The sequence below is a fragment of the Alteromonas sp. DY56-G5 genome, from assembly GCF_041414725.1.
Classification (GTDB): domain Bacteria; phylum Pseudomonadota; class Gammaproteobacteria; order Enterobacterales; family Alteromonadaceae; genus Alteromonas; species Alteromonas macleodii.
In genome coordinates this window covers 57,672-115,342 of record NZ_JANHZQ010000009.1, presented here as the reverse complement: position 1 = coordinate 115,342, position 57,671 = coordinate 57,672, and the positions used below count along the sequence as shown (strand labels likewise).

The following is a 57,671-nucleotide window of genomic DNA, read 5'->3' as shown; positions in this document are numbered from 1 at the left end:
ATTCTTGCTGAAGTGCCACTTGCATATCAAGCTGGCTCTTGACGTCGCCTTCGACTTGCCCACGCAAGGTTTCTAGTTCGCCATTAACGGCCTCAACACGCTCGTACAAGCGTCTGTTTTCGTTAAGAATCGCTTCAACATTTTCCAGTGAGGCAGCAAACTGCATACGCAGTTCGTCGAATTGTCGGGTTTGTTCCTGATCCAAGCGAGTGATTTTCTGCTCAATATCAGTTTGGGTTTGCGTTAAGTCTTGTTGATTTACTAGAGGCGATGCGGGCTTGATGTTTCTTACGCTACTGCCAGGTTTATTAAGCATTTCAGCAAATGTTCTATCATCCTGCTCAGCGCGCATCTGGGCTTTTTGCTTATCAATTCTGGCGATATACCGCTCTGATGGTAACTTTAATACCGCACCATCAACTAATAAATTTAAATTGCCGTTTTCAAATGCGTTTGGATTGAGCTCGTAAATGGCGGTCATAACCTGATATACGCTCAGGTTATTGTTTTGGCGATAGCGCTCAGCAATGCGCCACAGGGTATCGTTGGCGTCGATGGGCCCATATTCCAGGCCCGAATACTGATCAGTTGCGTCTTTGGGACCTTTTAAGAAGGTAGCGCGTTCTTGTGCATCAACAGTGATAATAGGGCTAGACAAACAAAGTGTTAGTAAAAGTAAGCCCGTCAAATGCAATTTCATAGCAGTCCTATATGCCCTCAAGCGTCTTTACCACCCGAGACGTATGGGCGGATTTTCTAGCCAATCAGTACGGAAGAAAATATTGGCTTTTATTTTTATTCTTAAGCCACCTTGAAACCATTAATAATCAAGCCAGCGTTTTACAGTCTTTTTGAACTTAGCAGTAAGATTTATTCGCGCTTTATAGAGTTCTTACCGTTCGCCTAAGTGTCTGACTGAGTATTGTTTTTAACGTTGTTCTATTCCTAACTTTACAAACTATAAACCAGTTATTAAGGGTGATCTAGTTAGACAGTAGTATTGAAGCGCTCTAATGCTCAAATTTTCGCTAAAAACGGCCATTCAGTAGCTTCGAGTGCTGTCTTTCTATCCCATTGAATAGTGCCACTTCATTGCAACGGGTAATGCCCCTTTCATTGCGTATCGGCAAGCACAGAAAAATGTTTACCTTTTCCTGTGCTTATCCGATTAATCAGAGGCGGAACCTCTGTAGAATACTTACAAGTAGTCGCGAATGAGTGTCTCAGCAATTTGAATGCTGTTTGTCGCTGCACCCTTGCGAATGTTGTCAGACACCACCCACAAATTTAAACCACACGGATGAGTAATATCATTCCTGATACGCCCCACATGCACAATGTCGTTGCCACTAGCGCTGCTTACTTGCGTTGGGAATTGCTCATTACCGTCGTAAACTGTTACGCCTGGCGCATCGGCTAAAAGCTCTTTAACATGCTGCGCATCTATTGGCGAACGCGTTTCAAGGTGAATAGCTTCAGCATGACCATAGAAAACCGGTACGCGCACAGCCGTGGCGTTTACCAAAATGCTTTGATCGCCCATAATTTTTTGGGTTTCCCACAGCATTTTCATTTCTTCTTTGGTGTAGTCGTTGTCTTGGAATACGTCGATTTGAGGGATAACGTTAAAGGCAATTTGGCGACTAAACGACTCTGGCTTTACTTCACGTGCGTTTAGCAAACCTGCGGTTTGTTTAGCCAGTTCTTCCATGGCTTCTTTACCGGCACCAGAAACTGACTGGTATGTGCACACGTTAATACGGTCAATACCAACAGCGTCTTGAATAGGTTTAAGTGCAACCAACATTTGAATGGTTGAGCAATTTGGGTTCGCAATAATGTTTCTATTGCGAAATTCTGCCAGTGCATGGGCGTTAACTTCTGGCACCACAAGTGGGATATCTGGCTCGTAACGAAACTCTGAAGTATTGTCGATAACAATACAGCCTTCCTCTGCCGCTAGCGGAGCAAATTTTGCAGAAATGCTGCCTCCAGCTGAGAAAAAGCCAAATTGCACTAATGACCAGTCGAAATCATCAGCATCTAATACTTCAATGTCTTCGCCTTTAAACGACACGGTACTACCTGCTGAACGTTTACTGGCAAGAGGATACAAACGGTTTACCGGAAAGTCTCGCTCTTCTAATAGTTCAATCATGGTTTGGCCCACTAGACCTGTGGCGCCAAGTACCGCTACGTCAAACGCTTGCGACATAATGCTTTATGCTCCTAATATTAAAATAACTAAACCAGACTTACGTGAAAGCCCAGTTTGGTGAATGTGTCTTGGATTTGCTTACTGGTGTTTTTTGGCAAGTGTAACGCATAGGCGCTGCACTCGCGACGCACTCTGTATTGCTTGCGCAATGTAGAGAACGTATTTGCTATGTGTGTCTCTGGCGTTTCATTATGGCCTGACGCAAACGCGTTTCGCGTTATCTCATCGTCAATAGCTACATCATACACATTGTGGAATACGGCAATGAGATCCTCAACCGACAACCGCACCGCCTCAGGCGAGTTTAACGCAACTTTGATCGGATTGGTTTTCTCTAAAAAGTCGCTAAGCACTTTGTCTGGGGCTTTGCCCACTACGTCACAAATTTGCTCGTAAATCATTTGCGTACCGCGCACTTTGCCTTCTACAGAGTGCCCCGCGATATGTGGTGTAACGAACCAAACATAGTCAAATAATGCTGTATTTATGGCAGGCTCATTATCGAATACGTCGAGTACCACCGTTGGCGCTTTTTCCCCTTGAAGTACGCTAAGTAGTGCCACTTCATCAATAACCTCACCCCGGCACGCATTTATAAGCAGCTGGTTTGACGTTAATCCTTCCAGAAACACTTCGTCTATCATCTGATATGTAGGATATTCGCCGCCTTTAATAAAAGGCACGTGAAGCGAGATAACATCGCACTTTGCTATTTGCGCTAAGTCTACAAATGACTGACCGTTATGCTCCTTCTTACCAGATTTTGCTAGCGCTTGCTGTAGCGGTGGGTCATACAGACAGTGTTTAACGCCAATTGCCATTAAAATTCTTGATAATGCAGTTCCCACATTACCAGCACCTACTATTCCCACTGTCGCATTATATAAATCGAGCTTTTGGGCTTTTTGCGCGTGCAGCAAAACACTCAACACGTACTCGGCAACCGCTACGGCATTACAGCCTGCTGCACTGCTATGCATAATACCCACGCTATCTAAATGCGTTTTATCTAGATGATTGGTCCCCGCCGTTGCCGTAGTAACAAACTTAAGCTTGTTAGCGCTGGTCAGCAGTTCAGGGGTAACCTTGGTGGTAGAACGTAGCGCAAGAATATCTACATCGCGCAGCATTTCAGGCACAAGAGATTGCCACGCATAGGTTTCAATCTCACCTACGCTATTAAGGTAATCGGTGCCAAACGGAATGGTATCTTCAAGAAGTATTTTCATGGCGCTAAGTGTACCTTAACTTAGGCTTTTAGTAACCCAGCGCCCTTGATTTATCTTATCGGTGATTCGTTTAATTTACGTCATTTTGATGCACGTTTGGCCGCAACATTAAAGAGACGGCCGAAGTTCATACAATCCTTTAAAACGGGAACGCTTAGAGCAAACCGCTTTAGCTCACGTTTTTTGTCCACTTCATCCTTTGCGAACGTGGTATTGGATAACGTTAACTTTAAATAGTTACTTGTCGTAACCAGGGAAACGGCGTTCAACGCGTCGTTTAATACCCGGCCATGCTAACGAACCACCAGCCTGCCGGGTGACTTGATCGGCCTGCATTCGAATGCCATCTAGAATTGCCGAATGAATTGGAATAAGCGGTTTGCCTGTGGCCTGCGCTTTTAACTGAATTTCACAGGCGCGCTGCATAATAAACATAAACAAGAAAGCATCGGGAATATTGTCTGCACAGGTTAAAAGCCCGTGATTGCGCAAAATCATAAATTGGGTATCGCCAAGGTCGCGAACCAATCGCACTTTTTCTTCTGGGTTTAGCGCCACGCCTTCGTAGGCATGATAGGAAAGCGACGCCAGCGGAAAAAGCGACTGTTGCGAGTAAGGCTGCAGTCCTTTTTCTAAAATGGATACCGCCACACCTTCTGCTGTATGCAAATGCAACACGCACTTTGCATCGTCTCTAGCCTCATGAACGGCGCTATGAATAGTAAAACCTGCTGGGTTAATGTCGTATTCACTTTCCATTACTTTGTTACCGTGAAGATCAACTTTAACCAAGCTTGATGCCGTAACTTCATCAAACATTAAACCGTAGGGATTAATCAAGAAATGATGGTCAGGCCCAGGAACACGAGCAGAAATGTGAGTAAAAATGAGGTCGTCCCAACCATACATAGCAACTGCGCGATAACATGCGGCAAGATCAACACGGGTTTGCCATTCTTCACTGCTAACTTTCGACTTTACTGAATCTGTCATAGCTTTACTCTTTTAACGTACAAATTAATTTCATTTGAGGCGGGTGAGCCCTAGGTGGAAGGCTCGATACCTTGAGCGTTTCAATGAAACTTCCACTTACTTTTTCTTACCGCCTACATTACGCGCAGTAATTGCTATACACTGTCGGATATACGACATTGTAAGAAATTTGTTAAATGGAAAAGTTTAAACCTGTTCTCGCTAGCTCTACTTGGTTTGGCGCGATCCCACCCTATTTGCAGGAAGCCATGTTCGACAAGATGCGCCTAAAACACCTAAAAGCCGGGCAGCAACTGCATGCCAAAGGTGAAGACGGTGTCGGTTTCTATGGTGTATGCGAGGGCCGTTTAAGAGTTGTCACTGTGGGCGTAGATGGTCGAGAGATGCTATTTGCGCTACTGGGCCCCGGCACCTGGTTTGGTGAGATATCGATGTTTGACGACCTCCCCCGTACTCACGACAACTTCTGCGAGACAAATTGCACGGTAGCGATTATTCAAAAGAACGCGTTTAAAGCACTGCTTGAACAGTTCCCTGAACTCTACCCGCATTTTACTCGCCTTTTATGCACGCGAGTGCGCAGTGCGTTTCAGTTTATTGACTCAAGCGCAGGGCTTAGCCTTAAGCACCAGCTGGTAAAACGGCTTTTAATGCTTACCACCAGTTACGGTCAACATTTGCCCAAACACAACGCGATTACACTTACCCTTTCGCAAGAGTCTTTAGCGCAAATGATAAATAGCAGTAGGCAAACGGTGAACCAGTTATTAGGTGAACTTCAACAAGAAGGTTTGGTAAAACGGCATTACGGGAAAATCACTATTCCCGAGCCAGATACCTTGTTTAGTCGTTATCAGTTTATTTGACTTGACGCTTCAGCCACATTACTGGGTCTTTCCTCCGTATTTCAATCGCATAGATGTATAGAGTATTTCATCTGTTGATGAAGTACCCTAATGACGAAAATGCCGTCATCGACTTTTTTATAGAAGACCATGTGCCTATGAACTGGCAGTTGAAAGTAAGTCTTTCTGATATCCTCAGCTGAAGTACCGATACTAGGGTTTTCCGCCAGAATGACTAGAGCTTCGTGTAGGGCAACAAGATAGGCTTCAGCTTGAGTTACGCCATGAATATTGGCTGAATAATCGTAAATCCCGGAGATAACTTCCTCTGCTTTATTGGAGAGGGTATATTTATTCATTCTGAGGCTCGAGTTTTCTTAACTTGAATAATATCTATAACATTCTTATCACTTTTCCCACTCAATTCACCTTCTATGAGAGCTAAGCTAATTGCCTCTCGCTCACTCTGATTGCGACGCACTAAATCGCGAATATAATCACTAGCATTAGCAAATTTGCCAGTTTTTACTTGTTCATCAATCCACGCACGCATTTCGTCAGGAAGCGACACATTTAAAGTTGCCATTGTCTATTTCCGAATGTTCACCATCCTAAAATTATGGCAAACATTGACAAAGATTGCCAATTAGGTAATGAAAGTTAGGTTTAACAGATGACTCAGAGCACTTAGTTAAACGACAAATTTAGCGTCACTCGAAACACTGCGCTTAATAAAAATTTGACATTCTGCTTCACGGACAAAACACACAATTACAATCGCTTAAGCGGCCGCTTCTGAAAACACAGGTTTTATTTAAAAAATACCAATACAAAAAGGGCGTAAACACAAGCACCCACGGTGCTCAGGTTTACGCCCTTTTGTCTTCTTTGAAACTTCTTAACTGAAGTTAAAAAAGCTTACTGGTTCAAGCGGTTTTAATTAACCGTTATAACGCTGCATAACAAGCGTTGCGTTAGTGCCGCCGAAACCAAAACTGTTAGACATAATTGTGTTTAACGTTGCTTCACGTGCTTGGGTAACAATATCTAGCCCTTGTGCCGCGTCGTCCAGTGTGTCGATGTTAATTGATGGCGCAATAAAGTTATTCTCCATCATCAACAAGCTGTATATAGCTTCGTTTACACCCGCAGCTCCTAGTGCGTGGCCTGTCAGTGACTTGGTTGCACTAATTGGCACACCCGCTTGGCCAAACACTTCTTGAATCGCCGCAAGTTCCTTCACGTCACCTACAGGCGTAGATGTGCCGTGGGTATTCAAGTAATCGATTGGCGCATCGATATTTTGCATTGCCATTTTCATACAGCGAATTGCGCCTTCACCCGACGGTGCAACCATGTCGAAACCGTCTGATGTAGCGCCGTAACCTACTACTTCGCCGTAGATTTTTGCGCCGCGTGCAAGCGCGTGCTCAAGTTCTTCAACAACAACCATACCGCCGCCGCCTGAACTTACAAAGCCGTCGCGTGCTGCGTCATAAGTACGTGATGCCACAGCAGGATTGTCGTTATATTTAGAGCTTAGTGCGCCCATAGCGTCGAATTGACTTGATAGTGACCAATGTAATTCTTCACCGCCACCGGCGAATACTACGTCTTGCTTACCAAGCTGAATAAGCTCTAGCGCATTACCAATACAGTGGGCACTAGTTGCACACGCAGAAGCAATTGAATAGTTCACGCCGCGAATTTTAAACGGTGTCGCTAAGCAAGCCGATACCGTAGATGCCATACAGCGAGGAACCATGTATGGACCAACACGCTTAACGCCCTTTTCGCGAAGAATATCAGCAGAAAGTACTTGGTTTTCAGAAGAGGCGCCACCTGAGCCAGCAATAATACCTGTACGCTCGTTTGAAATGTCGCTTTCTTCTAAACCAGAGTCTGCAATGGCTTGTTGCATCGCTACGTATGCGTAGCCTGCCGCATCGCCCATAAAGCGCATAGCTTTACGGTCAATATGGTCTTTCAAATCGATGTCGATGTTGCCCCAAACTTGGCTGCGAAGGCCCATTTCGGCGAACTGTTCTGAAAATGTAATTCCAGACTTACCCGCTTTAAGTGAAGCAAGTACGTCTTCTTTATTTACGCCGATGCTTGATACGATACCAAGACCGGTGATAACTGCTCTTCTCATAGTTTACCCTTTGCGTTGTTGCGGCTTATGGTAACGATTTTGAATGGTAAAGTGGTCTGCTCTGCCAATTGCCATACTCAAATTAGCCAAACTTAAGCGTTGCAGTGCCTGTTTCAATTCTGGGCTTATGTATACAAACAGGTAGTTTCCCACTTCCCTTCTTATTCGTTTTTGCCGTCTTTGTCTAAGCTCTCTTATTCGGAATATTACCAATGTAGCACGAATGCACAGGGTCATGACCAGCGTTAATTTATACCTTCACAAAACCTTCAAAATAGCTCTAGCGGTTTCTTTTATTGACAAAAGTGAGCTCTAAGTTTGTTCTTAAATATTTTACCCGTATCTTCTCTGGGCAGGGCATCGAGTATTTGCAACATTTTAGGCCACTTGAACCGCGCTAGTTTGCCATCTAAATACCCGTGTAGCGCATCAATTGAAAGCGCATTGTCGGGCGAGCATTCAACAGCCACCACCACTTTCTCGCCATACTCAGCATCAGGTACACCGAATACCGCGCAGTCTGCAACTTCAGGCATTTCTATGATGACGCTTTCTATTTCAGCAGGAAATATATTGGCGCCACCTGAGATGATCATGTCTTTTTTCCTATCGCAAATATATAAGTAGCCATCTTCGTCCACATAACCCATATCACCTAATGTCGTGAATTCACCAACATGTAAGTCGCTTTGCGTGCCCGTAGTATTGGTATATTTGAATGGCGCGAACATGGAAAGGTGCGCATATATAACGCCAACACCACCTACTTCGCACTCCTCTTTATCGTCGCTCAGTATTTTAATCGCGGCACCGGGAATGGGCTTACCCACAGAATTTGGCTTATCTAATGCTTCTTGAGATGAAATTAGGGTCATAAAGCCTAATTCACTAGCACCATAAGATTCATAGAAAATTGGACCAAACCAGTTAATCATTGCTTCTTTCACATCGCTTGGCAGTGCGGACCCGGTTGATAAGGCAAATCGCAAACTTGAAGTGTCGTATTTGCTTCTTATCGACTCGGGCAGTTTAAGTAGCCTCACCATCATAGTGGGAACAATATAGGCGTGAGTCAGCTTAAACCGCTCTATGTCTTGTAAAAAGCGTTCGGGGTCGAATTGAGGCTCAATGTATACATCAATATTACCCGCTGCTAAACAGCAGAGCGTAAGCGCGTGTGGTGCACTGTGATAAAGCGGTGCCGAGACGAAAAAGCGATCACCTATTGATAGCTGCATTAACGCTTCAGACAGCCCTTTAAATATTAAATAAGGGTCTGGCCGCGTTAGGTCTTCATCTCGCTTAATACCTTTGGGTTTTCCGGTGCTGCCAGATGTGTAGGGAAACATGCCCTTAAAGCGTTTTGGCGGTTCATCGTGGCGCGTTGCGTTTGGGGCAGCTAATAGCGTATCAAGACACTGGTACTGTTCCCCAGTTTTCGCCTCTGATGCTAACAGTGAATTATCTGTTAAATGATAGCGCTCTAAAATGCTTTCCGGCGTTTTAATCGTGTATATCACTGACAAGGTGGAAACTTGTAATAAGGTTTGGCGGTCATTCTCCCCCTTTAATAAATCGCGATGAGCGAACAGCACTTTAGCGCTGCAGTCGTCTAAAATAGGCAGAAGTTCGGCAACGGGGCTGTGCCAATTAAGCAGAACATAGCGCGAACCCACATATCGGCATGCCTCAACTATTTCAAATATATCGACATGGTTTCGCATAAAAATAGCTACCACATCGTTATCGCACACACCTTGCTCAGCCAGTGCACGTGCTATGATACGTGCACGATCATCCATTTCGTCTCTAGTGCGTTTGCAAATGCTTTGACCACATTGGTGAAACACGCCCGCCATACCTTCTCCCTGAACTATCTTCTATAGACTTAGCGCTAAATTTAACAAATTATTTACAATAACAATTAAATAAACGTATTGTTTTTACTGATAGATTGTTATTTGCAGAAGCAATATGAAAAGAAGAGTTTTAAGCAGGCACAAACTTTTGCGGAAAAACAAAAAGGTGACAGGTAGAATACGCGGCCAAACGTTCGAAATTTAGATAAACCTGAAGATTGCTGTGTTATTAAAAAAGCTAAGACCTCTTGCTCTACGTATATTCCAAAGTGCGGCACCCCGACTTTCTTTCATGGTGGCTGCCTTTATCATTGCTTCTGCAGCGACTGTCTCAGCAACAGCTGCGCCTATCGCCCTCCCCGCGCTACCAGAGCCAGTTTCAAACAATGCCGTAGCTTCTGTAACCATAGAAGACACACAATATGTATTTAGTTTTATGGGACTGGGCAAAGGCAAAACCCATAAAGACGTGCACAACCGTGCTTGGCAGCTTCCTATTGATAGCAAAGATAAACCTTTGCAGTGGCAAGACCTTCCCCCAGTTCCATCCAGCCTTGCACTAAAAGGTCGTTTGGCTTCCGTAGCAGTGGGCGTTAATGACAGCGTTTATATTTTTGGCGGTTACACGGTTGATGAAGAACACAATGAAATTAGTACGCCAGATGTATATAAATACGCTCCTGTAACAGGGGAATATACGCTATTAACGCCTATGCCCGTGCCTGTTGATGATGCAACTGCTTTAGTTTACCAAGACCGTTACGTGTACTTAATTTCTGGCTGGCACAACGATGGCAACGTAAACCTTGTGCAGGTTTACGATACGCAAGCCGGCCAATGGCAACAGGCGAGCCCTTTTCTTGGCAGTCCGGTATTCGGGCAAGCTGGCGGCATCGTTAACAGCACTATGGTAATTTGTGACGGCGTATCAGTAACACCTCACAGCGATAAACGCCGCAGCTTCGCACCAGAAACTGCCTGCTTTAAAGGTGATATTGACAAGGAAAATCCATTCAAGATTGATTGGCGTACGCTTGACCATCCAACGGGTACTGCGCGCTATCGCATGGCGGCAGCGGGCAATAAGGACACCAATAAAATCTATTTTGTGGGCGGTTCGACTAATCCGTACAACTACAATGGCATTGGCTATAATGGCGAGCCTTCAACTGCAGATGACGCCATCTGGATCTTTGATATTGCGGAAGAAACCTGGGTTATATTAAAAACAGATGCTGAAGTGCCTACAATGGATCACCGCGGGTTAATTAACGTTAACGGTTCTTGGAGCACCATTGGCGGTATGCTTGGCGCACAGCTCGTGACCAGTAAAGTGACATCGCACTTTTCAACACCTGCAGAAGTATACTGTCCATCTAAAAGCCAGGCTAGCTCTGACGTTTCAAAACAAGCATCGGATGGGCAAGCTGATGAAGTAGTGAAAACTGCTACCAATTCAAAGTGCCAACACAGAAACGACATAAACGGAGAAAAATAAACAGTGAAATCTAAGCATGCACAGGTTCATTTTAATGAGAGCGGTACGCCTGTCGCCGACCATTTTGACGACGTTTATTTTTCTAACGACAGCGGAATTGATGAAACCCAACACGTTTTTGTTGCAGGCAACGACCTTGCTGAGCGCTGGCAACAGTGGCGCAACCCTACTTTTGTCATCGCCGAAACAGGTTTTGGAACTGGGCTGAACTTTTTGGTCGCCATGCGTGCCTTTAACGAATTTAGAGCAGCGAACCCTGATCATCCGTTAAAGCGCCTGTATTTTATTACCACGGAAAAGTTTCCACTGCCTCAACAGGATATGCAGCGTGCGCTAGAAGCTTTTCCTGCCCTTAAAAACGAAGCGCAAGCACTCGCTTCACTTTACCCCATGGGCCTTGAAGGTTGTCATCGCCTTCATTTTGATAACCATTCAACCACACTCGACTTGTGGATTGGTGATGTACACGAGCTTTTGCCTCAATGGCATTCTCCTGTAAATGGCCTCATCGATGCCTGGTTTTTAGATGGTTTTGCACCAAGCAAAAACCCTGATATGTGGACAGATGCTCTGTTTAGCCAAATGGCTCGCTTGTCGAAAACTGGCACAACCTTTGGAACCTTTACCGCCGCAGGTATCGTAAAGCGTGGGCTAGCTGGTGTGGGTTTTACCATTAAAAAACGCAACGGTTTTGGCCGTAAGCGCGACATGCTGACCGGCGTTTTTAACCAAGACAATGAGAATGTTCAGCATAAACTTCGCCTGCCTGCTGGCCCCTACTATAGGTACGCGAACGACAGTTTAGATAAAACAAGTAAAGTCGCGGTAGTAGGCTCCGGCCTTGCAGCAGCTACGGCATGCTTGGCTTTAGTAAAACGCGGCATTAGCACCACTTTGTATTTTGATGGTGACACCCTTGCAAGCGGCGCATCTGGCAACCCGCAAGGCGGCTTTTACCCGCAGCTCCATAGCGAAGCAAGTATTGCCAGCCGCATTCAGGCGCACAGTTTTTTGTATGCTAGACAAGCCTACGACCACACAATTGAACATGCAAAAGCCTGTGGCCTAGCCGACGTTGCCCATGATTTCTGTGGCGTTATTCAACTAAGCTTTAACGACAAGGTAGCAGAACGCCAAAATAAATTGGCTGCTGCCGACGTATGGCCTGAAGCTTTGATCAAGCCCGTGGACAGCAAAGAAGTGAGCGATATAGCTAACCTAGCTCTTCCCTACTCTGGCTTATACATTGGCTTAGGCGGTTGGATTTCTCCTCCGCAGTTAGTAGCGGCCATGATTGAAGAAGCACTTCAAAGTGGCAAACTCACGCTGAAACCCAATCATATCTATGTATCTCATGAGGCAGCTGAGACAACAAAGCAGCAGGTGCGGATTCGTTTTAACTTAGATAGCGCTGAGAATGAAGAAGTTATTACTGCCGATCACCTTATCCTTGCCCTTGGTGCAGGTGCGGTAAACGCTAGCGATTTTAACAGCCTGTCCCTTCGCCCCGTTCGCGGCCAGGTTGAAGCTATTCCCACCCAAATGCCAATTGAACAGCTTAACACTGTGTTGTGTCACAAAGGCTATATGACACCTGTATTCGAAGGCCGGCATGCGTTAGGTTCAACCTACGTTAAAAACGACTTAAGTACCGATGTACGAGGCGATGAAACTGAAATGAACCTCGCCACACACGAACAGGCGCTGGCAAACACCGACATCGTGCAAGCATTACAACATGACGGTAAAGCCAGAGCGGCTACGCGTTTAGGTTCACCCGACCACCAGCCTGTTGTCGGTGCACTACATAATTTTGACTCATTAAAAGAACACTACACTATGCTAGGCGTGGGCAAACCGTTGACTAGCGCGCCAGTGTTGCCAAGCAGCGTAGTTTCCACCCTTACTTGCTTAGGGTCACGAGGGTTAACCACAGCGCCTTTAATGGCAGAGGTCTTGGTGAGCAGTCTATGTAAGGAGCCGCTACCTTTAAGCAACGATCTGCTTAATGCTGTAAACACAAGCCGCTTTATGACTCGCGAAGCGATTAGAAGCCAGGGTTAATAAACGGAGAGGTCGTTGTGAAAATTCTACTGTGCCTAGACACAAAAGATCGGACGTTTAGAGGTTTGAAAGCGAACATGAAAGGAATTCGCTTTGAAAAAACAGAGCGCAATGGAAGTAAATGGCTAGTTTACGCTAGCCATTTTATTTAAATCCATCACGATAAACGCAGGAATGTATACGTTGGCGCTTGCCACCACTTGTTTATTTTCCAGCGACACGATACGGGCGTTTACGCGGACGCCTCTGTCATCTTCAATGATGGTGCCAGTTACAACATGGTCCATTTCAACCTGTTTAGCGAGTGCAGTACCATCTCGCGTGAGTACGAAATCGCCGACTGGCGTTACGGTAATTCCACCTGCAAGCTTAAAGTCGACAACCGCTAACCCAAAGTCTTGCAGCTCGGCTATTAGATACTCTGAAAGCTGATTACCTAACACGGTGCTGTCGCTCAACGACTGATTAAGCCTCACAAAACTGGCCACACCCACCATATCTTGCTGCGTAAGACGGGTTGCATTGTCCATTAACTCCATCGCAAGTTGCGAGGCGTAATCATTTAAGCGCTTATGCGTTTGTGAAGGTGAATAGCCATGGTGTAGTGGGTCTTTATAGCCGGGTTCAACTTCCACCTGCTGTTGATATTGTCTATCGCGAGAATCTGGTGTGTACTCTAGCCCTGAACGGCTTGGTACAGGTACTGGCTCGGCGTGATGAGTAATTTCACCGTCTTCGCCTAACCAAAACGAGCCCATAGACTCCGTGCTAGTGCACCCTGTCATACATACACTCAGCATTACGCCAACGGCTGCCCAACTGCTTGACACAAGCTTCTTTGTAAACACCATGCTGAAACTCCTAGCCGCGACTTAGCTTAACGCCATCGCGCATACCGTTTTGCTGGCTACCGTCACTTGGAATAAGTGCATCTACCACGTAGAACGGCACTAACATTTGCGCAGTTGCCACAACTGCGCGCGACTCCATGCCTAAAATACGGGCGTTAACTAACACGCCACCTTGGTGCTTGGTCATTGTTCCGGTTAACACATATTCAATAGGAAGGCTGCTGCTCAATTCCAAATAGTCTCGGCTTAATACAAAATCGCCATCGTCAGTAATGCGAATATACTCGGTGGCTTTGAAGTCGATAACCGGCACGCGGAATTTATGCAGTTCGTGAACAAAAGATTCCGCCATCTGACGACCAAGCAAATCTGTTTTCTGCAAGTCAGTATCTAGTAGTGCGAAATGGGTTACACCGATAGGTGTTTTGTTATTCACATATTCCATATTGGCAATTAAGTCTTGCGCCATGTTCTTCACATAGTCGCCAATATGCTTGGTTAGAGGTCGACCTTTATACGCGCCCTGTACGCTCGAATACAAAGGAGGTTGACCGATAGCGCCGTACGCGTCCATACCCTGAGACTGGGTATCGCTGGTATTTTCAACTGGCTTTGAAGGAGCGCGGTCGGCGGCAGTAATATCAATCACATTCATGGCCGGGCGCTGAGGCGCTTGTTCGGCTACCTCTTCTTCCCCCATCATCATAGAGCACCCGCTAACGCTTAGCAGTGAAGCACAAAGCGAAAGCGCCGCGTATTGATTTCGTCTTTTCATGGGGTTACCTCGTACCTTCAGTTCTGTATAACTTGCCGTTTCTGGTGGTTACTTGTTCTTCGCGCCAAAACAGTTCGGCAGGGAAAAAGCGTGTTGCTGCAGCGACAATGTTTTTATTTCTAGCGTTGATAATTCGAGCGTTAACCACCGCGCCAGACTCTTGATACACCATAGTGCCGGTTATGTAAAAATCGACGCGCTCAATGTTGGAAAGCTGGTCGATATCGCGGGTTAATACTCTGTCGCTCTCGTTACTAACAATTATATCGTTCGAAAGCTTAAATTCTTGAGTAGAAAAGCCTCTTTTCGTGGCCTCAGTAATCATTCCTTGTTCAAGTTGATGGCCCAACAACATTAGCGGATGTTGATGGCCAGCACTGTATTTCATAGTATCGGCAGGTACAAAGCCAACTACCGCATAGCGAGACTGACGTGCTGGACCCACATCAGCAAAAAGTTCGTTCGCTAACATATAGGTGTGGTATTCCACATTCCCCAATGCCGATACGTCGCTGGCATCGGTTTGCGCAAATTGACTTTTAGGTTCGTCAGATGAAGAGCAACCAGAGAGTAAGCCCAAGATAAGCGCGGTATATGCCAAGGCTTTCGCGACTAAGCGACCATTTTCTGTCAGCAAAGCGTGAGAGACAGGTTTTGTCATACTTTTCATTACACATGTCCAGTGAAAAACGTCAAATTTCTATCGGAAAGAAGCAAAAACTCATCGAAAAACAGTGATCAGCTACTACGCAAACCGACATTTTCAGTGTCTTTAAACAGGCTTCTGCAAAATTCACACCAAAGAGAGGCTACAAGCAGCATTGACCGTTACATTGGAGGTTACATTGAAAAAAATTGCTGATAACCAAGTGACGTAAAGCGCCTAGTTTCAGGAGATGTCCCTTTCTCAGTGTTAAAAGAACTTGATGTTTATCGTCAGGCCGTGCATGAAAAGCGGAGGCGACTTGCCGCCTTAGGACAGAAAGCTGCCGATAATTAAATAGGCAATGATCACAATGCCAAGTGATTAAAAAACTTGAGAACTCCCGGGACTCTCATGCCGCGTTAATGACCAATTAGCTAAATAAACCTGCACATGCCTAAACCTAAACTTTCACCATCACGAGGTTCAAAACCGAATTTAAGATAAAAACTTTCCTTACCATGCGCAGCCAACAGGCCAATGGTTGCGCCAGGTGCGCAGCAAGACTCCAAATGTGCAATCAACGTGTTCATTATTTTCGAGCCCAAGCCTTTATTCTGATGTTCTGGATGAATGATGACGTCTTGAATATAAAAATACATTGCGCCATCGCCAATCACCCGACCACAGCCTACAAGGTTGTTGTCGAGGTAAATTGTTGCCCAAAACAACGAGGCATCAATACTTTTTTGAACAACCGATAAACACGGGTTACTCCATCCAATCAATTTTCTTAGACTGGCAAAGTCTTCAGCTGACGGAGGACTTTCTTTAACGGTGTAATTCGTATGCATCATTCGTCATTCCTCCCCTCGTTCTCGCAAAAGCTAGCTACCTAATTCGGTAATGTGAAGCAGTTCGCCCGACGGACCCCATAGATAGAAAACACTTCCCCAATGTTGTTGCTCAATTGATGAAATTTTCGTTTTATGTAACGAGCGCGAGCACAAATCAAAAGCGTCCTGAATGTCTGCTACACATATTTGTAGCATAAAGTTATTCGCCAATTCAGGATTATAAAAGCGCTGAAGAAAGAAGAGACAATCACCATTTTCAAACAGTGTTAGGTCTTCATTTACGTATGAAGCATTAAATCCAATCTCAGAATAAAATGCTTTAGAAATGTCGTAGTTTTTGCTTGGAATAAAAGTCTTAATATCTATGACGTCCATATCTTTAGATCCCTCGCATTTCGCTGCTTTAAATTTAAGTCGTGGCTAAATGGCAATAACAGCAAGCATGTCTTCGCCATCTTCATCTAACCCCACCTCTTCGAAACCAAAGCTTGAATAGAAGGCTTTGGCGACAGGATTCTTGGGGTTATAGCATATCTCTATCTGTTTGAGCTCAGAAGTTTGCTTTATAAGCGTGATAGCTTGAGATAAAGCAAGTCTGCCAATTCCATTATTCTGATGGCTCTCATCAATCATAAAGCGCCAAATGGACACTTTGGTTGGCGTTTCCTGAACCCACATCAAGAACCCTACGGGCTGGTCGTTGCAATAAATGGCTTTGCAGGTATGGTTCTCGTTGTAGAAAGACTCAACCAACGACCACATATTGCACGCTACAAACGCTTGTTGATCATCCGCCACATCCAAGTCACAAACCTGCTCATAGTTAGATTTGTTTATTTCTTCCAGTGAAATTTTCATCCTGTCTTCTTATAAAAGCATGCTGTTTTATTGCCATTATAAGCTGAAGTTCACTCAAGTCATCATTAGTCGTTTATATCCATATTGATAGTAAAAGCCTAATTAACAAAGCCGAAAGGTACAGCCCAACGCCAAATACGACGTGATTAATAATACTGTGTAACCGAGCGGTATTAGGGTTAGGCGTTTTCGATGCGGCAACACCAGCGCCCATACCTGGCTGCAATATAAAGAACGGTGCAACGACCGTAGCGATACCGAGCGCCACTGCTGGACCCAGCGTCGGTTCGAACAACCAAGATTCTCCGCATATGAAAATAAGCAGCGCTGCATAGGTAATTCCAATTAGGTAATGGGCTGTCCATCCAATAGTACTTTCCCCGTGAACAACATGGGCACTTGAAATAGAAGTATGACGAAACTGCCCTTTTCTCATGTGCCCTATCCAGCGCCCCACCATGCCCCAATTGGTAGGGGCAATACCAAACAATTGCTTTCTCAACAAGGCCCATAAATCCATCACTAAAGTAGCTCCAATACCTATCAGCAAGATAAAAACAATACTTTGCATATTCACTCTCAATAACTAGTTTCAATTAACATGAGATGCTAGCCTACAACTTCAAGTTAACTTTAAGTCAAGCATTCCTTTGGGAAAAAGTATGGAAATATCTCAGGTCGCCAAAAAGTCAGGAGTGTCGGCATCAACACTGCGCTTTTATGAAGAAAAAGGCCTTATCAAATCTATTGGTCGACAAGGTATACGTCGCGTATTTAGCTCAAACGTTTTAGAGCGCCTTGAATTAATCGCACTAGGCCGCGCAGCTGGTTTTTCACTGGAAGAAATTTCTGGGATATTAGGAACCGATGCAAAGCCTGATATAGACCACGCTCTGCTACTTAAAAAAGCGAGCGAATTAGATGGAACAATCAAAAAATTAGAAGCAATGCGTGATGGTCTGCAGCATGCAGCTGCTTGCACAGCACCGAGTCATTTGGAATGTCCGAGGTTTCGTCGATTGATGAACCTTGCAGCCGCAGGGGTGATTGAAGGCGTTGCAGCGAATAAGGCAGTAAAATAAATATCCGTATCAATGGAAACCACTCAACGCTTTGCGGGTACTAAAGTCACCATCGCAGAGCTACCTCAAAATGGCAAAAATATGGCTATCGTAAAACCGTCCATTTTTAAAAATGGCGCGTTGCAATATCGCTTCTTGCTTAAACCCTGCATCTAACAGCAGCTTTTGCGAAGCAAGATTGGATGAAAATACGCAGGCAAAAATGCGCTCTATACTTGTGTTTGAGAAAGTAAGGGCGATAATTTGGCGCAGCGCGTCACGCATAATCCCTTTTCGCCAATGTGATGAACAAAGCCAGTACCCGACCTCTCCGGCTCTTTCATATTCAAAGTTTCCAGGGTTAACACCAATACACCCTACTAACTCGCCGTCGTACTCTACAGCTTTTATAAAACCCTCTTTGCTCCCCTCTTGAATCCACCATGTGGCATCTTCTTTTGTATAAGGGCTGGGAATTTTTGTCGACAGAAATTGCGTGACCGACGGTTGATTCAAAATATCTACCAGTCTACCTACATCGCTCATTTTAAAATCTCTGAGTGTTACCTTGCTCACTATTTTATTCCCTTACCAAGCATCCAATGCTGCATTTACCTTACAAGACTAACTTACCAGCTAGTTCTGGCTTCAGAAAGTCTTATTCACCATTGACACGTAATCAGAAAACTTCACAATGGTTCTACTTTATATTCACTCGCGATCATTAATGCTGTACCTTTCTGAATTTCAAATAAAGCTTCCTAATCAATACATTACTCCTGCATTTTCGCTAGCGCTCTGTACTGAAAGTGCGCCGTCGCACTTCCTTATCGCAGGTAGAAACAGTAGCGGAAAGTCACTCTTAATTTCCGCGCTTGCCGGTAATGGGAAGGTAGCAAGCGGTAGTCGTGAATGTACTTCGGTTGTTGCAGAGGTATCGGTTTTTAAACAGCAAGCGATAATTGAAGAAGAAAAACAAAAAGACAGTGCAGATATTTTAGACGTAATAGCTGAGCCAACACAGGTTCGCGAACTATTCGCACAGACTAATGAGGATTATAAAAACCACCCTTATTACGACGAACTCGCCTCTGCGCTTAGAATTGAGCATCTGCTAGATAATGCGTTTCTTTCACTTTCAACAGGTGAAACCCGCAAGATTATTATCATGTTGGCATGGTTAAGTAATGCCTCTATTATTTTGCTTGATGAACCCTTCGAAGGTTTAGATGTTGAAGCGATAAGCGCATTTAGTCTCTTTCTTGTCTCTCAGCAGCAAGCTTCTTTAGTACTTACCGCCAACAAACTCGCAGATATTCCCAAGAATATACAAGCTCAGTTGATTGTCATGGATGACTTGGCCATTACGTGGAAATCTGAAGATAAACTTAACTATGACGGTTTGCGCTCAGAACTAAGCACCTGGTTTGCACTAGAGTCTGATGATATCGATGTTCCCTCAGCCCTAAACGCTAAAGACAAACACGGCGATGACCCCAATCGCAATGACCGAAACCTCAATGAGCAAAACAGTGAGTTAGATTCACTACCTCATACCTTAATTCAGCTTAAAGATGGGTTCGTGCGCTTCGATGAGCGAACCGTATTTGAACAGCTTAACTTTACGCTTAACAAAAATGAGCATTGGCAGATCACTGGTCCAAATGGGTCAGGAAAAACCTGTTTGCTTCAAATGTTTACTGGTGATAATTCCCATTGTTATACCAACGATTTAACAATGTTTGGCATAAAACGTGGCACAGGCGAGAGCATATGGGACATTAAAAAGCACATTGGAATTATGTCGAATGCGCTCCACATGCAGTACAAAGTGAATGCAAGTGTTGAGCACGTTATCATTTCAGGCTTTCACGACAGTATTGGTCTGTACACTCGCCCCACGCTAGCGGAACGCATGGTGGCAGAGCAGTGGCTTGAAGTACTGGGTTTGAAACAGAAAAAGAACACGCCGTTTCAGTCACTGTCTTTTGGTGACCAGCGATTAGTACTTATTGCACGTTCTATGGTTAAGCACCCCGCCGTGCTTATTTTGGATGAACCTTGCAATGGTTTAGACGACTTCAACCGCCAAAAAGCGCTGAAGCTTATTGATATATTGGCTAGGGCTGGCACAAGTACACTGCTGTATGTGAATCACCATGAAGAAGAACGCATTCCTAGCATTCACAATACGTTAAATATGAAAGACTATAATGTTTAAGGGTATATGTTGAAAAACTTGGCCTTTCAGGTCTTCGCTAAAAAAATATGGCACTGCCTGTTAGACTATTTACCTTAACGCTGGAAGCTTAAAAGCGGATATTTAAGAAGATAAGCGAGGTTAGGTACCGAGAAAGAAAAAAGCGCTATCACAAGGGAAAACTCATGGAAAAAGTGATAGCGCCGAAGTAACCGAGGGTGAGGTACAATAAGAACTTAAAAACTACATAGGTCCAGGGTAAGCAACACGCGATGAGTACCAGGTATGACTTTGCAGGACCGATGCACGGCGGCAAATTCTTCATGGCCCTGCCACGACTTACCTTTAAGTAAACCCACATCGAACGCGTTCATTTGCCTAACGCTGCTCTCTCGATAGTGCTGGCCCAACCTATTCTTAGTAAGCCCTTGCGTATTCGCGTCGTTAAGACCAATCATTGGGCGTGTAACCACACTTTCTTTCGGCAGCCACTCTGTACCTTCGCCCAAATAGGTATTCACCAACCGAACAGGAATATTGTCCACATGAAAGCTTGGGCACATTGCTGATGAAAGGGGCACTAACCTTACACCCACACTGTCACAGTCAAATAGCGTGGTGAGCATGTCAGACAGCAAATAAATATCGTCAATGGCAGCCTGCTTTCCGGCATTATTTCTTCCATCAGGTAAAAGCTTTGCGATTTCCTCTTTCAGTGATGTTAAAGAGAAAACACCGCGAATCCCCATTCCTAATGATTTAAAAACGTCGACATAATATTGCGTGACAAGTGGTACTTCGGGCCTTGTCCATACCGCAACGCTAATCCCTTTATCAAAGATATCGCCCAACACCATAGCATCGGCGCTTGAACGCCAAGAGTCGCTGTGTTCAAAGGAAGTATTGTAGTCTTGTAACGCCTGCATATTAGTGCTCCCACGCAGGAAATGGGTCAGGCATTTCGGCCCAAACATGATGACCTTGAATAAGCTGTTCGTCTGTTAACAAGCAACGATCTAACCGCTCGATAATGTCGTTTTTATTAAGCCCTTGTCCAATGAACACCAGTTCTTGACGCATGTCACCGAAGGGCTCCATCCATTGTTCTTCAATCGCTTTAAGGTATTCAGGGTCTTCAGGCCACTGCTCTTTGGGTACGGCTTTCCAAAACAGCCCAGCAGCCCCGTATCTCGCCATACCGCCAGCTTGGCTCCAGCTACCCGCTAATTGAGGGCGTGTTGCCAGCCAGAAGAAGCCTTTTGAACGAATTAACTTACCTGCAATGTCTTTACTATGAATAAAATCATAAAACTTCTGCGGATCGAACGGACGTCGCGCTTCGTACGAAAAGCTGCTTATACCAAACTCTTCAGTCTCTGGTACGTGCTCGCCACGCATTTCTTTCAGCCAACCGGGCGACTGCTGAGCGCGCTCGAAGCTAAACCGCCCTGTGTTCAGCACTTTGTCGAGGGGCACTTTTCCATGCTCGATAGGAACTTGAATAGCCTCGGTGTTGAGGGTTTGCAGAATACTTTTAAGGCGCGCCAACTCTTGTTCAGAGACTAAGTCGGTTTTGCTTATAAGCAATATATCAGCAAATTCCACTTGTTCGACCAACAAGTCTGCCACGCTTCGCTCATCTTCCTCCCCCAAGCTCTCACCCACTTCGTTGAGAAACTTAGCTTCGTCATAGTCTTTAAGAAAATTCAATGCATCGACAACGGTGACCATCGAATCGAGGCGTGATATTTCCGACAAGCTTTTACCGTCTTCATCGGCAAACGTGAAGGTCTCAGCTACAGGCAAAGGCTCCGAAATACCAGTAGACTCTATTACCAGATAATCGTATTTACCTTCATGCGCTAAACGCTCTATCTCTTCAAGCAAATCTTCTCGCAACGTGCAACAAATACAGCCATTGCTCATTTCAACTAGCTTTTCTTCGGCTCGATTAAAGCTAATTTCATTTTTCACCGTTGCAGCATCGATATTGATTTCACTCATATCGTTAACAATAACGGCTACTCTTAATCCATCACGATTATTCAGAATATGGTTTAGAACCGTGGTCTTACCGGCGCCTAGAAAGCCCGAAAATACGGTAACGGGAAGCTGAGTTTGAATAGACATAACGACTCGCTAAGTTTCATTTTAAATCTCGAATTTAATAAATGTTATAACATAACAATTAAAGTGAAAATAGCAATATGATTAATTTATTACAAAACGCTTGCGCTATTCCACCGGACTAAGCCCATACTCTTTACGGAATATCTTCCTAAATGCATTGACGTTTTGAGAACACCAATTTAGAAGAAACCTTACAGTCATTGGGCGTGGATGAAATTCTTCTTGCAGGTATGATGACGCACAACTGCGTAACTCACACAGCATTATCACCAGCTGCTGCCAAGTATTCCCCCAAAGTCATTGAACCTTGCACCTGCACGCGTGACGCCATTGGTCATCTATTGGCGCTGGATTCTATGCAAGTGCGTGGTATTGACATTGTATCGATAGAAACCGCATTCGCTTAGCTCCGACTTGTTTCGCTCATCACGTTGTTCGACTACTTGATGAGCGCTAACACTTCTCGGAATTTTGGATGTTGGCATGATTTTAAAAGGCCAAAAAGTGTCATCTCAAAACTGCTGATCCGTGCGCCCTGCTCACGCATATTTTGGATGGCGAGCACAGCATTTGAAGACTCTCTTGAAGAAATGCAGTCCTGTATTACTTCCACAGTGTGATTATTTTCCAATAAACCCGTTACCGTTTGATAAACGCATACGTGCGCTTCAATTCCCACAACCAGCCATCGACTTAATTCCATTTCACCAATGTACGCCAGTATTTCGGACGAGCACTGGTCAGTACCTGCTACTGCGTTAAAAGTAAATTTCTTAAAGTGAGGATCGCTTGCGACATGAGTTTCAATTTCAGGGACCGTTCTCCCCAAGCCATCAGGATTTTGCTCAAGTACAACTACGGGAATATTGAGCAATTTACAACACTGTATTAGCTTTACTGTTTTGCAGATCATTGTCTGGCTATCATTGACTTTTCGAGCCAGCGCGCCCTGAACATCTACGATCAACAACCCTACCTTTTCTTCGTTTAAATGCATCATTCACACCGCTTGTATTTAAGTTGTGGCTTCATATTCGGCTCTATTCGCCTTGTTTGACGGCGTTAAATTGCTCTCTAAATCCTCACACAAACCGCAATACCAAGGAAATAATGACACCGGTTACGATAAGCTGAACTAAGCAAAAGCCCATAATGTCTTTGGCTTTCAGGCCAGCTATGGCAAGTACCGGTAGCGCCCAAAATGGCTGAATCAAATTGGTCCACGCATCACCCCACGCTACCGCCATGGCAACTCTATTTATTTCGGCTCCAAGTTCAGCGGCAGCGGGCAAGATTACTGGGGCTTGCACTGCCCACTGACCTCCCCCCGAAGGCACAAAAATATTAACAATGCCTGCGCTAATAAAACTCCATACTGGCAGCGACTCTGCAGATGCAAAGCTAATCAGCCATTCTGACATGGTTTGGGCCAATCCTGATTGAACCATTACCGCCATGATCCCCGCATAAAATGGGAACTGTATAACAATACCACTACCGCCCTGAACGGCTTGCTGCAGGCTGTGCAGTACATTGCGTGGTGTACCGTGAAGGACAATAGCGAGAAAGAGAAATAGCGTGTTAACGATATTGAGATTAAGCCCGCCCCCTGAAACAAAGTAGTTAGTGAGATAAGCAAGCCCTGCAAAGCCTACGAGTAACCCAAGCACCTTGCTGTTTTCAAGTTTGTCGGCGGGCCGCTCGTTTGTTGCCGACGGTAAAGCGTCGTCTTTGAGCTTGGCGCTATCGACAATAATGCTTTCAGATTCAGGCGGTAACATTAAACGATTAACAAGAGGAATAATCACGAACATGATTGCCAATAACAGCAAGTTAAACCCACTGAAAATAGTCTCTCCAGTGCCAACTACGCCAATCTGTGCTTCTGAAAAATGACCCGGCGTTGCAATAGTTAAGGGCACAGAGCCCGCTAAACCACCATGCCATACAATAAAGCCTGAGTACGCGCTTGCCACCAATAACCGATAATCAACCGACACTTTTCTTGCTAAGGCTTTAGCGAACAACGCGCCTACAACAAGACCAAAGCCCCAGTTTATCCAGCTTGCGATAAGCGACACCAACGTGACCAGCACAATGGCGCTCCCAGGGCTTTTTGCTAAGCTCGCAAGCCTTTCAAGTAAAGCTTTTACTAATGGCGTGCATGCTAGCATAAACCCAGTGACTAGCACTAAGAGCATTTGCATTGAAAATGTGAGCAGCCCCCAAAATCCGTCACCCCACTGTTGAATAGTTGTAAGTGGAGACTGATTTTGAATGACCACTGCAAACGCAAACGTAATTAGGGTGAGTAATAAAACGAAAATGTAGGGGTCAGGAAGATATCGTTCGACGAGTTTGACGAAGGGTTTTGATGCTCGGTTTAGCATTAACGCTCTCACAACATGTTAAAAACTTGTTGCATATTAACGCGTTTATTTCCCCGTTGGCGAGGGTCTAATTAACTTTGTTGAGCCAGTGCTGTAATGTTGAAGTTACTTTATTGTGCTCTATGGGTTTGGTGAGGAAATCATCCATACCGGCTTTCATGCACATATCTTTGTCGCCCTGCATAGCATTCGCCGTCATCGCTATGATGGGTACACGTTTGTAAACGTCGCCGGCTGCACCATAGCGAATAAGCTTGGTTGCTTCGAACCCGTCCATTTCCGGCATTTGGCAATCCATGACAATTGCGCTGTAATGCGCCTTTAGCTTGCTGCTTTTTAACAGTTCTAACGCTTCTACACCGTTGTTGGCAACGTCAACCACATACCCTTCGCTTTCTAGAACATTGGTGGCCACTATTTGATTAATGGCATTGTCTTCTACTAACAAGATTCGATAAGCATTGTCATCAGAGGTGGATTTTGCGTTTTCTTCAGGTGATTGAACGTGCTGAGTGTTGCCTTCGATAATATGAACCGGATCATCCTCGCGTTTTCTAAAGCGTGGTTTAGCTTCATAGTCAGATGTATTTACTGATTCCTCTACAATTCGAATTAAATCTGAAGAGGTCAGTGGCTTAGGAAGACTCTCATCAACGTCTATTCCGCCATAGACAACAGAGCTCTCCATGTCGCTGAGCTGTGTCATTAATACCAAACGCGTATGTTTTGTTCTGGGGTTATCTAAAAGTATCTGGCCGAAGTGTTGTGAAAACTCTTCCTCTTCTGCTTTCTCCAGAAATACAACATCAATGGGTATTGCCGGTATCTCTTGCTCGCTGTCTTTCAAATATAAGCTAATCGCTTCCTCAATCGAAGATGCGGTCAGCGTAAGCACTCCCCAAAGTTTCAGCTGGCTTTGCATGGCACGTCTTGTTGAAGCATTGTCGTCAATAATCAGGCAACACATGTCTTGTTTAGCAAGCTGAGGGCGCACAGCGTTGCGTTGCTCGGCGTAGCGAATTTCGCATGTCACATCAAAACGGCTGCCTTTGCCAAGCTCGGTGGTAACACTTATGTCTCCTCCTAACAATTGGCATAGCTTTTTGGTAATGCTCAACCCAAGCCCTGTTCCGCCATAGCGTCTAGTTGTAGAAGCGTCGACCTGTGTAAACGCATCGAACAAATGAGGTAGTTTTGATGCGGGAATACCAATGCCCGTATCTGCCACCGCAATGTGCATAAGCGCAGTATTCTGATTGTTAGTAGGAAGCAATTCTGCCGTGACAGAGAGCTCTCCCTGCTCGGTAAATTTAACGGCGTTGCTTAAAAGGTTTGTGAGGATTTGTTGAATTCGGCTGGGGTCTGAGTTTATTTTCGACTCACTGACCTTTGACAAATCTACAACAACATCCAGCCCTTTTTCTTGCGCTAAATGCGCAACCGATTGAGCAATGCTCTCAATCAATTCCCTTACATCAAATTCAACGGACTCAATCTCGAGTTTATCCGCTTCTATTTTAGAGAAATCCAAAATATCATTAATCAGGGTCAGTAGAGAATTAGCGCTTGAGCTTGCGATGTTGACGCGCTGTGATTGCTCAGTAGTTAGGTTGCTTTTCTTAAGCAGACCCAGCATCCCTATCACGCCGTTCATTGGCGTTCTAATTTCATGGCTCATATTTGCAAGGAATTCAGACTTCAACTTTGTTGCTTCTTCGGCTTGTTCCAGCGCTTTTTTCAAATCGTTGGCCTGAGCTTTCAACGAGGCTGTTTTTTCTGAAACTTGTTGCTCTAACGCCTGAACAAAGCGCTTCTGCTTGGTAATTTCTGTTTGCTGTAAGTGGGTTCTTAAGTAAATGATCAACAGAACAATGCCGAGTAAAAACGCAATGTAAATGCTGTATGCCCACCATGTTTTCCAAGGAGCTGCTGCTACATGTAAATTAACCGACATGACTTCGCTGCCCCATTCACCATTGGGCTTCATTGCTTTGACCAGCAATGTATAGGTGCCGCCATTTAGGTTAGTAAATGAAACGTTGTTGTGATTTCCGATATCAATCCACTGTTCATCGTACCCTTCTAATTTGTAGGAAAAATGCGAACGCTTGGGATCAGAGAAGTCTAGAAGAGCAAAGTCTAATGAGAAGAAATAGTCTTCGTAGGAAAGATTAATATCCGTAACGTAGGATAGTGGCTTATCAAGGCTTACTGCTTCGCCCATTTTGTTGAAGCCAGTTAGCACAATTTTAGAATCGACCAATTCAGACTGTCCTGGCACATACTCAAAGTATTCAATACCTCGCTGGCTACTGGTAAAGAACGTGTTGTTAGTGGCTCTAAGTAAACTGTTTGAATAGAAATTCTGACTTACAGCCCCGGCAGTGCTAGTGTAATTAATGGCACTTTCAGTAGCCGGATTAAAAAGAAAGATTCCTTTATTCGTGGTAAGCCAGAGCTGGCCCTCGTCGCCGTCTGCAATCGCTCTTACTAAGGTAGCGGGCAACCCTTTCTGCTCCCCAAACCACTCGAAGGATTTCGATTCAGGCTTATAAAGGTTCAACCCCCGTTGGGTTGCAATCCAAATTTGGCCGTTTTTGGTCTCATGAATATCTTCGACAATGCTGCCCAACAGACCTGCATTGTGATCTTTATTGTATTCAATCTGAGTGAAAGTATTGTCCTGAATGGACCATAAATTTACGCCGCTTCCAGTGCCAATCCACATATTTCCTTGAGAGTCATTTACAATGGCGTGAATCTCTGGGTGAGCTAAGCCGTCAGTCGTTGAAAGATGCTCAAAGGCGCCAGATTGCACGTTGTATATATAAACACCATGCTTGTAGGTACCTATCCATACATTGCCTTCGTTATCTAGCGCTAACGCTCTGAATTCTCTGAACTGGCGATATTTGCTGTCTTCTCTGGGATATTCTAAGCGACTTACATTTCCATTCTTTCTGTTAACACGTGCAATAAAGTTGTCTTGTGCCACCCAAATATTGCCGTGTTTATCGGGGACAATAATAGGTCGTTCTATAACTCCCCTATTTGAATATTCACTGTCTTCTTTAAATACCGAGTCAAATTCCTTTTGGAGTATTTGCTCTTTCACTTTCCATGTATAAATTTCAGCATTTGCTGTAGCAATCAATACATCGCCACTATTTTTGAAGGTGTCTAGCTCAATGCCACTAGGTGCAACTAACGAGTCACTGTTGATTTGCTTGATTTTACGGCGAGGAGATAGTTTGAATATGCCGTGAACTTCACTGGTTACCCATTTAGTTTTAGTGTGGTCTTCATATATTATGCGAAGTCCGTTGTCATAGCCGAAGTCCATCTTCTCTACGTAATTTCCCTCACCTGTATGTCTATAAAGACCCGTGGTGGTCACAAACCAAATGCACCCTTCGTGATCTTCAATCATTGAGTTCACTTGGCCTAATGCTTTGCCGTCTCGCGTAGTTTGTGCAAGGAACACGCCTGAACTTGGAAAGAAAAGAAAAGGGCCTTCCTGAGTCGCCACATAGAATTGGCTTGACGACGTACGCAGCAAGCTACGTATTTCATTGGCTCCTGTTGCAGTACGATTATCAGGGTCGGGAAAGAAGTGTTGGGTGGCGAGAGTTCTTTTGTCTAGCAAGTTCAAGCCAAAACTGGTGGCTACCCACAGGCTGTTGTCATTATTATCCATAATGTCCCAAATGCGATTATGAGACAGACTATGGTCCTCATTGCTTTTCTTCTGAACCCTTTCGAATTCCCCATTTCCTAGAAAACGATTTAAACCTTGATCATACGAACCTAGCCAAATTTGGCCCGTTTTATCGTGGAAGAGTGATTGGATTCGATTTGAAGATATGGAGCGAGGGTCGTCTGGATCATTCAAGTAACGAGAATAGTGACCTGTTGTTGGGTCGTACTTGTTAACTCCACCTCCCCACGTTCCAATCCATATATTGCCTTCTGCATCCAACATCAAATTGCCAGCGTCGTTGTGTGATAGCCCTTGGCTAGGATCGCTGTCAGACTCAAACAACGTAACTCTACGACCGTCGTAACGCATTACACCGTTTTCGGCAGTACCAAACCACAAAAAGCCTTGGCGGTCTTGGATAATGGAATAAATCTCTGATGAGACGAAGCCATCTTCGGCAGTTAAAAGCTCAACCGAATACTCATTCATCAGCTTGTCTGCATTAGATGGATAAACACAGGGAATATAAAACATGCAGAGAAGAGCTATTGCAAACAAGCGCACTGGTGCAAGTACAGGATTTGTTATGCTCGCAAAGAAGGCATTCTTCAAAGTGGAATCAAGACATTAAATTAAACTTTCTTAACCATAAATCATCTATTGAACGCAATCTATTCTACAAAAGACGCATTTGTCACATAAAAAAGGGCCGAAAATGATATCGGCCCTTTTTCTCTTGGTTAATTATTTACCAACTACAGTGAATTCATGCTTTGCACGCTAACGGGCCCGAGCTGAGCCGCTTCAACTTCTGCTTTAATCTTCTCGGCATCTCCGATGATTATCCAGGTTAATTTCTCTGGGTGCAGCACATCTTTCGCCGCGTTACTCAAATCGTCTAAAGACAAGCTGTTGTATTTCTCGACCAAAGACTCTGGGTAGCTATATTGTCTGTTAAATCTTTCACTCGACAGTAAGCTATACAATACCGCGTTAGCCGTCTCAAATTGACCTGGCAAAGAGCGAACTTCGTCTAACCGCGCCCTTTCAAGTTCATTCGCCATTGGCGGCTTTTCACCTAAGTAAGCGTTAAGCTCTTTCTTAAGCTCAAGCAGTGATGGACCTGTTTTATCGGTTTGCACCGGCGCATAAACCATAAACGGGCGCTGTCCCCTAGCATCTTGCAGGAAGGTGTACGCGCCATAAGACCAGCTTTTATCTTCACGCAGGTTCATATTAACGCGAGCAGTAAAAGCACCACCTAAGGTTAAATTCATGGCATTAATTGCAATATTGTTGTCAGCCCCTGTTGGTGGCGCTAAATGTGCAGCCAGAATAAGTGACTGTTGTGCACCAGGGCGGTCGATAATAATCGCTTGGCCTTGCTCAGGCATTGACGCTTCAGCAATTTGCTTCGCACCTTTGCTACCTTCTACCTTCCATTTGCCAAACTCTTTCTCAAGCATGGGTTTAATGGCACCTAACGTGGTGTCGCCAACAACAAAAATTGTCGCATTGTCTGGGCGTAGCCACGTATTTTTAAAGTTAACAAGGTCATCTCGCGTAATCGCTTGTACGTCTTGTTCAGTTCCGGTACCGGTAAACGGAATACCGTACGCATGGCCTTCACCATAAATAAGAGGCGGAAGTAACGTAAGCGCAATACTTACAGGGCGCGTTTTTTGCTGTGCAATATTACTTAATATAAGCGCTCGTTGACGTTCAATCTCTTCCTCTTTGAACGTTGGTGATTTCAAGATATCCCCCATCAGCGCCAAAGAAGGCTCCATGTTCTCTGTTAACATTGACATGGTAACTGTGGTGGTATCTAGGTTTGAGCCGGCGTTTAAATCAGTACCCAACTGCTCAAGCTCTGCCGCAAGCTCCAGCGCGTCATATTTTCCCGCGCCTTCGTCAAGCATCTGTGTGGTGAAGCTCGCAAGTCCTAACTTGCCACCCGCATCAGCAGCGTAACCTGCGTCGAATTGCACCGCAACATTCACCAATGGAACCGTAGAGCGTTTTGCAAATACTACCTTTACACCGTTAGAAAGCGTAGTTTCTGTCACCTCAGGAAAGCTCAGTTGAGTCTCTGCATCGATTGAAGGCAAGCCAGAGCTGCGGTCAACGCCTTCGGTAGATGCTGTGTGCTCAATAAACGGAACAACCGTGATTTGATGCCACCCTTCTTTTAGCCATTTATTCGCAGCCGCTTTAACCCCTTTAGGAGTAGCCTGTCCTAGCTCACTCAATTCAGTTTTGAAGTAGTTAGGGTCGCCAGCAATGAACTCACCACTAGCAAGCGTATCGGCTTTACCGCCAAAGCCCCCAACCTCTTCAAGCCCGCGAATAATTGAAGCACGTCGCTTAGTCGACACCAATTTAACTTCGTCTTTGCTTGGACCTTTACGCAAAAACTCGCTAATGACTTTATCTATTTCTTTTTCCACTGTCGCAACGTCAACGCCATCTTTTACGTCAACCGTCACACCAAAAATAGACGCCATTTGTAGCTCGTAGTTAAACACCGAGGCATTGGTAGCAATTTGTTGGTCGTACACCAATTCTTTGTAAAGGCGTGAGTTTTTACCATCGCCCATGACACTCGCGGCAATGAACAAGTCTGTTGCGGTTGAAGAGGTATTTTCAGGTGAAACCCAAAGGCGGTAAATGCGCGATTGAGGTACTTTGTCTTGAATCACTTCGCGAGTGTTTGCGCTACGCTTTGGTACCCATGCTTCCCACTTAGACAGTGCTGGGCCCGGCTCAATGTCAGCGAAGTACTTGTTAACCAGAGGTTTGGCTTCTTCTGCGTTAATATCGCCGCTTAGCACCAGTATTGCGTTATTCGGTCCGTAATATTGGTTAAACCAGCCTTTAACGTCGTCTAACGATGCGGAGTTAAGATCTTCCATCGAGCCAATCACCGTATGATGGTAAGGATGCCCTATGGGAAATAAGCCTTCAAAAATATGCGTGAATACGCTTCCGTAAGGCTGGTCTTCGCCCTGACGTTTTTCATTTTGTACAACGCCACGCTGTTCGTCTAATTTCTCTTGTGTCACCGCACCTAACAAGTGCCCCATGCGATCAGATTCCATCCAGAGAATACGATCTAGTGCAGGTGTCGGAACGGTTTGGAAATAGTTAGTACGGTCAAAGTTTGTGGTACCGTTTAATCCTGTTGCCCCAGCTTCTTGTAACGGCCCAAACCATTCATCGTCATAGTTCTCCGTGCCGTTAAACATTAAGTGTTCAAATAGGTGCGCAAACCCTGATTTGCCGTTTGGTTCGTCTTTTGAACCCACCTTATACCAAACCGCAACGGCAACCACTGGGGCCTTGCGGTCTTCATGAACAATTACCGTTAACCCATTATCGGTAGTGAACTTTTCGTAGTCGATATTGATATCGTTTTTAGCAAACGCTGAGCCAACCAGCGTACTACTTACTGCCAGCACACCTACACTTACTTTTAAGCGCTTGGTGAGATGCTTAAGTACAGTCATTTCGTCATCCTTAATCTTATTATCTGTGCTGAACACCAAAATGTGCCAGGCACCACAAAACGGCTTTACGCCAATACTAAACATAAATCAATTTGGTAGTTTATAAAGAGTTACGATGCAGAAAACTGTAACGGATTGTAAAAGAGAGGATAAACGACGAACGAAGAAAAATTGATAGGGGAAAAGTAAGGAAGAAAGTCGCAATTATATTGCGACTAGCCGTGCCCAAAGCGCTTTAACTTGTTTAGCGTCTTCACTTTCTAATTCGTTGTTGGCGAATGCGCTATTAAGGCTCTCGAGCATATTATCATTAAGCATCGCAACCGTAGCATCTTCTTGCATTTCTAACTGGCGAGCCTCTACTGCAAAGTGGCCTTGCAAGTAGCTGGCTATAAACAATTCGTCATCACTACCGTGGTTTACCACGTCATCAAGCGATGCCTCAATATCTGCGATGGCGTTAACGACACTTTCTGGTGCTGCAGCAGGTGGTAACACGTCTTACTCCTTCCTGTTTTTAAATATCAAATCTTAGTTCGAGATAAACTCATTTTTTAATGGCTATACATGTGCCGTGTTGTATCAAACTACGTCTTTAAACAGCTTGGCAAAGTACTTTATCTTTATACCCAGTGATAACCGTGAACGCGCCTGCGAGTTCAGCGTCTAGCATTGCATCGCTTGAGTCTAAGCGAAGCGGCTTACCGTTTAATGCCTGTAGTTTTTGTTTAGTGGCAACAACGAGCATATTCTGCTTGCCAATTTGACGGATAAAAGCAGGGCTAAGCTGCTGATTTCCGCGACCTAATATGTGGCCCTGACCACCGATCACCGTCAAAATGACTTTGGTGGGCTTGTCATGAGTCAGCGCAATCAGTTCGCTCGCAGTAACGTCACTTGCGATTAGCTCACCTTGTTTAACCACATCCACACCTAACAAGGTATTTTCTAGGCCAAGAAAGTCCATGACCGCACCTACAGTAGAGCCGGATCCCATGACAAAATAGGTGTCAGGCTCATCGTCAATAATTTCACCAAAATAAGCGGTAATGTCGTCAAGCACTAAGGCCTCGTCCTCTTTCCCGCCCATTTTTACTGCTTGAACATAAGTGAGCTCTGCGGGTACGCGCATTTCACCATAGTGTTTGGCAATAACTTTGCCCTCGCGAAACGCGTTTTCGTCAATATCACGTACTTCGGCGTCCATTTCACTCACAAGCTCGCCTGCGATCATCTGACTTACTACCTGCCCTGCCGCTGACGGCGACACGCAGTAAACGCCAGAGTGAATTTTGCAACCTGCAGGCACACCTAGCACGGGCACCTGTGTGCCAACTACGCTACAGATATTACGGGCTGTGCCGTCGCCACCGGCAAAAAGCAGTAAGTCGACGTTGGCGTCCACCATTGCTTTAGCTGCACGCTCTGAATCTTCGCCCTCGGTTTGCACGGCATCAGCCGTGTAGATTACCTCATAAGGAATACCTAGAGATTCACAGATTGTTTCACCCATATCGCCCGATGCTGTCACGACGGTAAATCGCCCAGATAAGGCTTCTAGAATGCTGAGCGCTTTCGCCATTTTTTCGTTGGCTTTTTTCTCTGCTCCCATAGCCAGTGCTTTTTCGCGAATTTCTGCACCGTCGCTGCCTTTAAGCGCGAGTGCTCCGCCTATGCCGGCAAAGGGGTTTACCACAACACCCAATTTGAATTTGGGTTTGTTATCAAACGTTGATTGGCTAAGATCAGTATGATTCATTCGGCATCTACTCCTATCCCGCCACCCAATTTGCTGTTAGCGTATTTTTTGACGTGTCTGTTACCGTGCTATTTATTATGCTGCTACATGAACCAGACGACTTACCTTTACCAAACGCAGATGACAGCGCATTAATAAATTGTTCAGCCCGAGGCGGAAAGCCCTCAGATTTATAGCGTTCAAGCTGTGCGGCTACGTTTCGCGTAAAACCTTCTCTGTCGGGCTCAGCGCCGTTTAAGTTATCCGTGCTTACCTGAAACTTTCTTCCTGCTGCTTCTGTAAACGCCCACTCAATGGCCTGGGGCTTAATTTCTACTTTTTCGAAGTCAGCTTGCTGTGATGCATCGCGGCCATCTGGGCAATACCAGTAACCGTAATCTTCTAATAGTCGACGCTTTTCACCCGCAATACACCAGTGCGCAATTTCATGCAAAGCGCTTGAAAAAAATCCATGAGCAAACACGACTTGATGATAAGGTGTTGCGCTGTCTGCTGGGATGTAAATGGGTTCGTCATCACCTAAAACCAAGCGCGTATTAAAATCTTCAAATGTCGAATTAAACAACGCGATTAACACAGGTACATCAACGTCCGCTTCTGAGTGATCCGACCCCGTAGTCGTTTCTCGGTGCATGCCCGGATATTCACTTTTTAGGCTTTCAACGTTTGAGCCTTTAGTATCGGTATTTCTAGTTTCAGTCTTGGCAAACAATGCGTGATGACTTGCGATGTTCATGGCGGCTAATAAATTCTACATAACAGAGCTATTTCAATGGCGGTGGAGTATACCAGTAAAACTTTGTCTTCTCACTTGAAAGGCTCGCTTGCATAGGTCAATCTAGGTTTACAACAACGAATTAGCCACACTATCTCAACAGGGAGTTTGTCATTTGGCGCAAGAGATAATTAAACATATTCATCGGGTCAATGCCCTTCGTGACTTAGTCAATCAGTTGGGTGTAATGCCTATCATTCATCAATTGCAACACTGGCAATGCGAACGTTTACTGGTCACACACGACGATTTAGCACAGCAAAAACGTTACCAAAAAGCCATGGCTTTTTTTGTAGATGAATTGTACGGGCCAAAAGATTTTAGCCAACGGGACGCTGATTTAGTGCGAGTCATTCCAAAACTCGCAAAAGTACTGCCTGACAAAGCTATGAACGCTATGGACGACGCATTGTCGTTAAATGCACTATCGTTCGATTTGGATATGGCGATGGCTCAGTACTTACAAAGCCATTTTCCCGGAGAACCTATCAACCGAGATAACTACGCTTTGGCGTATCGTAATGTGGGCAGAATTGAGGATAGAAAGCATCAAATCGACATAATTTCCCATTTGGGCGATCAACTCGCCGACGTTATAAAAATTCGTGGTATAGGTATGTTAATTTCACTGTCCCGTCGTCCGGCTAAATTAGCAGGATTACTCGCATTGCATGAATTTTTGGAACGAGGGTTTGATGCGTTTAAAGCGATAGGTGACGTGCAGAGCTTTATTGACCCCGTATTGGTGAGAGAAAAAGCGATAATGCAATTATTGTTAAGCGATGATTTAACGTTACCTGAAGATAATCCCCTGCCTGTGGTATGAGGCACAATGCCTGAACGTGAAGAAGCAGAGTAGATCAAAGCAAAAATATGAGTAAGGAAAAGATTTGAGCACCCCAACGCTTAATTGGATGTTAGACGCCCCCTATGTGCAGCAGTGGCATATTGATGATACGCACATCGACCACTATCAGCACGTTAATAATGTGGCGTACCTGTCGCAGTTAGAAAGCCTAGCATGGGCCCATTCAAACGCGCTTGGCTTGCAGTTTGCCGATTATCAATCGCTTAACCGTGGCATGGTCATTAAGCGCCACGAGCTAAACTACCACCTGCCAACACATCTTGGAGATACGTTAGAATGCGCTACATGGATAGTGCATTGCGACAGCAAACTTACTTTGAAACGCCAGTTTCAATTTATCTGCCCAAAGCGAAACAAAACCGTATTTGATGCTATGACCACATTCGTATGTGTTAGCCTTGATACTGGCGCCCCAAAGCGAATGCCTAAACAATTCGTGGACATCTATGGCAAAGCGTGTGTGGCGCAATGAAAACGTGGCTAGCGATAGTGCTTTCGCTCTTCCTTATTGTGTCGTTAGGCATAAACGTTTACCTATGGCTTAGTTTAAAGCAGCACAATGATAAAGCTTATGCACTAGAGGCCAGTTATGAACACCGTTTAGATAGTGACAAGCAGCTAGAAACCCAAGCACAGTTGGTGGATGAAACTCAGGTAAACGAAAAAGCTGAGCCCTTCAACAATGAACGCTCTCCCGCCAACTTTTCACCTATGACAGGCACTAAAACGGCACCCAACGCACTTGACGATCTACGCACCTCTTCATTACTCGTTAATCAAGAGCAATTAGAGTCACTGACTACCCTACTCAATAACGAGCAATACGCGTTGCTCGCCACTGAATTAACAAACCTTTTAAAATATGACCCGCTCAACGAATCTCTGTTGTTGCTAGAGGGGGAACTGATTGAGTTAACCAAGCCTCTTTCAACGGCCATAGTGCACTACTACGACTTGGCCGAACTGCCTCTTTCAACTGAAACTCTCTCATTTATTGACGCAAAAATTGCCACTTTGTATCAACAGGCGCAGACGCAGTTAAGTCAAGACGAACAATGGGAACTGGTTGCCAGATTAAATGAGCCACTGTATCAACGCATACCTGACGCTAGGCACTACACCCTTAATTTGGCTGAAGCGTACGCTTATCAGCAAAAGCTTACGTTAATGGAAGACGTGCTTGCTGCCCTTCCATCAAACGACAGAGACGCGAATATCATTCGCAATAAAGCCTATGAAATGCGCGATATTGCTGACACAGATAACACGCTTAGCGAAAGTGAAATAGAGCCAACAGGCGCTGAAGCCGCACGTTATCAAACCCGTGTAGCCTTAGCGCGCATTGGCGATCAATATCGCCTTGATGTAAAGGCGCTTAACCAAAAAGCCACCATGATTTTAGATACGGGTGCCAGTACCACCGCAATATCATCGCGACTCTTTGCGCGTTTAGGCCGTATGCGAAACCTCACGTTCATTGGTAACTTCAACATTAGAACCGCGTCAGGAACCATTGAAGCCCCTCTGGTACAAATACCCCGATTTTACTTTGCTGGCTACGAGTTCAACGATGTTTCTGCCATCGTGCTGCCCGAAGACGCTCTACCCGATGCCGACGGATTGTTGGGAATGAACGTTCTAGGTCAGTTTGACTTTGCAATAATGCCCCAGTCTAGTGAGTTGATTTTGACAGAGCGAGATTAATGCAGTCTGCGAAAGGGCGAGTGCTTTGCGCCTCTCGCCTTTTAGCCTCTATAGCGCGATGTACTAATTTTGCAATTCAACTAAAGGAAATGTCTCAAACACCACCCCTTCGTGGCCCGTTTCCATAAAGTTGCGGATATTGGCATGGTCGTCGCCGTTGGGGTTATTAAGTACATCTTCTCGATAAAAACGTCCAAATAGGGCCAGCGTTTGCGCTTGATTGAGGTTTAAGTGCTGACCGAGTGCGAGCAGTTTGCAAGAGCCGTTATTCTGATTGGCTTCGTTTTTCACGTCACCATTAGTGAAAGCGGTGGGCGTGAAAACAAACGCGCTATCAACGAGCGTGATAACGTCGTTAAATTCGATAGTATCTGGGGAATTAGTGACTGCTTGAACTAAGTTTTGGGTGCTGCTGTATGCCATGTTTATCTCAAAAAAAGAAAACGATAATAACAGGTCTATGTCTTTACAAAAGGCCACAACAGGTTCACTTTTGATATAAACAGAAAAAAGCGCCTCTTCATGAGGCGCTTATAATGCTAACAAGGTTGGGTTTACTAGCTCGTTAAACCGCAGCGCACACGCGCGTACCCTGATCGATGGCGCGTTTTGCATCTAGCTCTAATGCTTCGTCTGCACCACCAATTAAGTGATAAGGCATGTTTAAGCCTTCAACGATATCACGCATCGGCTCTTGGCCTGCACAGATGATGATGTTGTCTACCGGCAATATTTGGCTGTTACCATCAACCGTAATATGTAGCCCTTCGTCATCAATTTTATCGTAACTTACACCTGGGATCATGGTCACGCCTTTGGCCAGCAAGCCTACTCTGTGCGCCCACCCCGTTGTTTTACCTAAACCTGCGCCAACTTTGGTTGTCTTGCGCTGCAATAGGAAAATTTCTCTTGGCGATGGCTCAGGCTGTGGCTTAACGCCTTCGATGCCCGCGCGAGCAGAGAAGGTCATGTCAATACCCCACTCTTTCATAAATGCAGGAATATCTTGGCTTGGCGTTTCTTTGCCATGAGACAAGTACTCAGCGGTATCAAAACCAATTCCACCAGCGCCGATAATGGCTACCTTATTGCCAACGGGTTTCTTTTCTTTCAATACTTCGATATAGGTCAGCACTTTTTCGTGCTCAATGCCTTCAATCGCTGGCGTACGCGGCTTAATGCCCGTCGCAATCATCACTTCATCGAAACCTTCGTCGTTTAGCGCAGCCGCATCAACATAAGTATTCAATTTAAGGGTAATGTTCTTATGAAGCTCAATTTGGCGCTTGAAATAACGCAGCGTTTCGTAGAACTCCTCTTTGCCTGGAATTTGTTTGGCGATATTAAATTGACCACCAATTTCACTAGATGCATCATAAATCACCACGTCGTGACCGCGCTTGGCAGAAGTCACTGCCGCTGCTAATCCAGCTGGGCCCGCACCTACCACTGCAACACGCTTTTTGGTTTCTGCAGGCTTGATGTTAATTTCAAGCTCGTGACAGGCTCGTGGATTTACCAAACAGCTGGTCATTTTGCCGTTAAAGACATGGTCTAGGCATGCTTGGTTGCAGCCAATACAGGTATTAATTTCGTCGGCTTTATTTTGCTGGGCTTTGCGGACGAAGTCAGGGTCTGCCAAGAACGGACGTGCCATAGACACCATATCTGCATCGCCGCGAGACAACACTTCTTCAGCAACTTCAGGCGTGTTAATACGGTTCGATGTGATCACTGGAATTGAAAGCGCCTCTCTGAATTTTGCGGTAACCCACGTAAATGCCGCTCGCGGTACTTTAGTGGCAATGGTTGGAATACGCGCTTCGTGCCAACCAATGCCGGTGTTAATAATAGTTGCACCGGCTTTTTCAATTTCTTTGCCAAGCTGCACGACTTCATCATAAGTAGAGCCACCTTCCACCAGGTCTAGCATCGATAAGCGATAAATAATGATGAAGTTCTTACCTACCGCCTCGCGCACGCGGCGTACCACTTCAATAGGCAGACGGATACGATTCTCGTATTCGCCCCCCCACTGATCGTCACGGTGGTTTGTGCGCTTTGCAATAAACTGATTAAGGAAATAGCCTTCAGACCCCATGATCTCAACACCATCATAACCCGCGCGCTGGGCTTGAGTTGCGGCTGTAATGAAATCTTTAACTTGCTTCTCAATCTCGTCAGCTTCAAGTGCCTTGGGCTTAAACGGATTAATAGGCGCTTGTACCGCAGAAGGTGCAACAAGCTTAGGGCTATACGCATAGCGCCCCGTGTGCAGAATTTGCATACAGATTTTACCGCCAGCAATGTGCACCGCGTCAGTCACTTCTTTGTGGTTTTTCACCGCTTCGTCTGTATCTAAACGAAACGTTGACGGATGGGTAGCGCCCTCTTCGTTTGGTCCTATACCACCTGTAACGATAAGCCCTACGCCACCTCTGGCACGTTCACCATAAAATGCCGCCATACGTTTATGGCCGTCGGGTAATTCCTCTAAGCCCGTGTGCATAGAACCCATGAGCACGCGGTTCTTTAGGGTAGTGAAGCCTAAGTCTAAAGGACGAAATAAATGAGGGTAAACGGGATGATCGGTAACGGTCTGATTCATGATACATTCCTGAAAGTCGTTTTGGCTTGGTAAAAGCCGTTAAAAAGCCTGTTTAAATATTCTTATCTAATGCGCTCATTCTCTGAAGGCGCTATGTAATTCAACGAATTACATTCACTTACGAATTCATTTTCTTAATGGCTTGGTGTAATGGCGGATATTCCGGCAGCGTTTTGGTTTTCTGTGCTTCCATGGCTTTAAACACATCTTCCATTTGGAACATGCCCGCTTGCCATGTGGCCATATAGGTCAAGCTCTCTGCCACCGTGTGTTCTACCGCGTAGTTAATCATAGTCTTAGTGCCTGAAACTGCTAACGGCGAATTCATTGCAATCTGCTGAGCTATTTTCATTACCGCGTCTAGCATGGCAGTTTGGTCATCGAATACTTGATTCACAAAGCCAAGTTGCTGCGCTTCTGCGGCACCAAAGTTGCGCCCGGTATAAGCCAGTTCTTTAACTATGCCAATGGGAATGAGTTTTGGAAGTCGCTGAAGTGTACCTACGTCCGCCGTCATACCTAACTGGGTTTCTTTTATGGTGAAAAAGGCGTCTTGTGTGCAATAGCGCATGTCACATGCACTAAGCAAATCTACTGCACCACCAATTGCCCCGCCCTGCACGGCACCAATAACCGGCATACGTGCCTGCTCTATGGCGGTAAAGCTATCTTGAAGCAACATCACCATACGGCGCATACGCTCTGCTCTGCGCGACGGGTCGCCCTTAAAGTCTTCTTTCATATTCAGGAACACCGATAAGTCCATACCGGCAGAGAAATGCTTACCCGTTGATGAAATAACAATGACACGGGCGTTGCCTTCATCGTCTATTTCACGAATAGCCGCTGGCAATTCGGTCCAGAACTCTGGGATCATGCTATTCATTGCGTCGGGGCGGTTTAGTACTACGTGGGCAATATGACCCTCTTGTTTTACTTCTAATGTAGAGTACTTCATGGTTTGCGCTGTCTCCTTGGGCTGTTCCTGTTAACAAATTTGCAAACTAGACAGCGTCAAGATAAAAGGCTATGTTGACAGTGTCAAGATAAAACGTTATCTATTCGTCTCAATTTGAAAATGGAAACATCGGGTTTATGGCTAATGCAGTACAAAGCTACCATCACGGCGACTTGCGCAGCGCACTGATAGAGGCGGCAACGGCGCGTCTGTCTGAATACGGCGTTGATAGTTTATCTCTCAGAAAGCTGGCAGAAGATGCCGGAGTGTCACGTACTGCGCCCTATCACCACTTTAAAGACAAGAGTGCGCTTTTAAGCGCCATTGCAGCCAAAGGCTTTAGCGATTGGCATACCGCAGCTAAACGAATCTTCGAACAAGAAGACAAAACACCGCAGGCACGTTTCCGCGAATTTGTGCACGAATACATTGGCTACGCTGCCGACAACCCAGAGATGTACGAATTGATGTTTGGTCGCACAATTTGGCAAAGCCAAGTGGCGACCAACGATCTGAAAGAGGTTGCATTTCCCTGCTTTCAGTTTCAAGTGACGATGACGCGCTATTGGCAAGATAAAGGGCTTCTCCCGAATAATCAGGATGCGCTGAGACTCGCACAGGTTACCTGGGGCACGTTACACGGGATTGCACGATTGCTCATTGATGGTATCTACGCTGACAGCAGTCATATCGAGGAAATGTGTGATTGTGCAGCAGATTTGTTTATGCAAAAGCAAATGGATGCTTAGAACGGATGAATTGCCAGAGCGAGACGAAGACTCGCTCGTAGCACTTTTTTATTTACGCTGATTCCGCTTTAGCCATAGATACTGGCTGGCCTTCGTGCGTCGCTTTAATAAACTCAGCAGCACGTTCAGCAATCATGACGGTGGGCGCATTGGTATTGCCGCCAATTAGGCTGGGCATCACAGAAGCATCTACCACTCTAAGACCTGCTATACCTCTTACCCGCAATTGGGTATCAACCACTGCCATCTCATCGTCATTACTGCCCATTTTACAGGTACCAATTGGGTGATAGATGGTTTCAGCACGCTCACGTAAAAACTCTAAAATTTCTTCATCTGTTTGTGCTTCTACCCCAGGATATAGTTCACTGCCTTGGAACTTGTCGAAGTCTGGTGCAGATAGCAGCTTACGGGCAATGCGCACACCTTCAATCATGACTTGCTGATCTTCCTCTGCAGTCAAATAATTGGGGTCAATAAGGGCTTGATCAGCAGGATGGTTGCTTTGAAGCGAAATAGTGCCGCGACTTTTGGGGTATAGACAGCATACGTGAAGGCCATAACCGTAACCAAAAGCTAACTGTCTTCCATGGTCGTTTAAAATTGCCGGTAGAAAGTGAAACTGGATGTCTGGACCTTGTGTCGCTAAGCTTGAGCTAACAAAGCCACCTGCTTCGGCAATGTTGGACGAGAAAATACCTTTGCGCCTAAACGCATAGTCTGCGGTGGCTTTTACGTAGGAAGGCAAGGCCCCTAACGCCACGGCATAGCCCTCTCTCGCTTTACAAGTATATTGTACAATTGCATCAAGATGGTCTTGTAAGTTTTGACCCACACCAGGCAAATCTTGCTGAACAAAAATCCCCTTTTCTTCTAGCTCTGCTCTGGGTCCTATACCCGAAAGCATAAGAAGTTGTGGTGAATTAATCGCGCCGCCACACAGGATAACTTCGCTTTTAGCAAAATAGCGATTTACTACGCCTTTTTCACGTACCTGAACGCCAATCGCACGCCCCTCTTTTAACAGCACTTTTTCGGCTGCGACTCTAGTAAGTACAGTTAAATTGTTGCGATGCTTGGCCTGCGTTAAATACCCCTTCGCCGTTGAACAGCGTTGCCCGTTGGCCTGTGTAACATGGTAATACCCTAACCCTTCCCTGTCGTCTCGGTTAAAGTCGTCGAGCTGTTGATAGCCTGCCATCGACGCTGAGTTGACAAATGCGTTTGACAGCACGCTGGTATGCCTAAGCTTGCTAACATTGAGTGGGCCGCCTGTGCCGTGGTATTCATCAGCACCTTCTTCAAAGTTCTCAGAGCGTTTGAAATAAGGCAGTACATCATCAAACGACCAACCTTCAGCCCCTTCTTCATTAGCCCAGCGGTCGTAGTCTTCTTTTTGCCCGCGAATATAACACATCGCATTAACCGAACTGCTGCCGCCCAAGGTTTTACCGCGGGGCCAGAACAGTTCTCTGTCATACATCTCTTTTTGGGGTGCTGTGTGATAACCCCAGCCAATCCCCTCAAATCTACTGAGTAAAGACAACCCAAACGGGATATGAATAAGCGGATTAGTGTCCTTTGAGCCAGCCTCTAATAGCAAAATATCTAACGCGGGGTTTTCTGATAAACGGGTGGCAAGCACCGCGCCCGCAGAACCGCCGCCTACAATAATGTAATCGTATTTGCTCAGTACTTCGCTCATTTCGCCAACTCCTTGAGGGCAAGACTATTAAATGTTAAAAAAACGTTGTGGTACGACCAGATTACCAAACAACACTTCGCCAAGAAAAGACTTAAATTGTAAGATTTAAAAAATCTAATAATCCTGATAACTTAAGTGCTATATCGAAGTAGCCCCTACTCTGAAAAAACTAACAACAAGCCACCGCCTAGTAGATTTAGGCTAAGAATGAACGTTGACCAAAAACCTATCGTTTAAAGACAAATGTAAAGTCTACCTTGCACAATGGCTTGTGAAATGGGGCAAGCTGACGCACGACGACTTCACGAAATCAGAGCTTCATGACCTCGTAAAAGGCAGCTTTCCTTACTCATTCACTTTCGATATCCCCATGGGAACTGGCACGGTTACCGTGCTTGAAGGAAACATCACGCTAGATAGTGAAAGCAACCGTATTGGTCTGCAGTGCCTCGCTGCGCTAAATATTGTGGTTGCCACCACGACTATTTATCGCGCTCATGTTGTATTTACCGTGTCAGCTTCACCCTATTACGACAAAAATATGAGTACACTCTATTTGACAGGCGTCGCCACTGACAGCGTCACCTTAGTTAACGATGATTACGCGTTGATTAAAGACACGCAATTTCTGATGTCGCGACTCTTCCCCAAAAGCGTTAATTCTTTGCTTGGTGGCTCTTTAAAATCAGCGTTATCACTGTTTAGCGCCGGCACATCCGATATGGCTGCAGACTATCTAAAGGTCTATTTATCTGGCTCGAAACAAGCAGTGTTGGACTACCACATCCCTCTCATTAACAACGCCATTAAAAAGCAAATTAAGCAGGAAGACTTAAGCCATACCATGCGCAACGACCATTGGCGCGAGGTTTTGTTCTCAAAAGCTGGACAAAACGTGCGTGTAGAAGATGACGTACTGCGCTTCTATCTCATTGAATGACTACGCTTACTGTTTGGAACAATGCACGCTAGTGATCTGACACAATAGAAACAGGGACGGTATCCACCTGTTCACCAATATCGTCGATGTTTAACCTGGGATCGTCCACACTTGCTTCTAGCATATCGAACGCCTCTTTGACGTAGCGCGCTAACGGCTGTAGCGATTCAATATTCTTATTGCAGCACACTAATCCCACATTTGCCGTGCCTGCATATGTCATAAGCGTAATATTTACCCCGCCACCAGGCGTCATGGTAGAAATGGGGTAACAAGCCTGAAGCTCTGCATCTTTTAGATACCGCGTATCTTTTGGCCCAGGTACATTGGAGATTAAGATGTTGGCAATGGGTTTGACTACGCTAGATAGCCTTAACCACTCAAAGACCAGTGCAAGCGATTGAATCACAATGGTATAGCCGCTAAATGCTGCGGGCCGCGCGTGCTGCGCTGCATGTTTTACAATGCGGTGATTCACTACGATTTGGCGCAAACGTAAATAAGGATCAGTTTCGCCGTGAGCAAGCTGCACCGGCACAATAGCTATCTTATTACCCGTGGTTTTCTCGCCGGGTTTACGCAAGTTGATTGGCATATTGGTGAACAAGGCTTTTTTAAATACTTGCCCGTGGTCTTGCAGCAGTTTATGTACGCCAATATCGAAGGCACATAGTAATACCTCGTTTGCCGTAGAGCGCGTTCGCCTTGCCAGGGCTTTCACACGCTTAAAGTCTAAGTCCATGGTAGCCACAGCCCTTCCCGCTTTCACTTGTCCAGTCAGCACTGTTTTCGTACCAGTGAAAGGAATAGGCATATAGTGTGGGTTCACTCGCAGCACTTTCATGAATATACGAATAAAGATAATTAGCAAATCAAGCGCGGTTTTAAGCGCGTAACCCACTCCCACTAAGCGCTTGTAAAAGCTCACAGGCTCTCTGCGCTTATGGCGCAGTCGTTTTACTGCCCATACTGGTGTGAACTTAGTCTCGTGAGAGTTTGATACATATCCCGCTTGGAACCAGCGCACTAAGGTTGCCCCATCGCCATACATATGATGAACCCGCGCATAAATAGCAAACGTCTCGCTGTTGTCATCAAAGATGAAATGGTATTGCCAAAGGGGCTTGTCGGGATCTAACCGCGAAGCATGTAATCTTGCTACGAACGCATCGAGTGCTTCGCGGTTTGTAACATCAGCCACACGATGAATTTGAACGTGATAATCCATGTTGAGCTTTTTTACCGGCGCAAACCCCACCGGGTACCCCAATACCGTTTTTACCGCACAGTTGAAGGGAGAAGTAGCACGGGCAAAGCTTCTTATTTCCTGGAATAATTGAGGGACATATTCGGTACTTTTTGCCCCTTTAGGTATGGCAAGTAGCTGCAAGCAAGCTACGTGTTTTGGATTCTCGTCTGATTCGGTTATCCAAAATGACTTATCTAAGAAACTGAGCGTTTTTGCCATTACTATTCCTTTACGCGAAGTCGAGGGGTGACGGGGTTGAGGCATCTCTCATAAAGTCATGAGAGTCGAGCATCTGTTCTAACTGCTGTTTTTGTTCATCGGACAGTGCCAACCTTGGCAATACGCTTACCATCATTAGCGACAAGGCATGATAGCGCTGCATCGTACTATCCATATGGCTGTTTAATTCATCAAATTGACAAGACTGTGTGATGATTAAGGACATTAAATCCACCATAAGTGCCCTGTCTGCCTTTGAGGCAATAAGAATGTCTCGTTTCGATAGTGACTCAAAAAGAAACGCTAATTGCTTATTCAAGCTAGACAATATGTGCTGTCTAGGGCGCACGATACTGGGATATTTTTCTGCTAAGTCAGCCGGGCTACGGTAGAAAAAGCGAAATACATGAATACTATCTATAAGCAAATATAGGTAATACATAATTTCTTCAGGATGAAGTGTATCGAGCTTTTCTCGGCTTAGTATCTTCTGCATCTGCTGCTCATGCATTTTCATCAACGCGTTAACCAGGCTGTCCTTTCCTTTAAAGTGGTAGTAGAGATTCCCCGGACTAATATCCAGCTCAATAGCGATATCAACACTGGTAACGGTGTTTTCGCCGTGCTCATTAAATAAGGTTAGCGCGGTGAGTAGTATTTTCTGCGCGGTTTTCATAATTTAGATCAATCCTTTGCCAACCCAGTGCGTTAATTTTTTATTCGTGAAACACGCTACATAAACACCAGATAGAGTTGAGCAATACCAGCTACCATACCTAGAATAGCGCCGGTTACGATGAGCTTCCACTCATCCTGTTGATAAGCTGGGCGCAAAACGCCTTCAAATTCTTCAACACTTAACGCCTGCATGCGCTCACTTAAATCGTGCCCAATCTGCATAGCATTATTAGCGTAATCAAACGCATAAAGCAGATACTTATCAGAATTATCAAATATCTGACGCACCGCTAGTGCCTTCATTTTATGGTAATTTTCTGACCCCACACCCAACGCAAAATACGGTTGCGCTATAGCAACATAGCGTTCAATAGCGTCGTTGACATGAAGCTCAATGAGTTCTAAAAGCTGGGCTGAGCCTGAACCATGCAAGATTACATGGGTGATGTTTTTAGGCGTTATAAGCTTTTCTTCAATAATGTTTGAATAGACTTCGGACACTTCTTTTTGGCGCTTTAAAAACATACCTTGAATAGTAATAGGCCCCAGTTTTCTTGGGCGTTTGGGTTCGAATATGATTTTGATAGCAATCCAATTAGTGGCATAACCCACAAGCAGTCCACCTAACGGTAGAATCCACCATGCTTGGTAGAAATACCAAAGTAGCATGGTGGGCAAACCAAACAAAAAGCCAAAATAGAAGCCGGAACGCACAATAAACGGAAACTCTTTGCTGCCTGCCGTTAAGAAAATTTCATTAACGAGCTCGGGCGCATTCACCAGCTGCTCTACCACCAGCTCTTTAATATCTAAAATTTCTGAGACATTGTGCTGAAAGTCGTCCACCATTTTATGAACCACATTAGGAATGTCGTTTTCGATGCGTTGATAGACTAAATTTTTGCCCTGTACAGGTAACGCAGCCCAAAGTTGAGGCGCAGATTCTGCCATTACATCGTTAACGACTTTGCGAATAACTTGACTTAAACGCCGCTCAATTGCTTTAGTGAGCTCGTCTGCGTCTAAACGCTGTGCTAACTCTTCAACACTAAGCAGTTTGCCTAGCACTAGCTCAACCTCAATCTCGGCCATTTGGCGGCGCTTCGCAGGAATGAGTCCCTGCCACCCTAAGAAAGGCTTAATACCAACAAACTCAATGGGGTAAAACATCATTTTTACCGCCAGATAGTTGGTTAGCCATCCAACAATAGCGCTAATTAAAGGAATTGATAGCAGACTTAGCGTTTCAAAGTTCCATTCCATACTACGAACATGTGGTCCAATTTGTTATTTTCTCTCTCAGGCTACTGAGTGCCTATGAAATGGTCAATGTAAAAAGTGAAATTACTGCTAATTGTTGATTGAAAACAGCTAAATGAAAGTCTAAAAGTTAGAACGTTTGACCTTGTGTGATTCACCTAAAGTGCATCAGTTTTCTCAACAACAAACGATTAGGTAGTGAATTCTAAATTTACGCCATACACTCAAAATAGTGTATGAACCGCTGTTCTCATGCCCTTGCTTTGAGTCTTCGCTATATGGACATTTAAAGACCTGTAATTTTTGAGAACTGCGTTCTAAGTGAAAACTATCGTTTTGCTGGTGTTTTTCGGGTCAGTGTACTTTTTCGAATGAGTAGAAGGTACAGCCCTCATCAATCAAAAATAGGTACTCGTCATGGCAGTATTCGACTTGCGGTTAAAAAAGCTTGAACATGAAATCGAGCATGCAGGCAATTATGATGAATATGAGGCCGCGTGCTTAGCGCACGATGCATTGTCTGGTGCTGAGGAATGGAAAGCCGAAGACGCTAGCGATGACTACGACTACAAACTAATTCGCAAACGAGTTCAGCGCCTACAGCTTGCCAGAGGCAAAGGCGATTTACATGCGCTTATGTCGATTCTGCACGAGGGGCTACACGGCAATTTAGGCAATATTGCCAACCCCGTATTACTTACCCAGTGTAAAATAGGCACTAAATATCTTATTGAACAGTTTATTGACGAAGTGATATTGGCGCTAGAGCAAATTTATCACGCCGATGAACAAGACGTAGACTTTTACGAGAAACTGTCATTTTTTGAAGAGACTGCACACGCCTTCGGGCGTAGCTGCCTTATGCTTTCAGGTGGCGCAGGCTTAGGCTTTTTCCATGCTGGCGTGGTTAAGTCATTAAACGAAAAGAATTTGTTACCTACCGTAGTGTCTGGCTCTAGCGCTGGTTCTATCATCGCAGCCATGTTGGGTACACGAACTCACGACCAATTATTAGAAGCACTCAGCGCCGACTTTATTTACGAGACTTTTAAACACTGGCGAAGCTTTGCCGGTCTTGGAAAGAAAGGGCTATTTGATAGTTCCGTGCTCGAAAATGCGCTGATTGAACTTTTCGACCTTACCACTTTTGAGGAAGCCTTTAAGAAAACAGGTCGACACATTACTGTGACGGTATCCCCTGCCGACCTCCATCAACATTCGCGCTTGTTAAATGCTAAAACCTCACCGAATGCAATTATTACTCAAGCGGTACGTGCATCCTGTGCAGTTCCCATCATTTTTAGCCCTGTACAGTTAAGAGCGAAAACGCCTTCGGGCGATATTGTGCCTTATATTCCCAACCGTCGTTTTGCCGATGGCTCATTAATGGCCGACCTTCCCTTCGAGCGCTTAGCGAGGCTATATGGCGTAAATCACAGTATCGTGAGCCAAACAAACCCGTTGGCAGTGCCATTCATTTCCGCAAACCGCATTGACCCCAACTCGCTGTGGGACATGTCTGCGCGCCATCTTGGCCAACTAGCGAAAACTAACAGTATTTTCGCCATTGATATCATTGAAAGGTTAACCGGTAATAAAAGTGCCAAATTGGCTATTCATAAAGTTCGTTCTATCATTGATCAGCAATACGTAGGTAACATCAATATTTTACCCAAGCGCCAAATTAGAAATTTATCGCAGGTTTTGTCTAATCCAACGCGCGAAAGCATCAATCAGTTGATCGTCAGTGGCGAACGGGCATCATGGCCGCAACTTCATGTTATTAAAAGAAATACCAAAATTAGCGAAAATTTACGGTATCATTTAGGCCAATTGAAAAAACGTGAGGCAGTAGAGCTTGGGCACGAAGTAAGATAGCGTGTGCGTCGCTTGACCTGTCTTGAATTGCCAATAGCAAAGTAATGGCAATTCGCAGCATCTTTTGAAAGGAAAACGGTGAGCGCACAAAGCCAAAACCCCGACAGCATTTACACGCAGCAAGTAAAACAACTAATCAATATGATTTATCCTCAAGAAACGGGCTACGGTTCGGTGTTCGAGGATGCGAGTCACTATTTTTCGCTTACCCCCTCTCTTGAGCAGCACATTGAAGACTTGAAAGCTCAGCTTAAGAAAATTGAGGGAAATAAAAACAAAGAGGTGCTTGCAGAGCAACTGACCAAGCAAATAACAAACAGCACTGAAAAGCTTGAAGAAGAGCGTCTGGCAAGGATAGAGCGGCTTGACGCTGTAAGCACCAAAATTATTGAGCTTTGTGAGGGCGATAACTGGCAAGAAACACAACAGCTCAGCGCTAAGTTGCTTGGTACACTTATGCTGCTCACACGAGGACCAGAGGGCAACTTTGCACGTGTGCACATGCGCTTCAAACCGCTCTACAAAGCGGTGCTTACACTGCGCTTAGTCGATAGACTGTTAGAGCACGACACGATTGCTCACAAATATCTCTCGAAGTATCGCGAAGCTGCATCCCGGTTTCGTGGGAACCGCTATTGGCGCGATAAATGGAAAACTGAGCTTGGACGACCGCTAATTACCGCAGCGTTACATCAAGATATTGGCCTGCAAAGCCCTGCCGCACTCACCATCTTGAAAGGGGAAAATGGCGATCTAGACGAATTTCGTTTGCTGGAAGAGTCGCAGCGAAAGGATCTTCTGAAGCTAAACTATCACTTCACTTTAAAGTACTTGTCTGAGGGGTTAGGCCTACCTAAGTATGTAGGAAACAACAAAGAAGAAAGGGATCGCTTTGTTCAAACTCACAAAGAAGCCAATGAATTTTTGCAGCAGCTGGTAAAAGATGCATTTGTGTCGAAAACGGGGCTGGGAGAGATTGTAAAGATCCCTCAAATTTATGTTTCGATTGTGCTTTCAACTAAGTCTGACTACTCACGTATGAGCTTGCCTAAAGGCTACATGCTCATTGAACAATTAGCGAAAAAAGGCGGCTTAAATAAGCAGTTAGCGCAGGACTTTGTTGAGCTTGTGGGGTATTTCCCACAAGGGTTCGGCATTACCTACATACCGATGAATGAGAAAGGTCATGAAAAGGACCAGTACGAATGTGCAATAGTGATTGGCCTCAACCCTGCAAATCCAGCTGAGCCTTTATGTAAAGTGGTAACAAGAAATCAGAAGTACATTACCAGCGGTACGCAAGAAATCATTCCCAAAGGAAGAAACCTTTATTTCCCAGCTAACCGCAAGAAACTCATGCGCGTAGGGAAAGACAGATTAAGTGAAATTATGAGTCAATTGTCGAGCAACTTCACTCCAGACGCACTTGACGATTTAGTACCGAGTTTCTGGGAACCCTATGACTTCTTCGGTTTTAAAAAGCATCAGAATTTGTGGGCGAAAAATAAATAGCGAGTAAGTATTCTTCTATAAAAATATGATAAAACACGGACTGAATGAGACGTTTTTATGACTATTGAAGTAAGCCGAGCACAACTTAGAAAAGCAAGATTGGGAGTCTATTTTGTCGCTTTAGTTGCCCTAATTTTTGTCATCGTCTTTTCAATACAAGTAGTTAAAGGGTTAGCCGGCCCAATCTCTTCAATGAATTGGGTTCCTATCAAAGCAACTTTAATAGATGTATATATTGACGAAATGATTACAACAACGACTAGAGATAATCGAAGCCAATATACTTTATACACGCCTCGTATCCTTTACAAATACAATACTAGTGGCCAAGAACATACCGGAAGAAAAGTTACTTGGTATGACATTTATGACGACGGCTTTATGCTTAAATTAGGGCTTGAATTAAAAAGAAAATTTGCAGCTTCTGAGCCAGTAGACATTTTCATAAACCCCAAAAACTCGGCAGAATCCATTTTGATCAAGCGTGTTATCTGGGAACATATGTCGATGTTGCTTGTCGGTTTTCTTGTTTCTTGGTCGGTATTTCTTTGGTTAGTTTACGTTCTTATTTTTAAGTTAAAGTATAAACGCTGATGACTTTGAATTTATCTAGTTGCATTTTAAAAGTTGCTTTTGATTCTTTTGAAAAGCTTCTTTTAGTAACGACACAAATATATACATCTGAAAGCTCACTGGCATGTCACAAACTGAGCACCCTAACTACTAACCAAACAAGAATTGTATTAATGTTTCATTGGTGATTATTACGCTATACAAGATGACTCGGATATACTGGCAAAAATTCTTGGATTAGAGGTGGATAGTTTAGAGGCCTGACATCACCGATAATTATCTCTACACTCAAACAAAAAGATAATTTAAACGAACCTAGACGAAGCAGCGCCAAATATACGCGAATTCATTTATTTGGCGCTATTACCAAAAACTACCTTTACCTTTATTGAACTCCTTTACTCGTCGTTCTTTGTGATGTCAGACGAATCCGATGTACTTTTAGTCGTACTTTTGGCCGATGTAGCTTTTGTACTAGCCGTTGTTTTACGTGCTGTACTCTTAGCTGCCGTTGACTTTGCTACGGTGCGCTTATTCGCTGTTCCGGTCGCGGCCTTTTTAGTCGCACTAGGCGATGAAGCGGCCGTTGTAGTGGTTGTTTTTGTTTTACTCGGTTTGCGGGTACCGGTAGTTGTCGACGAGGTCGTTGTTGACTTAGCTGAAGAGCTTTTAGTTGCTGTTCTGTTATTGGTAGTAGCCTTACTTGCAGTACTTGTCACTTCGGCTTTTTTAGCCGCCTCCTTTGCAGCTAAAAGGGCTACTTGCTCGACGAGTAAGTCCACTTTTGCGCTCAGCATTTCAAGCTGTTGTTCTTTCTGTTGACGTTTTTGACCGCCAGACAACGCCGAAAATAATGGCGTTGATGCAACCAGTTTTTGAGCAGTATCAACTAGGGCGAATGGATTAAGCGTACGTCTAAGTTCACTCTCCACTTCCAAGCCCTTAGCTTGCATAGCATTGATAGTTTCTTGAGTGTTATCAATTTTTTGGCTGACCACACTTGCCGCTTGATCTAGCTTTGCAGACAATAGGTCGGAACCAGCAAAAAGCCAACCAAACAAGGGGGACGACTTCAGAGATGAAGGGGTAGTACCATTTAGCGTTGTCGATTCTCTTTGGACAACAGGCATAGCTTCCCGGTTAGGAATATTTTTGTTGCTCATAACGCCTCCAATATGGAGATTTAGTAAGCATGACAGTGGAAAGCAATGTGATTTACAGCACACTAAGTTGCACACTCGCTTTCCGCGGTCACTCAACTGTAGCTTTCTATCTAGCCAATTTAGTTAAAAGGACTAAATGAAAGCTGCGTTTTGGACACCTAAAACGGTGTCCAAAATACTGATTGCTTTACTTGCTGGCAGCTAGCTTTGCAACCGCTTCAGTCAAGGCATCGATTTTTGCTGAAAGCTCTTCGATGCGCTGATCAGCTGGCTCTGAATCAAGGCCAAGCTTTTTGCGCACGTCTGCAACGCGATTTTCAACATCGTTAGTCGTAGATTTGAACTTACTTTTTGCGTCTTCTTCTAGCGTTTCGCCCTTTGTCACTAGCTCGTCAAACATTTTGTTCGCTTCTTCGCTTAGCTTCTCGTAACGCCCCTGCGCTTCTTCAACGCTCTTACCATAAGCGCCTAGGCCTGCTAACCAAATTTTACGTGCCATTTCTTCGGCTTCGTTGATTTTACCTTTAATTGTGTCAGTAGTAGTCATGTTCAGCTCCTATGAATGCTAAATGAGAGTGTATTTCAACACCATGGCTTTACTTTACGATTAACAATTAGAATCCGCATACTAAAAACACAAAAAATAAAAATGCCCGAAAAAGCGCTAACTTGTTCGGGCGAAATACCAGAGGAGACTGGTTTTAAAAAGGTGGGTGTAGAGTTAGAGTGGAACACCTGCAAGATGCAATACAAACGCATATTCAAGCGCGGTAGACTCGAATCGTTTGAAACGCCCTGAAGCTCCACCGTGACCCGCTTCCATGTCGGTTTTGAATAGCAGTAAATTATCGTCTGTTTTGTATTCTCTAAGCTTCGCCACCCACTTCATTGGCTCAAAGTACTGCACTTGTGAGTCGTGTAGTCCGGTTGTAACCAACATATGTGGATAGTCTTTTGCTTCAATCTGATCGTAAGGCGAGTAGGAAAGCATATAGTCAAACTCAGCTTTGTTGGCTGGGTTACCCCACTCGGTATATTCGCCGGTAGTCAGCGGAATAGACGCATCGCTCATCGTGGTCACTACATCAACAAATGGAACGTGCGCGCTCACACCTTGATAGAGTTCAGGTGCCATATTTACGATTGCGCCCATTAATAAGCCACCCGCGCTGCCGCCCATAGCAAAGACGCGGTCTTTGTCTACGTACTGCTTTGCCACAAGTCCTTTTGAAACGTCGATAAAGTCAGTAAAGGTATTAATTTTCTGATGCATTTTGCCGTCTTCATACCACTCGCGCCCCAACATTTGACCTCCGCGAATGTGTGCGATCGCGACAACAAAACCTCTGTCTATCAAAGATAACCAGCTGCTTCTAAACGTTGGGTCTACAGTCGAACCGTATGAGCCATAGGCGTATTGATATAATGGATTGGTGCCGTCTTTCTTAAACTTATCTTTGCGATAAACCAACGAAACGGGAACCGACGTACCGTCTCTCGCTTCAATCATCACGCGCTCAGAGGTATAGAGAGAGGAGTCAAAAGTGTCAGATACACGGGTTTGTTTCATCACCTCGCTTTCAAGGGTATCTAAGTTGATATCAATGATAGAACCAGGCGTGGTCAACGAGCTGTAATAAATTCTAAGCTTATTGGTATCCATTTCAGGGTTTGCATTAAAATACGCACCGTAAATTGGATCTTGAGTTGGAATAACTTTCTCTTCGTTTGTCGTCAGATTGTGAACGACTAAGCGCAGCATGCCGTTTTCTTTTTCTTTAACCACTAAGTGGTTGTTCATTACTTCAATACTTTGAAGGAAAACGTCTGGACGATGTGCAATCACTTCTTGCCATTTCGACACATCGTTAGTGGCGCCTAATGGTGCTTTCATCACTCTAAAATTCTTCGCACCAATATTGGTCAACACAAAATAACCGTCACTCGCTTTTGCTACACTGTATTCTTGTCCGTCTTCAATGGGCAAGAATACTTTTGTTTGAGACGTTGGGTTATTCGCATCAATCAAAGTCACACCTGTTTTTTCGGTGTTGTCATGGTGAATGTATATGACACTATCGTCTTTACTTTTACTGATATAGGTATAAAAGGTAGGGTCGCTCTCTTCATAAACTAAAACATCTTCGCTTTGAGACGTGCCCAATTTATGGCGATAGACTTGGTATCCCAAAAGAGTCTGCGGGTCTTTCTTCACGTAAAAGAGGTGGGTATTGTCGTTCGCCCAAACTACACTTCCAGATGTACCTTCTAATACGTCATCAAGCTTTTCTTCACTCTCTAGGCTTTTGACATACACAGTGTAGATGCGTCGGCTAAGCGTATCTTCAGAATATGCAAGCAACTTGTTGTTGCTGCTCACCGCATAACTGCCAATACTGAAATAATCATGCCCTTCAGACATTCGGTTTGCATCAAGCAATACTTGCGGTTCAGCGTCAAGTGAAGGTTTTCTTAAATAAATAGGATACTCGTTTTCACCTGAGTAGCTGGTGTAGTACCAGTAACCATTGTCGAGAACGGGAACGGTTGAGTCGTCCTTCTCAATCCGAGACACGAGCTCCTCATAAAGCGCTTCTCGGTTTTTCTTAAGAGGAGCCAAAACAGTCTCAACATAGCTGTTTTCTTGTTCTAAATGGGACAATATCTCTTCATCGGTGCGGGAGTCATCACGCATCCAATAGTAATTGTCATTACGGGTGACACCATGTGCAGTCATTTCATGCGGCACTTTTTTCGCCACAGGCGCACTTACTTGAGTATTTAGCATAACGGATGGCGCTGCACTTTCAGCTATTTGTTGAGGATTTTCAGTTTTATTTTCGACGCCACAGCCTGCTACCAAGCCACCTGCGGCAAGTGCTATCCATAGATATTTCATTATAATTCCTGTTGTGCACTTTTATTGGCGCTTTGTTTACCGCCAAGCGATTGAAGACAATCGACTTTTGATCATTGAAGATTTAAGAAAGCAGCTAAACTAAGCGAAGTTTATAAGTAAAGTGAGTATATATAATTACGATTTAGGGTCTAGCGTTACTTAACGCGAATGAGACTAAGTAAGGGTTAAAATGTTACAAGATATGTGAAACTGTGTTTCATCGCTGTAAATTCACCAACGAGCGTTAGTAGAAAGCGATAAAAAAACGCCGCATATTCAGAAATAATGCGGCGCTTTTGTTGTTTATTGTAAAAGCCGTCGTATGGAAACCAACAGCCTTTGGCATCCTAGTGTTTAGTCGACCAAATCCTTAGGCATGTCATCACGAATAGCAAGCCACACCTTTCCACTTTCTATACCGTACTTTCTAACTACTACAGGGACACGGTCGTATTCGCCTTTCTCAGCAACATCAAGCAAGTCTGCGTAATACTTGTTTGCCACGTCGCGTGCTTGTTGGTGCGAGAAGAAATAGCCACCAATACGCGAGTACAAACCACGGAAACCGTTCATCATCAAAACAAATACGTTATTGTTAGACGCTAACGCCAAGTCATGTGACATTTGATAGTCGAACTGGGCAAAAGCTAAACCTTCTTGCTCCACATTTTTATAACGGGCAATAATTGCAGCAGACTCTTGAGGGTTGTTTCGAATTGCGCCTCGAATGAAAACCGCACTTAAATTAGTGCGCGCTGCTAATAAATTATCAACCAGTTCAGGGATCCCTTCTTGGTCTAAACGAGCGAGAGTTTCTAAAATGTTTAACCCACACGTTTCCCAGAAATTGTTAACCTTGGTCGGCTTGCCGTGTTGAATTGTTAACCAACCATCACGAGCTAGACGCTGAAGTACTTCACGCAGTGTAGTACGCGTTACACCAATTAACTCAGAAAGCTCTCTTTCTGCAGGCAAAATGGTGCCAGGTGGAAATCTTCCACTCCAAATAGATTCAACAATATATTCTTCGGCGAATCCAGCTGGACTCTGTGCCTTATAAATCATAACTAATCGCCTGCACGTTATTGTTATTTTGCAACTGATTGTACCAGATGCTGTTTTATTATCACAATGAATTATGCCTCGTCCACTAAAGCTTTTAACAACTTGTTAAAATTAAAGTGTTATTTCAAACACCATTAAACACTGCTTGTACATTTTATGTTCGAAATATTACGTATTTTCAAATTCAATGATAACTATCATAAAAAAAGTGATAAATATTCAGTGACTTTCACATGGTGGGGTCTGTGAATTGCTTTCTCAAGACGTTAATATCATGTACGCTTAATTTCCGACTATAATGACAGCAGCAAAACCGCGGTAAGGCGAAATAAATCGCATAGCGCCAGCAGTTTATGTATGCAATAACCGGAACTACACAGTATAAAGATGCGCAAAAATGCGTGCTTTGTTGTAAAAGGAACAGGAACTCATGCAAACCTCAATGATCGCGGCGATCTATAAGAATTTCCTGGGACATGCGCCCGACTGGTATAAAAAAACCATTATTGCCTTTCTCATTGTTAATCCCTTCATCTTTATGGTGGACCCATATGTAGCGGGCTGGACGCTTGTAATCCAATTCATCTTTACCTTAGCGATGGCATTGAAATGTTACCCGCTTCAACCAGGCGGCCTGTTGCTCATCGAAGCGATGTTTATAGGCATGACATCGCCTGGCCATATGATGCATGAGATTGAAGTTAACTTAGAAGTGCTATTGCTACTGGTATTCATGGTAGCGGGCATTTACTTCATGAAAGACCTGCTTATGTACTTGTTCACCAAATTAGTGATTAAGGTTCGCAACAAGTTAATTTTATCCCTATCATTTATTTTTGCATCTGCATTTCTATCGGCGTTTCTCGATGCATTAACGGTAGTTGCTGTAATTATCAGCGTCGGTCTAGGCTTTTACTCAATCTATCACAAAGTAGCGTCGGGCAAGGAGTTTCATTCTGATCACGACCACACAAGCGACGACGAGCTGGGAAGCCACGACTTAGAAGACTTCAGAGCTTTCCTACGCAACCTTATGATGCACTCAGCCGTAGGTACTGCCCTTGGTGGTGTTATGACCATGGTAGGCGAACCACAGAACCTGATTATTGCAGACAAGGCTGGCTGGGACTTCGTTGAATTTTTCATCCGTATGGCACCTGTTACTATCCCAGTATTCGTATTTGGATTACTTACTACCGTAATTCTGGAAAAAACCGGTATGTTTTCATACGGCGCAAAATTACCTGCAGCGGTAAGACAGATTTTGGTCGACT

At 44.7% G+C, this 57,671-nt stretch carries 51 protein-coding genes (2 of these 51 cut by a window edge); 15 read left to right on the top strand and 36 right to left on the bottom strand.

Annotated elements, in window-relative coordinates; genetic code table 11:
• The 4 genes from NO989_RS06925 to NO989_RS06910 all read right to left on the bottom strand — a co-directional run.
• Nucleotides 1–700 carry the beginning of a FimV/HubP family polar landmark protein gene (locus NO989_RS06925; RefSeq protein ID WP_371342303.1) on the bottom strand. The gene continues 4,175 nt to the left of window position 1, outside the view, so 700 of the gene's 4,875 nt are visible here — the first part of the coding sequence; its start codon is at nt 698–700; the stop codon falls past the left edge of the window.
• 498 nt (nt 701–1,198) lie between these two features.
• Nucleotides 1,199–2,215: an aspartate-semialdehyde dehydrogenase gene (locus NO989_RS06920; protein ID WP_014979671.1), complete on the bottom strand. Its 1,017-nt coding sequence runs from the start codon at nt 2,213–2,215 to the stop codon at nt 1,199–1,201.
• Nucleotides 2,216–2,244: 29 nt separating this feature from the next.
• Nucleotides 2,245–3,447, bottom strand: a complete 1,203-nt coding sequence (locus NO989_RS06915; RefSeq protein ID WP_014976885.1) for a 4-phosphoerythronate dehydrogenase — start codon at nt 3,445–3,447, stop codon at nt 2,245–2,247.
• A 237-nt stretch (nt 3,448–3,684) separates the two neighbouring features.
• Nucleotides 3,685–4,440: a class II aldolase/adducin family protein gene (locus tag NO989_RS06910; protein WP_014976886.1), complete on the bottom strand. Its 756-nt coding sequence runs from the start codon at nt 4,438–4,440 to the stop codon at nt 3,685–3,687.
• 176 nt (nt 4,441–4,616) lie between these two features.
• On the opposite strand from NO989_RS06910, the gene NO989_RS06905 reads away from it, so the two are divergent.
• Nucleotides 4,617–5,306, top strand: coding sequence for a Crp/Fnr family transcriptional regulator (locus tag NO989_RS06905; protein WP_014949951.1), 690 nt, complete (start codon nt 4,617–4,619; stop codon nt 5,304–5,306).
• A 41-nt stretch (nt 5,307–5,347) separates the two neighbouring features.
• On the opposite strand, the gene NO989_RS06900 is transcribed toward NO989_RS06905, so the two are convergent.
• From NO989_RS06900 to NO989_RS06885, 4 genes are all read right to left on the bottom strand, one after another.
• Complete coding sequence (locus NO989_RS06900) at nt 5,348–5,644, bottom strand: type II toxin-antitoxin system RelE/ParE family toxin (RefSeq protein WP_014976887.1); 297 nt, start codon at nt 5,642–5,644, stop codon at nt 5,348–5,350.
• Complete coding sequence (locus tag NO989_RS06895) at nt 5,641–5,871, bottom strand: type II toxin-antitoxin system ParD family antitoxin (protein ID WP_371342302.1); 231 nt, start codon at nt 5,869–5,871, stop codon at nt 5,641–5,643. Before NO989_RS06895 ends, NO989_RS06900 begins: the two co-directional genes overlap by 4 nt.
• Before the next feature lie 354 nt (nt 5,872–6,225).
• Nucleotides 6,226–7,440, bottom strand: a complete 1,215-nt coding sequence (fabB, locus tag NO989_RS06890; RefSeq protein WP_014949953.1) for a beta-ketoacyl-ACP synthase I — start codon at nt 7,438–7,440, stop codon at nt 6,226–6,228.
• Between the two features lie 293 nt (nt 7,441–7,733).
• Nucleotides 7,734–9,299 carry an AMP-binding protein gene (locus tag NO989_RS06885; protein ID WP_371342301.1) on the bottom strand — a complete coding sequence of 522 codons (1,566 nt, stop codon included), beginning with the start codon at nt 9,297–9,299 and terminating at the stop codon, nt 7,734–7,736.
• 223 nt (nt 9,300–9,522) lie between these two features.
• Between NO989_RS06885 and NO989_RS06880 the strand changes: the two genes are divergently transcribed.
• Complete coding sequence (locus NO989_RS06880; RefSeq protein ID WP_156086582.1) at nt 9,523–10,797, top strand: galactose oxidase; 1,275 nt, start codon at nt 9,523–9,525, stop codon at nt 10,795–10,797.
• 3 nt (nt 10,798–10,800) lie between these two features.
• Nucleotides 10,801–12,861, top strand: coding sequence for a bifunctional tRNA (5-methylaminomethyl-2-thiouridine)(34)-methyltransferase MnmD/FAD-dependent 5-carboxymethylaminomethyl-2-thiouridine(34) oxidoreductase MnmC (gene mnmC / locus NO989_RS06875; protein ID WP_371342300.1), 2,061 nt, complete (start codon nt 10,801–10,803; stop codon nt 12,859–12,861).
• Nucleotides 12,862–12,986: 125 nt separating this feature from the next.
• On the opposite strand, the gene NO989_RS06870 is transcribed toward mnmC, so the two are convergent.
• From NO989_RS06870 to NO989_RS06840, 7 genes are all read right to left on the bottom strand, one after another.
• Nucleotides 12,987–13,712, bottom strand: coding sequence for a FlgO family outer membrane protein (locus tag NO989_RS06870; protein WP_156086584.1), 726 nt, complete (start codon nt 13,710–13,712; stop codon nt 12,987–12,989).
• A 10-nt stretch (nt 13,713–13,722) separates the two neighbouring features.
• Nucleotides 13,723–14,487 (bottom strand): FlgO family outer membrane protein, encoded by a 765-nt coding sequence (locus NO989_RS06865; RefSeq protein ID WP_014949957.1) that lies wholly within the window; start codon nt 14,485–14,487, stop codon nt 13,723–13,725.
• A 4-nt stretch (nt 14,488–14,491) separates the two neighbouring features.
• Nucleotides 14,492–15,157, bottom strand: coding sequence for a FlgO family outer membrane protein (locus NO989_RS06860; protein WP_075177491.1), 666 nt, complete (start codon nt 15,155–15,157; stop codon nt 14,492–14,494).
• A gap of 410 nt (nt 15,158–15,567) precedes the next feature.
• Nucleotides 15,568–15,987, bottom strand: coding sequence for a GNAT family N-acetyltransferase (locus NO989_RS06855; protein ID WP_156086585.1), 420 nt, complete (start codon nt 15,985–15,987; stop codon nt 15,568–15,570).
• A gap of 30 nt (nt 15,988–16,017) precedes the next feature.
• Nucleotides 16,018–16,362, bottom strand: a complete 345-nt coding sequence (locus NO989_RS06850) for a lactoylglutathione lyase (protein ID WP_156086586.1) — start codon at nt 16,360–16,362, stop codon at nt 16,018–16,020.
• 45 nt (nt 16,363–16,407) lie between these two features.
• The gene (locus NO989_RS06845; protein WP_156086587.1) at nt 16,408–16,845 is read right to left on the bottom strand and encodes a GNAT family N-acetyltransferase; all 438 of its coding nucleotides are present in this window, start codon (nt 16,843–16,845) and stop codon (nt 16,408–16,410) included.
• Between the two features lie 73 nt (nt 16,846–16,918).
• Entirely contained in the window at nt 16,919–17,416 is a 498-nt protein-coding gene (locus NO989_RS06840; RefSeq protein ID WP_156086588.1) for a DUF2938 domain-containing protein, read from the bottom strand.
• A gap of 91 nt (nt 17,417–17,507) precedes the next feature.
• Here NO989_RS06840 and NO989_RS06835 point away from each other — a divergent pair, with 91 nt between their 5' ends.
• Entirely contained in the window at nt 17,508–17,927 is a 420-nt protein-coding gene (locus NO989_RS06835; protein WP_156086589.1) for a helix-turn-helix domain-containing protein, read from the top strand.
• Nucleotides 17,928–17,987: 60 nt separating this feature from the next.
• Here NO989_RS06835 and NO989_RS06830 read toward each other — a convergent pair whose 3' ends face one another.
• Nucleotides 17,988–18,482, bottom strand: a complete 495-nt coding sequence (locus tag NO989_RS06830; RefSeq protein WP_371342299.1) for a GNAT family N-acetyltransferase — start codon at nt 18,480–18,482, stop codon at nt 17,988–17,990.
• A gap of 118 nt (nt 18,483–18,600) precedes the next feature.
• Between NO989_RS06830 and NO989_RS06825 the strand changes: the two genes are divergently transcribed.
• Nucleotides 18,601–20,127, top strand: coding sequence for an ATP-binding cassette domain-containing protein (locus NO989_RS06825; protein ID WP_348648756.1), 1,527 nt, complete (start codon nt 18,601–18,603; stop codon nt 20,125–20,127).
• Nucleotides 20,128–20,342: 215 nt separating this feature from the next.
• Here the strand turns inward: NO989_RS06825 and NO989_RS06820 are convergent, their stop codons facing one another.
• Both NO989_RS06820 and zigA read right to left on the bottom strand, forming a co-directional pair.
• The gene (locus NO989_RS06820; RefSeq protein ID WP_371342298.1) at nt 20,343–21,032 is read right to left on the bottom strand and encodes a DUF1826 domain-containing protein; all 690 of its coding nucleotides are present in this window, start codon (nt 21,030–21,032) and stop codon (nt 20,343–20,345) included.
• Between the two features lies 1 nt (nt 21,033).
• Entirely contained in the window at nt 21,034–22,236 is a 1,203-nt protein-coding gene (gene zigA / locus NO989_RS06815; protein WP_371342297.1) for a zinc metallochaperone GTPase ZigA, read from the bottom strand.
• A 206-nt stretch (nt 22,237–22,442) separates the two neighbouring features.
• Here zigA and NO989_RS06810 point away from each other — a divergent pair, with 206 nt between their 5' ends.
• Nucleotides 22,443–22,643 (top strand): cysteine hydrolase family protein, encoded by a 201-nt coding sequence (locus NO989_RS06810; RefSeq protein ID WP_371342296.1) that lies wholly within the window; start codon nt 22,443–22,445, stop codon nt 22,641–22,643.
• 32 nt (nt 22,644–22,675) lie between these two features.
• Here the strand turns inward: NO989_RS06810 and NO989_RS06805 are convergent, their stop codons facing one another.
• The 7 genes from NO989_RS06805 to NO989_RS06775 all read right to left on the bottom strand — a co-directional run bounded on the left by NO989_RS06805 (nt 22,676) and on the right by NO989_RS06775 (nt 34,330).
• Nucleotides 22,676–23,236, bottom strand: a complete 561-nt coding sequence (locus NO989_RS06805) for an isochorismatase family protein (protein WP_230633711.1) — start codon at nt 23,234–23,236, stop codon at nt 22,676–22,678.
• 82 nt (nt 23,237–23,318) lie between these two features.
• Complete coding sequence (locus tag NO989_RS06800; RefSeq protein ID WP_039236405.1) at nt 23,319–24,626, bottom strand: short-chain fatty acid transporter; 1,308 nt, start codon at nt 24,624–24,626, stop codon at nt 23,319–23,321.
• Nucleotides 24,627–24,693: 67 nt separating this feature from the next.
• A complete protein-coding gene (locus NO989_RS06795) occupies nt 24,694–28,815 on the bottom strand; it encodes a two-component regulator propeller domain-containing protein (RefSeq protein ID WP_371342295.1) in 4,122 nt (1,373 codons plus the stop codon).
• Nucleotides 28,816–29,081: 266 nt separating this feature from the next.
• Nucleotides 29,082–31,835: a M16 family metallopeptidase gene (locus NO989_RS06790; RefSeq protein ID WP_371342294.1), complete on the bottom strand. Its 2,754-nt coding sequence runs from the start codon at nt 31,833–31,835 to the stop codon at nt 29,082–29,084.
• A 204-nt stretch (nt 31,836–32,039) separates the two neighbouring features.
• The gene (locus NO989_RS06785) at nt 32,040–32,333 is read right to left on the bottom strand and encodes a YfcL family protein (RefSeq protein WP_252118688.1); all 294 of its coding nucleotides are present in this window, start codon (nt 32,331–32,333) and stop codon (nt 32,040–32,042) included.
• A 97-nt stretch (nt 32,334–32,430) separates the two neighbouring features.
• The gene (locus NO989_RS06780) at nt 32,431–33,594 is read right to left on the bottom strand and encodes an ATP-NAD kinase family protein (RefSeq protein WP_371342293.1); all 1,164 of its coding nucleotides are present in this window, start codon (nt 33,592–33,594) and stop codon (nt 32,431–32,433) included.
• 13 nt (nt 33,595–33,607) lie between these two features.
• A complete protein-coding gene (locus NO989_RS06775) occupies nt 33,608–34,330 on the bottom strand; it encodes an elongation factor P hydroxylase (protein ID WP_371342292.1) in 723 nt (240 codons plus the stop codon).
• A 154-nt stretch (nt 34,331–34,484) separates the two neighbouring features.
• On the opposite strand from NO989_RS06775, the gene NO989_RS06770 reads away from it, so the two are divergent.
• The 3 genes from NO989_RS06770 (at nt 34,485) to NO989_RS06760 (ending at nt 36,941) form a co-directional block, all read left to right on the top strand.
• Nucleotides 34,485–35,195 (top strand): hypothetical protein, encoded by a 711-nt coding sequence (locus tag NO989_RS06770; protein WP_371342291.1) that lies wholly within the window; start codon nt 34,485–34,487, stop codon nt 35,193–35,195.
• A 64-nt stretch (nt 35,196–35,259) separates the two neighbouring features.
• Nucleotides 35,260–35,709 carry a thioesterase family protein gene (locus NO989_RS06765; protein WP_014976907.1) on the top strand — a complete coding sequence of 150 codons (450 nt, stop codon included), beginning with the start codon at nt 35,260–35,262 and terminating at the stop codon, nt 35,707–35,709.
• Nucleotides 35,706–36,941 carry a TIGR02281 family clan AA aspartic protease gene (locus NO989_RS06760; protein WP_371342290.1) on the top strand — a complete coding sequence of 412 codons (1,236 nt, stop codon included), beginning with the start codon at nt 35,706–35,708 and terminating at the stop codon, nt 36,939–36,941. The genes NO989_RS06765 and NO989_RS06760 overlap by 4 nt, the downstream gene beginning before the upstream one ends.
• Before the next feature lie 63 nt (nt 36,942–37,004).
• On the opposite strand, the gene NO989_RS06755 is transcribed toward NO989_RS06760, so the two are convergent.
• The 3 genes from NO989_RS06755 to NO989_RS06745 form a co-directional block, all read right to left on the bottom strand.
• Nucleotides 37,005–37,364, bottom strand: a complete 360-nt coding sequence (locus NO989_RS06755) for a HopJ type III effector protein (RefSeq protein ID WP_371342289.1) — start codon at nt 37,362–37,364, stop codon at nt 37,005–37,007.
• A 142-nt stretch (nt 37,365–37,506) separates the two neighbouring features.
• The gene (locus NO989_RS06750; protein WP_371342288.1) at nt 37,507–39,549 is read right to left on the bottom strand and encodes an FAD-dependent oxidoreductase; all 2,043 of its coding nucleotides are present in this window, start codon (nt 39,547–39,549) and stop codon (nt 37,507–37,509) included.
• Nucleotides 39,550–39,667: 118 nt separating this feature from the next.
• Nucleotides 39,668–40,507 carry a crotonase/enoyl-CoA hydratase family protein gene (locus NO989_RS06745; RefSeq protein ID WP_371342287.1) on the bottom strand — a complete coding sequence of 280 codons (840 nt, stop codon included), beginning with the start codon at nt 40,505–40,507 and terminating at the stop codon, nt 39,668–39,670.
• Nucleotides 40,508–40,644: 137 nt separating this feature from the next.
• On the opposite strand from NO989_RS06745, the gene NO989_RS06740 reads away from it, so the two are divergent.
• Nucleotides 40,645–41,256, top strand: a complete 612-nt coding sequence (locus NO989_RS06740) for a TetR/AcrR family transcriptional regulator (protein WP_348670460.1) — start codon at nt 40,645–40,647, stop codon at nt 41,254–41,256.
• 52 nt (nt 41,257–41,308) lie between these two features.
• On the opposite strand, the gene NO989_RS06735 is transcribed toward NO989_RS06740, so the two are convergent.
• Nucleotides 41,309–42,961 carry a choline dehydrogenase gene (locus NO989_RS06735; protein ID WP_348670459.1) on the bottom strand — a complete coding sequence of 551 codons (1,653 nt, stop codon included), beginning with the start codon at nt 42,959–42,961 and terminating at the stop codon, nt 41,309–41,311.
• A gap of 214 nt (nt 42,962–43,175) precedes the next feature.
• Between NO989_RS06735 and NO989_RS06730 the strand changes: the two genes are divergently transcribed.
• Nucleotides 43,176–43,901 carry a DUF1439 domain-containing protein gene (locus tag NO989_RS06730; protein WP_014949987.1) on the top strand — a complete coding sequence of 242 codons (726 nt, stop codon included), beginning with the start codon at nt 43,176–43,178 and terminating at the stop codon, nt 43,899–43,901.
• Between the two features lie 28 nt (nt 43,902–43,929).
• Here NO989_RS06730 and NO989_RS06725 read toward each other — a convergent pair whose 3' ends face one another.
• The 3 genes from NO989_RS06725 to NO989_RS06715 are packed head-to-tail and all read right to left on the bottom strand — an operon-like array spanning nt 43,930 to nt 47,310.
• On the bottom strand, nt 43,930–45,369 hold the full coding sequence (locus tag NO989_RS06725) for a wax ester/triacylglycerol synthase domain-containing protein (RefSeq protein ID WP_371342286.1): 1,440 nt from the start codon (nt 45,367–45,369) through the stop codon (nt 43,930–43,932).
• Nucleotides 45,370–45,379: 10 nt separating this feature from the next.
• Nucleotides 45,380–46,045: a TetR/AcrR family transcriptional regulator gene (locus tag NO989_RS06720; RefSeq protein WP_014976915.1), complete on the bottom strand. Its 666-nt coding sequence runs from the start codon at nt 46,043–46,045 to the stop codon at nt 45,380–45,382.
• Nucleotides 46,046–46,101: 56 nt separating this feature from the next.
• Entirely contained in the window at nt 46,102–47,310 is a 1,209-nt protein-coding gene (locus tag NO989_RS06715) for a DUF445 domain-containing protein (RefSeq protein ID WP_014976916.1), read from the bottom strand.
• 414 nt (nt 47,311–47,724) lie between these two features.
• On the opposite strand from NO989_RS06715, the gene NO989_RS06710 reads away from it, so the two are divergent.
• From NO989_RS06710 to NO989_RS06700, 3 genes are all read left to right on the top strand, one after another.
• A complete protein-coding gene (locus NO989_RS06710; protein WP_014976917.1) occupies nt 47,725–49,185 on the top strand; it encodes a DUF3336 domain-containing protein in 1,461 nt (486 codons plus the stop codon).
• Between the two features lie 78 nt (nt 49,186–49,263).
• A complete protein-coding gene (locus NO989_RS06705) occupies nt 49,264–50,697 on the top strand; it encodes a hypothetical protein (protein WP_371342285.1) in 1,434 nt (477 codons plus the stop codon).
• Nucleotides 50,698–50,754: 57 nt separating this feature from the next.
• Entirely contained in the window at nt 50,755–51,291 is a 537-nt protein-coding gene (locus NO989_RS06700) for a DUF3592 domain-containing protein (protein ID WP_318486457.1), read from the top strand.
• 377 nt (nt 51,292–51,668) lie between these two features.
• Here NO989_RS06700 and NO989_RS06695 read toward each other — a convergent pair whose 3' ends face one another.
• The 4 genes from NO989_RS06695 to fadR all read right to left on the bottom strand — a co-directional run bounded on the left by NO989_RS06695 (nt 51,669) and on the right by fadR (nt 56,397).
• Nucleotides 51,669–52,433, bottom strand: coding sequence for a hypothetical protein (locus NO989_RS06695; RefSeq protein ID WP_371342284.1), 765 nt, complete (start codon nt 52,431–52,433; stop codon nt 51,669–51,671).
• A gap of 187 nt (nt 52,434–52,620) precedes the next feature.
• On the bottom strand, nt 52,621–52,980 hold the full coding sequence (locus tag NO989_RS06690) for a phasin family protein (RefSeq protein WP_014949994.1): 360 nt from the start codon (nt 52,978–52,980) through the stop codon (nt 52,621–52,623).
• 174 nt (nt 52,981–53,154) lie between these two features.
• Entirely contained in the window at nt 53,155–55,332 is a 2,178-nt protein-coding gene (locus NO989_RS06685) for a S9 family peptidase (protein WP_371342283.1), read from the bottom strand.
• A gap of 354 nt (nt 55,333–55,686) precedes the next feature.
• Entirely contained in the window at nt 55,687–56,397 is a 711-nt protein-coding gene (gene fadR / locus NO989_RS06680; protein ID WP_069944570.1) for a fatty acid metabolism transcriptional regulator FadR, read from the bottom strand.
• Between the two features lie 430 nt (nt 56,398–56,827).
• On the opposite strand from fadR, the gene nhaB reads away from it, so the two are divergent.
• Nucleotides 56,828–57,671: the 5' portion of a sodium/proton antiporter NhaB gene (nhaB, locus tag NO989_RS06675; RefSeq protein ID WP_014949997.1), read on the top strand. It continues 731 nt past the right edge of the window; only the first 844 of its 1,575 coding nucleotides appear in the window; the start codon lies at nt 56,828–56,830; its stop codon lies off the right edge, out of view.

Coding starts and splice junctions, on each gene's coding strand:
- NO989_RS06715 (WP_014976916.1), bottom strand. CDS start 47,310: ATGGAATGGAACTTTGAAACGCTAAGTCTGCTATCAATTCCTTTAATT.
- NO989_RS06805 (WP_230633711.1), bottom strand. CDS start 23,236: ATGATGCATTTAAACGAAGAAAAGGTAGGGTTGTTGATCGTAGATGTT.
- NO989_RS06685 (WP_371342283.1), bottom strand. CDS start 55,332: ATGAAATATCTATGGATAGCACTTGCCGCAGGTGGCTTGGTAGCAGGC.
- NO989_RS06920 (WP_014979671.1), bottom strand. CDS start 2,215: ATGTCGCAAGCGTTTGACGTAGCGGTACTTGGCGCCACAGGTCTAGTG.
- NO989_RS06795 (WP_371342295.1), bottom strand. CDS start 28,815: ATGAATGAGTATTCGGTTGAGCTTTTAACTGCCGAAGATGGCTTCGTC.
- NO989_RS06690 (WP_014949994.1), bottom strand. CDS start 52,980: ATGACTACTACTGACACAATTAAAGGTAAAATCAACGAAGCCGAAGAA.
- NO989_RS06695 (WP_371342284.1), bottom strand. CDS start 52,433: ATGAGCAACAAAAATATTCCTAACCGGGAAGCTATGCCTGTTGTCCAA.
- NO989_RS06845 (WP_156086587.1), bottom strand. CDS start 16,845: ATGAAAATTTCACTGGAAGAAATAAACAAATCTAACTATGAGCAGGTT.
- fabB (WP_014949953.1), bottom strand. CDS start 7,440: ATGAGAAGAGCAGTTATCACCGGTCTTGGTATCGTATCAAGCATCGGC.
- NO989_RS06755 (WP_371342289.1), bottom strand. CDS start 37,364: ATGGCATACAGCAGCACCCAAAACTTAGTTCAAGCAGTCACTAATTCC.
- NO989_RS06865 (WP_014949957.1), bottom strand. CDS start 14,487: ATGAAAAGACGAAATCAATACGCGGCGCTTTCGCTTTGTGCTTCACTG.
- NO989_RS06900 (WP_014976887.1), bottom strand. CDS start 5,644: ATGAATAAATATACCCTCTCCAATAAAGCAGAGGAAGTTATCTCCGGG.
- NO989_RS06800 (WP_039236405.1), bottom strand. CDS start 24,626: ATGCTAAACCGAGCATCAAAACCCTTCGTCAAACTCGTCGAACGATAT.
- NO989_RS06750 (WP_371342288.1), bottom strand. CDS start 39,549: ATGAATCAGACCGTTACCGATCATCCCGTTTACCCTCATTTATTTCGT.
- NO989_RS06820 (WP_371342298.1), bottom strand. CDS start 21,032: ATGCAGGCGTTACAAGACTACAATACTTCCTTTGAACACAGCGACTCT.
- fadR (WP_069944570.1), bottom strand. CDS start 56,397: ATGATTTATAAGGCACAGAGTCCAGCTGGATTCGCCGAAGAATATATT.
- NO989_RS06850 (WP_156086586.1), bottom strand. CDS start 16,362: ATGGACGTCATAGATATTAAGACTTTTATTCCAAGCAAAAACTACGAC.
- NO989_RS06725 (WP_371342286.1), bottom strand. CDS start 45,369: ATGGCAAAAACGCTCAGTTTCTTAGATAAGTCATTTTGGATAACCGAA.
- NO989_RS06790 (WP_371342294.1), bottom strand. CDS start 31,835: ATGACTGTACTTAAGCATCTCACCAAGCGCTTAAAAGTAAGTGTAGGT.
- NO989_RS06910 (WP_014976886.1), bottom strand. CDS start 4,440: ATGACAGATTCAGTAAAGTCGAAAGTTAGCAGTGAAGAATGGCAAACC.
- NO989_RS06835 (WP_156086589.1), top strand. CDS start 17,508: ATGGAAATATCTCAGGTCGCCAAAAAGTCAGGAGTGTCGGCATCAACA.
- NO989_RS06885 (WP_371342301.1), bottom strand. CDS start 9,299: ATGGCGGGCGTGTTTCACCAATGTGGTCAAAGCATTTGCAAACGCACT.
- NO989_RS06740 (WP_348670460.1), top strand. CDS start 40,645: ATGGCTAATGCAGTACAAAGCTACCATCACGGCGACTTGCGCAGCGCA.
- NO989_RS06860 (WP_075177491.1), bottom strand. CDS start 15,157: ATGAAAAGTATGACAAAACCTGTCTCTCACGCTTTGCTGACAGAAAAT.
- NO989_RS06775 (WP_371342292.1), bottom strand. CDS start 34,330: ATGAACATCGCAAGTCATCACGCATTGTTTGCCAAGACTGAAACTAGA.
- NO989_RS06905 (WP_014949951.1), top strand. CDS start 4,617: ATGGAAAAGTTTAAACCTGTTCTCGCTAGCTCTACTTGGTTTGGCGCG.
- NO989_RS06855 (WP_156086585.1), bottom strand. CDS start 15,987: ATGATGCATACGAATTACACCGTTAAAGAAAGTCCTCCGTCAGCTGAA.
- NO989_RS06825 (WP_348648756.1), top strand. CDS start 18,601: ATGGTTCTACTTTATATTCACTCGCGATCATTAATGCTGTACCTTTCT.
- NO989_RS06840 (WP_156086588.1), bottom strand. CDS start 17,416: ATGCAAAGTATTGTTTTTATCTTGCTGATAGGTATTGGAGCTACTTTA.
- NO989_RS06735 (WP_348670459.1), bottom strand. CDS start 42,961: ATGAGCGAAGTACTGAGCAAATACGATTACATTATTGTAGGCGGCGGT.
- NO989_RS06745 (WP_371342287.1), bottom strand. CDS start 40,507: ATGAAGTACTCTACATTAGAAGTAAAACAAGAGGGTCATATTGCCCAC.
- NO989_RS06760 (WP_371342290.1), top strand. CDS start 35,706: ATGAAAACGTGGCTAGCGATAGTGCTTTCGCTCTTCCTTATTGTGTCG.
- NO989_RS06915 (WP_014976885.1), bottom strand. CDS start 3,447: ATGAAAATACTTCTTGAAGATACCATTCCGTTTGGCACCGATTACCTT.
- NO989_RS06710 (WP_014976917.1), top strand. CDS start 47,725: ATGGCAGTATTCGACTTGCGGTTAAAAAAGCTTGAACATGAAATCGAG.
- NO989_RS06700 (WP_318486457.1), top strand. CDS start 50,755: ATGACTATTGAAGTAAGCCGAGCACAACTTAGAAAAGCAAGATTGGGA.
- NO989_RS06870 (WP_156086584.1), bottom strand. CDS start 13,712: ATGGTGTTTACAAAGAAGCTTGTGTCAAGCAGTTGGGCAGCCGTTGGC.
- NO989_RS06720 (WP_014976915.1), bottom strand. CDS start 46,045: ATGAAAACCGCGCAGAAAATACTACTCACCGCGCTAACCTTATTTAAT.
- NO989_RS06780 (WP_371342293.1), bottom strand. CDS start 33,594: ATGAATCATACTGATCTTAGCCAATCAACGTTTGATAACAAACCCAAA.
- zigA (WP_371342297.1), bottom strand. CDS start 22,236: ATGTCTATTCAAACTCAGCTTCCCGTTACCGTATTTTCGGGCTTTCTA.
- NO989_RS06895 (WP_371342302.1), bottom strand. CDS start 5,871: ATGGCAACTTTAAATGTGTCGCTTCCTGACGAAATGCGTGCGTGGATT.